Origin of the sequence: Aminobacter sp. J44, assembly GCF_007829415.1 — a bacterium.
In the GTDB taxonomy this organism is placed as follows: domain Bacteria; phylum Pseudomonadota; class Alphaproteobacteria; order Rhizobiales; family Rhizobiaceae; genus Aerobium.
Map to the genome: position 1 here is coordinate 1 of NZ_VLJG01000067.1, position 57,671 is coordinate 57,671.

Consider the following 57,671-nt stretch of genomic DNA (forward strand, 5'->3'; position numbering starts at 1 on the left):
AATCCGATCGAACGCCTTAACGGGGAGATCAAGCGGCGCACCGATGTCGTCGGCATATTCCCGAATGACGACGCCATCGTGCGTCTCGTCGGAGCCCTGCTGCTCGAACAGAACGATGAATGGGCCGTTCAGCGTGCCCGCTACATGACGCTGGAAAGCGTCGGACAATTGAGCGATGATCCCTTCATCAGCCTGCCAGCAGTAGCAGCACGCTGACCAACCCGGCCAAGCCGGACAGCACGGCGACCAATGCCGTCAGTTACACCACGCGGTGGGACACCATCCAGCGCTGCCGGCGATGAACTCTAAGGTGAAGGGGCTTGTCACTAGTTGACGGGAGGGCGACGAGGCTTCTTCGCTAAACCAAAACAACACGTGCACCGCCCAAATAACTAAAAAAATCGCAACAGCACGCGGCGGAAACAACAAGAAAAAGGCAAACACAAGGTAGAACCACATCTCATATACTAGCGACCACCCTACAGGCAGCAACGGCAACCTAGTATCCGGAAGAAATTAAAAGGAGTTCAGCAGACTAACGTCGTTACCTTGTGCTGAATTTATTATCTGCGGAGCGACAAGAAACACCGGCACGAGAAGCAGTGAATAAAACCAGTAAGGCGGGTATACCCTTATCACCCTACGAGCCAAGAAATGATATGCCGACGGAAGGCCTCGAGGGGAACCCATTGTCGAATGTACCATTACAAAGCCACTGATGACAAAAAACACATCAACACCAAGCATGCCTTTTGCGAATATCTCTGGCAGAAGGGCAGCGCTAACGTATTTTTTCTCAATGGCGAGCATGTGGTACGCAACAACCATCCATGCTGCGATGCCACGGGCTGCTTGTATACTACTTAGCTGCTTCAATTGCTGGAGCTCCGGTCAGACGGCAACGAGTTAAAAGGAGCCGTACAAACTGGCAAGGGAAAACGGGGGCTATTCTTTAATCCCTAAAGGCTGCAATTGACCCCAGCCAGAAAGATACGACCTCGCAAGCGACCTCGCGGTTTTTTTTCGCTACGGAATCAGTCATCAGGCGATGAGGAGCGAGCTCAGACCAGCACTGAGCCAGCCCGCGAACTGATCAACACGATCGTCCCATCGTACCAGTAGATGTAATAAGTCCGGAGAGAATGGKGCGGTCGAGAAGACTCGAACTTCCACGGGTTGCCCCACAGCGACCTCAACGCTGCGCGTCTACCAATTCCGCCACGACCGCATCATGACAGGGGCCGGTTGCGACCGGCAACGGGCATGTAGCAAATCGCCTTCACCCGCACAAGTGGTCCTTGAAGGCCTTTCCGGGGGAAATTTTTCACGCGCTTGGCGCGGCCGAGAGTAGGTGAACCCGACGCGGCGCCACGGCCGCACCTGCGGCGGCGCATGCCTCGCGAATTGCCCCTGCCACGTCTTTCCATCAGCAACAGAGGCAGCGGACTTCGTGCAAGGAACAGCCAACGTGAATCCTCGCACAGAAAGAAATCAATTCCCGACGCCGTTCTCTGACCACAGGAAATGTAAGCGTCAGCCCATCGATCAGACGAAGACCAATCACCTGGCTGAAGCTTGAAGAGAAACCAACGATGCCTTGAGGAAGCGGTAGAAGCGTCAGCCTCCAACTGGTCAATGGTGCGGTCGAGAAGACTCGAACTTCCACGGGTTGCCCCACAGCGACCTCAACGCTGCGCGTCTACCAATTCCGCCACGACCGCATCATGACAGGGGCCGGTTGCGACCGGCAACGGGCATGTATCAAATGCCCCTACCCCGCACAAGTGGCCTTCTTGAACTTTCTGGAATAAATTTGGGAAAGGCGATTTTCTGCCCATGCGGTGCGAGAAGCTCGCGGCAAACGCCTTGAAAACGCACACGAAACTGGATCTCCGCCGCCTGAGGTGGCATATCCTCCCCGTCCCCGGCAGCATGAAGCCCTGCCGCCACCAGGAATCGGTACCGTCTCATGTCTGAACGCAGCCAGCTCAACACCTCTTTCCTGCCCGCACCGGGCAGCCCGCCCGTCGAATGGCGTGTTGAGCCGGGTCTCACGGACTACGAAACGGCGCTTTCCTTCATGGAAAATCGCGCAGCGGCGATTCGCAACGAAGGTGCTGCCGAAATGGTGTGGCTGGTGGAACACCCGCCCCTCTACACGGCGGGCTCCAGCGCCGACCCGCAGGACCTGCTGCAGCCCGACCGATTCCCGGTCTTTGATGCCGGACGAGGTGGCGAATACACCTATCATGGCCCCGGCCAGCGGGTTGCCTATGTCATGCTCGACCTGAAGCGCCGGCGCGAAGACGTTCGCGCCTTCGTTGCCTCGCTCGAAGAATGGATCATCCGCTCACTCGCCTCCTTCAACGTGAAGGGAGAACGCCGCGAAGATCGGGTCGGCGTGTGGGTGGTGCGGCCGGAGCGTCCGCCCCTGCCGAACGGACAGCCAGCTGAGGACAAGATCGCCGCGATCGGCATTCGCTTGAAGCGCTGGGTCAGCTTCCACGGCATCGCCGTGAACATCGAACCCGACCTCTCCCATTTCGGCGGGATCGTGCCCTGTGGCATTCAGGGCTACGGCGTCACCAGCCTCGTCGCTCTCGGCCTCCCGGTGACGATGGGCGACTACGACGTCGCCCTCAAGACCGCTTTCGAAGATGTGTTCGGCGAAACCGTACCTGTTTTGTTCTAAAACGAACCGATCAGCAAAGCCATTGCCGTCACGAACGCACTTACGGAAACCAGCGAAGCGACATCTTGGAGGAACTCAGACATAACCCTCTCCCGTTTCTGTTATGTCCGCAGTGTGTTTCCTTTTTGTTCTCTTGTCAAGCGGCCTGATCCATAGGTCAGTCACGCCGCCCGATTCGATCTGAAACCGGGCGGCGGGTTCGTTTTCGGATCAGGCTGGCTTCATGCCCTTCTTGAAGCGCTTGCCGTTGCCGACATAGAGGTCGGCGGATTTCTTCAGCCCCTCGACGGCCTTCTCGTCCAGTTCGCGCACGACCTTGGCCGGAACGCCCACGATCAGCGAGTTGTCCGGGAACTCCTTGCCTTCGGTGACGAGCGCCCCCGCCCCGACCAGGCAGTTCTTGCCGATCTTCGCGCCGTTGAGAACGATCGCGCCCATACCGATCAGCGTGTTGTCGCCGATCGTGCAGCCGTGCAGGATGGCGCGGTGGCCAACCGTGCAGTCCTTGCCGACGGTGAGCGGATAGCCCATGTCCGTGTGCAGCACGCTGTGCTCCTGCACGTTGCTGCGGTCGCCGATCGAAATCAGCTCATTGTCGCCGCGCAGCACCGCGCCGAACCAGATGCCGGTGTCGCGGCCGAGATGTACCTTGCCGATGACGGATGCATCCGGTGCGACCCAGGTGCTTTCCTCATCGTCGAGTTGCGGCGCGACGCCGTCGAGCGTGTAAAGCGGCATGATTCCTCCTGATACGGCTGCTTTATCCTACCCTTAGGGGAGCAACGCTCCCGGATGCAAGCACCGCGCTGACGATCTTTCGCAGCTGCGACAGGAATGGATTTTACCGTCCGTTTACCACGTTCGGACAAGGGTGGGGCGACCTTGAAGGGGCACACCGTTGTACAGCGAAACAGCCGATACCTACGACACGTTCTCGCCGGAGCGCATCCGTTCCCGGTTCATGATGCGCGTGTTTCTGATCCTTGCGGCTCTGGCATTGGCGTTGCTGGCGATCAGCCTGGCAGGCAAATGGTTCGGGCGCACGATCGCGATGGGCGGTCATACCGACGACACGACGCCATATGAGATCGTCATCGGCAACGATGTGCTGCGTGTGCCAGCCAACATGATCCGCTTCGACCATGCGCGGCGCGATGGAGTCGTCGCCAAGCTCGACCTCTACATGCGCTGGCCGCGAATGGACGGCTATTCGGCAGAGGCGCGCGCCGCATTCAATCACGAGAATGGCTCGCGGGAACTCCTGTTCCTCACCTTCGAGGAGCGGATGATGTCGCGCGACATGTCCGGCCGCTACGAGCCGATCTACAAGGCGATGGTGAAGGACTCAGGACGTCCAGGCCCCAATGGCCTCACCGTCTATTCCTTCCCGGAAAACACCGGCTATGTCGACGAGCTGCTGGTAGTCGGCAATGCCGACAGCTACAAGCCGTTCGTGATGCGCTGCCTTTCGGGCGAGGCGGCGCGCGAATCGCTTGCACCGTGCGAGCGAGACATTCATCTCGGCCGGGGTCTTACCCTCACCTACCGTTTGCCGGCAGCGCTCGCAGCGTCGTGGCGCGAGGTGGATGCAGCGGTGCGCAAGGCGGCCGAAGGTTTTTTACTGACAGAACAGTAAGCTGATGTAACGAGCGGTCAGGAAGCCGCGCCGTAAATGGCGTCGGCCCGCTTTTCAAACGCTTCGGCGAACATGCGGAAGGCGCGATCAAACATCGCCCCCATCAACGCCCCGAGCACGCGGCTCTTGAACTCGTAGTCGATGAAGAAGCCGATTTCCGTCCCGCCACCGGGGGCCGTTTCGAAGCGCCACGTGTTAACTAGGTACTTGAACGGTCCGTCGATGTATTTGACGTCGATGCGGTTGTCTGCCGGCTTCAGTACCACCTGGCTGGTGAACGTCTCGCGGATCGCCTTGTAGCCGACGGTCATGTCAGCCACGAGAAGGGTCACGCCATCCCGCTCGCGGCGCGAGCGGATCGACAGCGCCTCGCACATCGGCAGAAATTCCGGATATCTCTCGATGTCCGCCACCAACGCAAACATCTGCGCCGGCGAATGGGAGACGGTTCTGGTGGTTTCGAAACTTGGCATCGGCGAAGGGCTACACGCTGACGGTTATTTCGGCAAGCAGAGCGTCCATCTCGTCCTGTGTAGTGAGGTGGATCAGATTCCTCGTTACGCCGGGAGCAGCCAGCTTCTGCTCGATCTGAGGCACGAGGTCCCGGTCGAAGGTCCAGACATAGCGCAGGAAACGCAGATCGACGCGTTCCGGGCAATCATCTGCCATGTCGGGCCGCGTCCTGCCGTGGAATTGCAGCCACCGGCGAAGCAGCCGCCACATGCACACCCTGCGCGGCAAGCGGAGCCAGATCACCAGATCCGCCCGCGTCAGACGAAGCTCCAGCGTGTTGAGGCCGGTTCCATCGATCAGCCATCTGTCAGCGGAAATCGCATCCTCGATCAGTGTGCGAATTTCTTCCCGCGGCCGCATCCGCCAGCCGGGTAGCCAGAAGAACGCACGGTCCATCGGGATGTACGGCAGGTCGAACTGCCGGGCGAGCACCTGCGAAAGCGTCGACTTGCCGCTGCCCGGCGAACCGATCACGAGAACGCGGCGGGCTATTGCCAGAAGCTCCGCCGCTTCTTCCGTTTTCACGCGCTTGCGGCGAGCTTCTTCGCGCGTGCTTCGCGTAGGCGGGCGAAATCGTCGCCGGCGTGGTGCGACGAGCGCGTCAACGGGCTCGACGACACCATTAGGAAGCCCTTGGTGTAGGCGACCGTCTCGTAGGACTTGAACTCTTCCGGCGTAACGAACTTCTTCACCGGATGGTGCTTGCGCGACGGCGCGAGGTACTGGCCGATGGTGATGAAGTCGACGTCGGCGGTGCGCAGGTCGTCCATGAGCTGCAGAACTTCGTTCCGCTCTTCGCCGAGGCCGACCATAATGCCGGACTTTGTGAAGATGGTCGGGTCGAGCTCCTTGACCCGCTGCAGCAGACGCAGCGAGTGGAAGTAGCGGGCGCCCGGTCGAACGGTCAGGTAGTTCGACGGCACCGTTTCGAGGTTGTGGTTAAAGACGTCCGGCTTGGCCGCAACCACAATCTCAAGCGCCTTTGCGGCGTCCTTGCGCAGGAAGTCGGGGGTCAGGATCTCGATGGTCGTCTCGGGCGATGCGTCGCGGATCGCGTGGATCACGTCGGCAAAATGCTGCGCGCCACCGTCGGCCAGATCGTCGCGATCGACCGAGGTGATGACGACGTGGCTGAGCGCCATCTGCTTCACGGCCTTAGCGACATTTGCCGGCTCTTCCGGATCGAGCGGCAGCGGAATGCCGGTCGCGACGTTGCAGAAGGCGCAGGCGCGGGTGCAGATCTCGCCCATGATCATGAAGGTGGCGTGCTTCTTGTCCCAGCACTCACCAATGTTCGGGCAGCCCGCTTCCTCGCAAACCGTGACAAGCTTGTTGTCCTTCACGATGTTGCGCGTCTCGAGGTAGCCGCGCGAGACCGGGGCCTTGACGCGGATCCATTCGGGCTTGCGTAACACCTCCTGGTCGGGCCGGTGAGCCTTCTCCGGATGGCGGGGCCTTGGCTTATCGACCAGGTTTACGACGGTGACCATGACTGACCTTCCTGCTTGCGTCCGGCACATATAGGCCGAGACGAGGCGGTTTGAAACCGCCTCTGCCTGCTACATGTTCAACGCCTTGCCGTATGCGTCGAGCACGCTCTCCTTCATCATTTCCGACAGAGTCGGATGCGGGAAGATAGTGTGCATCAGCTCTTCCTCGGTCGTCTCGAGGTTCATCGCGACGACGAAGCCCTGAATGAGCTCGGTGACTTCCGCGCCAACCATGTGCGCGCCGAGGAGCTGGCCGGTCTTCTTGTCGAAGATCGTCTTGACGAGGCCCTGGTCCTCGCCGAGCGCTACGGCCTTGCCGTTGGCGACGAACGGGAAGCGGCCGACGCGGATGTCGTAACCTGCTTCCTTGGCCTTGGCTTCCGTGAGGCCGACAGACGCGACCTGCGGGTTGCAGTAGGTGCAGCCCGGAACCAGCGTGCGGTCGAGCGGGTGCGGATGCAGGCCCGCGATCTTTTCGACACAGATGACGGCCTCGTGCTCGGCCTTGTGCGCGAGCATCGGAGGACCGGCAACGTCGCCGATCGCATACACGCCCGGCACACTGGTGCGGCAAAACTCGTCGATGGCGATCGCGCCGCGCTCCAGCTTCACGCCAAGCGCCTCGAGGCCGAGGTTTTCGGTGTTGCACTGGACGCCAACCGCGGAGATCAGGCGGTCGGCAGTAATCTTCTCGACCGAACCGTCCTTCTTCTCGACGTGGGCGGTAATCGAGTTCGCGCCCTTCTCGACCTTGGTCACCTTCGCCTCGAGGATGAACTTCATCCCCTGCTTCTCGAGCCGCTTCTGGGCGAAGGTCGAGATTTCCTTGTCCTCGACCGGCATGATCTGCGGCATCAGCTCGACGACGGTCACGTCGACGCCAAGCGTGCGGTAGAACGAGGCGAACTCGATGCCGATCGCGCCAGAGCCCATGACGAGCAGCGACTTCGGCAGTTCCTGCGGAACCATCGCCTCGAAATAGGTCCAGATCAGCTTGCCGTCCGGCTCGATGCCGGGCAGCGCGCGCGGACGGGCGCCGGTCGCGATGATGATATGCTTGGCGTTGTAGGTGCCCTCCCCCTTGACGTTCTTGGGCAGCGGCGCCTGCGGCTCCATCGGCTTCTTCGAGGTCTTGGAGACGACGATCTCGTTCGGCTTGGTGAGCTTCGCCTCGCCCCAGATGATGTCGACCTTGTTCTTCTTCATCAGCAGGCCGACGCCGCCGTTCATGCGCTCGGCAATGCCGCGCGAGCGCTTGACGATAGCGGCGATGTCCGGCTTCGCCGAGGCGATTTCCAGGCCGTACTCCTTGGCATGCGTCGCCAGGTGCAGCACCTCGGCCGAGCGCAGCAGCGCCTTGGTCGGGATGCAGCCCCAGTTGGAGCAGATGCCCGCCAGATGCTCGCGCTCGACGATCGCCGTCTTCAGGCCAAGCTGCGCGGAACGAATTGCCGCGATGTAGCCGCCCGGTCCTGCCCCGATGATGATGACGTCATAGCTTTCGGCCACGGCCGGTCTCCTATTCTAAAGTCCTAGCATCACGCGCACGATCGGCTCGATGCCGCGGCCGATGGCACGTGTGTTTTCGGCGTCGAGATGGACGCCGTCGACGGGTGTTGTTCTTGCGACCGAGCCTGCATCGAAGAAGCCGCAACCGACTTCATCAGCGAGATCGGCATAAAGGCTCGCCAGCATCTGCGACTGCTCGACCCCGCCGGCGAACATCGCCGCATATTCGGGGTTGGCGGTTTCGCAAAGCGGCGGCGGAGCGACAATCAGGACGGCTGGCGGTTCTTCCGATCCGTCCCGCGTCGGGCTGGTCCTGACAATCTCCACCAGGCGACGCATTCCCTGCATGGCCGCAAGCGCCGTACCGGCAATCGCCGGTTTCATGTCGTTCGACCCGAGCATGATTATGACGAGGTCCAGCGGCGCGTGGGTGTAGAGTGACGTCGGCAGGATGCGCACGCCGTTACGGTCGCACGCGGCCAGATGTTCATCGAAGCCAGTGGTGCGGCCGCGCAGGCCATCAGTGATCACCTCGACATCCGGCCCAAGCGCCTTCTGCAGCACGTTCGGCCAGCGGTCCTCGCAGGTGTGCCGGCCGCCGGTCTCGGCGTTGGAACCCCAGGTGATCGAGTCACCATAGCAAAGAATGGTCTTCATCGGTGTGCCTACCTGTTCCGTTTCACTCAACGGAGATTACGCAGTCCGATAGCGGTGAAAAGGAACAGGACACCGTTCGAGATCAGTTCGATGCCGAGGAGGATGCCAAGAACCTGCGTCGCGGCAGAAAGGATATCCGCGAGGATCATGATGCCCAGCACCAGCGACACGATGCCGGAGAGGAGCACCCAGCCCCACCCCGTCAGCGGCCGTAGCGAGAAGGACAGCATGATCTTGACGATGCCCGTCACCAGGAAGAGCACCGCCACGAGGATGGTCAGCGAGATCATCCCCGCCAGCGGATCGAAGATCAGCGACAGGCCGACAGCCAGCGTCAGCAGGCCGAAGAGCAGCGCCCAGATGAAGCCGCCCCAGCCCTTGATCTGGAAAGACTGGAACACCTGAAGCGCACCGAGAAAGGCAAACGCCCATCCGGCCATCAGGGTCGCGGTCAGCGTGGCCGCCAACGGATTGAGCAGCGCCAGAACGCCGCCGATCAGGGAGATGACGGCGAAAGCCGCCATCCAGCCCCACGATTTCCTCAGGCCTGCCTCAATAGCTGTCATCATCATCGAACCGTCCTCCACAGCAGGTGCCGGGCACAGTGCTCGGCACTCAGACGAGCATCGAGAATGGCGCCTCCACGTAGCGCTTGAAAGCTGCGAGCAGCTCGGCACCAAGGGCACCGTCAACCGCGCGGTGGTCGGTCGAGAGCGTCACCGACATCACGTTGGCGACAACGATTTGGCCACCCTTGACCACTGCCCGCTCCTCGCCCGCGCCAACGGCCAGAATGGTCGCGTGCGGCGGGTTGATGACGGCAGCGAAGTCCTTGATGCCGAACATGCCGAGGTTGGACACGGCGGTGGTGCCGCCCTGGTACTCTTCCGGCTTCAGCTTGCGGGCGCGGGCGCGCGCGGCAAGGTCCTTCATCTCGTTGGAGATGGCGGACAGGGTCTTTTCCTCGGCCTTGCGGACGATGGGGGTGATCAGGCCGCCCGGGATCGACACAGCCACGCCGACGTCGGCGTGCTTGTGCTTGAGCATGCCGCCCTCGGTCCAGGAGACATTCGCATCCGGAACCGCCTTCAGCGCAAGCGCCATGGCCTTGATGACCATGTCGTTAACGGAGAGCTTGTAGGCCGGAACCTCGCCCTTTTCCGTCTTGATCATCGGAGCTGCGTCGTTGAGCTGCTTGCGCAGCGCGAGCAGCGCATCGATCTCGCAGTCCAGCGTGAGGTAGAAGTGCGGAACGGTGCTCTTTGCCTCGACCAGACGGCGCGCGATGGTCTTGCGCATGCTGTCGTGCGGGATGACCTCGTAGGAGCCTTCCTCGAACAGCTTGAGTACGGCGTCGTCCGACATACCCTTCGGAGCCGCAGCAGGTGCAGCGGCCGGTGCTTCCGCCGCCCTGGCAGCCGGAGCGGCCTTGGTGACACCGCCGGCAATTGCAGCCTCGACGTCAGCCTTCACGACACGGCCCTTCGGACCGGTACCGGTGATCGCGGAAATGTCGACGCCCGCGTCCTTGGCGATGCGGCGAGCGAGCGGCGAGGCAAAGGTGCGCTCGCCGGAAGCTGCCGGAGCCTGAGGAGCCGCGGGAGCCGGAGCTGCAGCCACCGGTGCCGGGGCAGCGGCAGGGGCAGTTTCCTGCTTGGCCGGCTCGGCCTTGGGAGCCTCAGCCTTCGGTGCCTCTGCCTTGGGTGCGGGAGTCGCGGTTGCGCCAGCAGCGGCGGGGATCGCGATCAGGGTGTTGACCTTGACGCCTTCGGNGCCTCAGCCTTCGGTGCCTCTGCCTTGGGTGCGGCCGCCGCATCCTCGCCTTCTTCGGCGAGGATCGCGATCAGGGTGTTGACCTTGACGCCTTCGGTGCCGGCCGGAACGACGAGCTTGGCAACGATGCCCTCGTCAACCGCCTCGACTTCCATCGTGGCCTTGTCGGTCTCGATTTCAGCGATGACGTCGCCCGGAGCGACCTTGTCGCCTTCCTTGACCAGCCACTTCGCGAGGTTGCCCTCTTCCATCGTCGGCGAAAGCGCCGGCATCGTGATGTTAATCGCCATCGATCGCGCTCCCTCAGCGGTAAGTTACGGCTTTCACCGCATCGACAACCTCACCGACGCTCGGCAGCGCCAGCTTCTCGAGGTTGGCCGCGTACGGCATCGGCACGTCCTTGCCGGCAATGGTGATGACCGGCGCGTCGAGATAGTCGAAGATCTCGCGCTGGACGCGGTTGGCGATGAAGTCACCAACCGACGACTGCGGGAAGCCTTCCTCGACGACTACGAGGCGGTTGGTCTTCTTCACCGATGCGAACACCGTGTCGAAGTCGAGCGGACGAATGGTGCGCAGGTCGATGATCTCCGCATCGATGCCCATGGCCGCGAGTTCGGCTTCCGCCTTGACCGCGTAGGTCATGCCGATTCCGAACGAGACGATGGTGACGTCCTTGCCGGTCTTGTGGATGCGTGCCTTGCCGATCGGCAGCACGAAGTCATCCAGCTTCGGAACTTCGAAGCTCTGGCCGTAGAGGATTTCGTTCTCGAGGAAAATGACCGGGTTCGAATCGCGAATGGCCGCCTTCAGCAGGCCCTTGGCGTCGGCTGCCGTGTACGGCATCACGACCTTGAGGCCCGGAATGTGGCTGTACCAGGCGGCGTAGCACTGCGAGTGCTGGGCCGCGACGCGGGCAGCAGCACCGTTCGGGCCGCGGAAGACCATCGGCGCGCCCATCTGGCCGCCGGCCATGTAGAGCGTCTTCGCAGCCGAGTTGACGATCTGGTCGATCGCCTGCATTGCGAAGTTGAAGGTCATGAACTCGACAATCGGGCGCAGGCCCGCCATGGCCGCACCCACGCCGATGCCGGCAAAGCCGTGCTCAGTGATGGGGGTATCGACCACGCGGCGCGGGCCGAACTCCTGCAGCAGGCCCTGGGTCACCTTGTAGGCGCCCTGGTACTCGGCAACCTCTTCACCCATGATGAAGACGTTCTCGTCGCGGCGCATTTCTTCCGCCATGGCGTCGCGCAGCGCTTCGCGGACGGTCATGGTCACCATCTCGGTGCCGGCCGGAATGTCCGGATCGGCGGCAACTTCGCTCTTCGGCGCGGCCGGAACGGTTGCAGCCTTGCTTGCGGTCGGCTCCTCGGCAGCCTCGCGTGCCTTGCCGCCGGCATCGTCCGCGGTCGCGGCCGGAGTATCGGCGTCAGCCTTGGCCGCAGGCGCGGCGGCCGGCAGGTCGTCCGCGCTCTCGCCTTCCTGAACGAGGACCGCGATCGGCGTGTTCACCTTGACGCCTTCGGTGCCTTCGGCGACCAGGATCTTGCCAAGGATACCTTCATCAACAGCCTCGACTTCCATCGTGGCCTTGTCGGTTTCGATCTCGGCAATGACATCACCGGGAGCGACCTTGTCGCCCTCCTTCTTGACCCACTTGGCGAGATTGCCCTCTTCCATGGTCGGCGAGAGAGCGGGCATGAGAATTTCGATCGGCATAATCCGCCTCCCCCTTTAGAGCAGAATGTCGGTGTAGAGCTCGGATGCATCCGGCTCCGGATCGGTCTGCGCGAAGTCAGCAGCGTCGGCGACGATGTCGCGGACTTCCTTGTCGATCGCCTTCAGATCGTCCTCGGTCGCCCACTGCTTCTGCAGCAGGCGAGCCTTGACCTGCTCGATCGGGTCGTGCTCGGAGCGCATCTTCTGCACTTCATCCTTCGAGCGGTACTTTGCCGGGTCGGACATCGAGTGACCGCGATAGCGGTAGGTCTGCATCTCGAGAATGATCGGGCCATTGCCGCTACGGCACCATTCAACGGCAAGGTCCGACGCAGCCTTCACGGCGCGAACGTCCATGCCATCGACCTGGATGCCCGGAATGCGGAACGAGACACCGCGCTGGGCAAAATTGGTCTCAGCCGACGAGCGGGTCACCGCGGTGCCCATGGCGTAGCGGTTATTCTCGATCACGTAGATGACGGGGAGCTTCCACAGCGAGGCCATGTTGAAGCTCTCGTAGACCTGACCCTGATTGGCTGCGCCGTCACCGAAGAAGGTCAGCGCAACGTGGTCGTTACCGCGATACTTGTTCGCAAACGCAAGGCCGGTGCCGAGCGAGACCTGCGCACCGACGATGCCGTGACCGCCGTAAAAGTTCTTCTCCTTCGAGAACATGTGCATGGAGCCGCCCTTGCCCTTGGAGTAGCCTCCACGGCGGCCCGTCAGCTCGGCCATGACGCCGCGCGGGGACATGTCCATCGCCAGCATGTGGCCGTGATCGCGGTAACCCGTGATCATCTGGTCGCCTTCTTTAATGGCCATGGCCATGCCGGTGACGACCGCTTCCTGTCCGATATAGAGGTGGCAGAAGCCACCGATGTAGCCCATACCGTAGAGCTGACCCGCCTTCTCTTCGAAGCGGCGGATCAAGAGCATGTCGCGGTAAGCCTTGAGCTCCTGCTCCTTGGAAAATTCAGCTGGGGCCGGAGTTCTCGGTGCCGGCGGGGTTTTCGAATCCGCCTTGGTTTTCTTGGCGGACGTTTTCCTGGCGGCTGTCGCCATGCTCTCGCTCCCTGTTCTTCACAGTGTCGTTTGGGAAGGCACGCCATCCCGATCGTGGCGAAAGCTAGCATGTGCAACGTTTGTCCGCCACGCAGAAAATGCATGGGTCACATGCGTACAAACATTTCTTTTTACACGTAAATCGGTTGATTAACCGCAATTCGGTTAATCACCGATCAGCGCAGAATGATGACCTCATCAGGCTGGGCGAGGTTCAGCGCACGGCGCGCATGCTCATCCAGCATGTCCTTCTCCATAAACCCATCATGTAGGAGCTGGACGCGATTTTCCAGATGCATCCGCTCTTTCGTGATCTGGGCGAGATTCTGCTCAAGCTGCGCGACACGCTCCTCGAGCTGCATCTTGGCGTTCAGGCCATAGGTGCCGTGGAATGCGTGGAAGCCGAAATAGGAGAAAACCACAGCGGCGATCGCCGGCACGATCAGGGCACCGGTATTCCGCTTCTTGCGTTGACGTGTCCACATGGGGATTGGCGCGATACTCGAGAACAATGGCGCCATTTGATCCCAACATGCTTAAGGGGCGGTTACTTTCGCAACCGCCCCTTCAGATTCATCCGGATCAGAACTGAAGCGCCAGTCAGGCCTTCAGGATGCTGGTGCCGGCGTAGCGCGCCGCCTTGCCCAGTTCTTCCTCGATGCGGAGCAGCTGGTTGTACTTGGCGAGACGATCCGAACGAGCCAGCGAGCCGGTCTTGATCTGACCGCAGTTGGTCGCGACCGCGAGGTCGGCGATGGTCGAATCCTCGGTCTCGCCCGAGCGGTGCGACATGACGGCCGTGTAGGCCGCCTTGTGCGCGGTCTCGACGGCATCGAGCGTCTCCGTCAGGGTGCCGATCTGGTTGACCTTGACGAGGATCGAGTTGGCGACGCCCATGCGGATGCCGTCGCGCAGACGTTCGGAGTTGGTCACGAACAGGTCGTCGCCAACCAGCTGAACCTTCTTGCCGATCAGGTCGGTCAGGATCTTCCAGCCTTCCCAGTCGTCCTCTGCCATGCCGTCCTCGATCGAGATGATTGGATAGTCGGCGGTCAGCTTGGCGAGGTACTTGGCCTGGGCCTTCGAGTCGCGGGTCTTGCGCTCGCCCTCGTAGACGTAGTTGCCGTCCTTGAAGAACTCGGTTGAGGCGCAGTCGAGCGCGATGGCAACCTGCTCGCCGGGCTTGTAGCCAGCCTTCTCGATCGAGGCCATGACGAAGTCCAGCGCTGCCTGTGCGCTCTTGAGGTTCGGCGCAAAGCCGCCCTCATCACCGACGTTGGTGTTGTGGCCGGCGTCCTTCAGGCCCTTCTTGAGGGTGTGGAAGATTTCCGAACCCCAACGCAGCGCCTCGCGAAACGACTCAGCGCCGACCGGCATGATCATGAATTCCTGGAAGTCGATCGGGTTGTCCGCGTGCGCGCCGCCGTTGACGATATTCATCATCGGAACGGGGAGAATGTGTGCGCCTGCGCCGCCGACGTAGCGGTAAAGCGGCAGGTCTGCCGAGACCGCAGCCGCACGAGCGACGGCCAACGAGACGCCCAGGATCGCGTTGGCGCCGAGGCGAGACTTGTTGGGCGTGCCGTCCAGCTCGATCATGGTGCGATCGATCTGGATCTGGTTTTCGGCGTCGAGGCCGCCAATGGCCTCAAAAATCTCGCAGTTGACGGCGTCGACAGCACCCTTCACACCCTTGCCGAGGTAGCGGGAGCCGCCGTCACGCAGCTCGACCGCCTCATGGGCGCCCGTCGAGGCGCCGGACGGCACCGCTGCGCGGCCCATCGAACCGTCTTCCAGCACCACATCCACTTCAACGGTCGGGTTGCCTCGGCTGTCGAGAATTTCGCGGCCGACGATATCAACGATTGCGGTCATCTGGGGTCCCCTTTGGCAAGGATTGCAAGGTGGGGCCGTCTTAGCGAATGGGAGCGCAAAGAAAAAGACCCGGCAGCGGTCTGCCGGGTCTTTCTTGTGATGTCTGGCTACTGAAGTCGACTAAATCCAGTACGGCGGAACGTTGTAGTAGTTGTACGACGCCTCACGCACTTTCTCGCCGTCCGAATTCGTCAGCTCGCTGATGTCGTAGACCGGTGCAGCCTCGAGCTGTTCGCGGGTGAACGAAACGACATAGCCGCCGCGGCTTGGATCGTAGTCGAGACTCGCCCACGGGACGGCGTGATACTTTTCGCCGATGCCGAGGAAGCCGCCAAAGCCGATCACGGCGAACATGATGCTGTTGGACAGCTTGTCCAGCATGACGTCTTCAATCGTACCGATATGGTTGCCTTCGGTGTTGTAGACATCGGTGCCGATGACGCGCGAAGCCTGGATCGCCTGAGTGTGACCTGATGCTGTAGCCATTCCGGTGCTCCTTTTGGAATCTTCTCACGCCCCTGTCCCTCATCAATCGGGCAGGGGCGAAGAAGTTCCCGGGCGCCGGGTGCGTCAGTTTTGTTTGGCGATGCGGTCGAAGGCCATCAGGCGCTCGAGCAGGCGCGGCATGTCCTTGAGCGCAACCATATTCGGTCCATCCGAAGGTGCGTTGTCGGGGTCCTGATGCGTCTCGATGAAGACGCCGGCAACGCCGACGGCCACGGCCGCGCTTGCCAGCGTCTGGACGAAGCGGCGCTCGCCACCCGACGAACCACCCTGCCCGCCGGGCTGTTGCACGGAATGGGTGGCGTCGAAAATCACCGGCGCACCGGTTTCCGCCATGATGGGTAGCGCGCGCATGTCGCACACCAGCGTATTGTACCCGAACGAGGCGCCGCGTTCAGTCAACAGGACATTCGCGTTGCCGGAGCCGGTCACCTTCGCAACGACGTTCTTCATGTCCCAGGGCGCGAGGAACTGGCCCTTCTTGACGTTGACGATCTTGCCGGTCTTTGCCGCCGCGATGAGAAGGTCGGTCTGGCGCGAGAGAAATGCCGGGATTTGCAGAATGTCGACCACCTCGGCGACGATGCCGCATTGCTCCTCGGTGTGAACGTCGGTAAGCACCGGCAGTTCGAGGTCCTTGCGCAGGTCGGCGAAGACCGGCAGCGCTGCTTCAAGGCCGGCACCGCGCTTTCCAGAAAGCGAGGTGCGGTTCGCTTTGTCGAAAGAGGTCTTGTAGACTAGACCGATCCCCAGCGACGCACACATTTCCTTCAGGGCGCCGGCGATATCGAACGCATGCTGGCGGCTTTCGAGCTGGCATGGACCGGCGATCAGGGCCAGCGGCGCCGAGTTGGAGAAGACGACGTTGCCTGCGCGGACGGTCGAATTTGGGGAAGTCATGGCAATTCCTCGAATATGAAATCCACGCCCTGCCCGGGCGCAGCCGGAACCCTGATGGCTCCATCGCTCAGGTGCTCGTAGACGATACCGCGACCACTGAACATAGTTTTCGCGAACAAAATATTTGCGATGTGGAAAACAATCGCATCGAAACGGGTGGAACTCCCTTGCGTGTGCTCGCGAACCTGAACGGTACAACCGGCGAGCGGCACCGAAAGCTTGCTCGCCTCGGCGTTCACCTTGCTGCGGGCAGCCTTCGCCAGAAATTCGGCCAGCTCATTCGCTCTCGGGGACGTCATGACGACGGAGGCGATAGCCTTCGCACCGTTTTCGTGTTTTTCGAGCTGACTGCGATCGATCTTCGGCGCCTTGCGACGCTCGCAGGCAAAGAAGTGCAGGTCAGGCGCTGCAGGAGTGCCGGCAAAGGCCAGCAGGAAGGTGGCGATATCGGAACGGCCGCTGGCGTCCATTGACGGACGCGAAAACTCTACCATCGCACCGCCGGAGATACCGGCTTCCCGGAATTCTCGGTCGTCAGCTTCGGCATCCGTTGTGGCGAAGACCAGGCCGGAGAGCCCCTCGTCGCCCGCCGCAGCCCTGAAGCGCCGATCTGACTGAACAAAGTTGTTGCCGTCCGCGATGGCCTTATCGACAACAGCCCTGTCGCCAATTGCCAAAGGTTCGATGAAGGTGCCGTCAGCGAAGTAGATGCAGGCGTTGATCGTTCCGAATGGATGGTTGCCCTGCGGCGCGACGGTGAACCCCAGCGACGACAGCCGCTCTCGTGCGGTCGCCAAGCTGGCAGTAGGCATCACAAGGTGATCGAGCGCCCGCATGCCAATCCCCCACAAAGATCAGATGGCGCCCTGCGTCCAGGCAATGATTTCGCGCGTGACCTCGGCAAACGCGCGGTCGAGCGCCGCGACGTAGGCTTCGTTGCCGCTGCCGCTGAGCGGCGCCTCGGCAGCAAATGTGCGCTCGGCGCGGACAACGCCATTGCGGTCGTTGAGCAGCTTGACGTGCAGCCTCACCTCAGCACGCGAACCCCCGTCGAGGCGAATGCCAAATGCCCTGACTTCCGTCACAAGCTGGTAGTCGATGGCGAGCCCCTCGCCGGGCTTGCCAACACCGCCGAAGCGCCCCGAACCCTGTAGTGCCTCAACGAGCTTGGCCTGGACGAGCCGCGGCAGGCGATCAGCCCACTGCGCCCCCTTGAGATATTCCATTGTCCCTGCAGTCGGGCGGACGACGATGTTCTCGCTGTCGATCGTCTTGATCGCTGTCGGCTCGGCCACCAGCACCTGCACGCGCGATCGGCGCGGGCCAGCCGCATCGACAGTCACCGCATCGAGGTCGAATGTGTCGAGCGGCGCGGGGCCACCGCCGGGAAGCGCTGCGCAACCGGCGAGCATGAGGGCAGACGAAACAAGAAGAACCCGTCGACTGATACTGATCATCGTATTCTACTGTCCCCTTCGGTCGCCGGTGCGGATCGCGAGTGCGGCGATTTAAGTGCTGTAGCGCGCTTCAGGTCAACGGCGAGCCCGGCCGTCATACTGCCGAACCTCGCCTGCTCCACCGGAAAGAATCCGCTGCGGATTGCGCTCAAGATCGGTGATGGCCCGCTCGATGCGGGTGATGGATGTGCGTGCGTCGCGGACGAGGCCTTCAACTTCACGCAGGCCGGAACCTGAGAATCGGGCCAGGCCGTCGGTAATCGTGCCCATGCGGGCGTTGAGCGTGTCAGCCACCTGTCGGAACGCCTTCAGCGTCTCGCTGGCCTCGGTCATGATGCCGCCAGCCTCGTCGGAGCCGAGCAGGTTGTCGACCTTCTGCAGCACACCGTCGACGCGTTCGGATGCCTGTGCCAGACGGGTAGCAAGCTGCCGCGCATCGGTAATGATAGCGTCGATGTCTTCCGTACGCGCGCTGACCGCCTCGGAGACACGATTGATGTCGTTGGCGGCGTGGTTGATGCTGGTGCTCGCCTGCTCGAAATTGGAGAGAGCGGTGCGCACCGTCGCCGGATCGACACTGTCGATGACGCTGTCCACCTTCGCGAGCGTTTCGCCTGCGGCGGTAGAGAAATCGGCAAACGAAGCAACGGCCGTCTCGACGTCCTTCATGATGCCATCGAGATTGGTCGTGGCATCATCGAGCCGCTTGGTGAATTTCTCGACGTTCTCGACGACCTGCGCCACCTGATTGCGATCAACCGCGCGGATCAGGTCTTCAGCGGCCGCCAGCGTCGAGTCGATGCGCTCGGAGGCGCCAGCCAGGGACTTCGAAAGTGTGGTCACGTTGGCAAGAAACTCATCGATGCCGTCGGCATTGCGGCTGAGGGCTGCCGAGAAATTTTCGACGTTGCGCAGTGTCTCGGTGATCGACGGGCGCGCATCGCCCGCAAGCTGCTCGAGCTCGGCCAGAACCGCGTCGGCGCGCTTAAAGATGTTTTGGGCGCTTTCGAGCAGGTTCGCCACGGCAGACGGATTGGCCGTCAGTTCGGCAATCGCCCCCTGCTCTTCCGCCAGTTCAAGCAGGTTCGGCTCGTTCGGGTTGCCGCCGCGCATTTCGATGTTTGCCTGGCCGGTGAGGCCCGCGAGGCCGACATCAGCCTGCGTTGACTGGGTGATCGGCGTCAGGCGGTCGACCACAGCGTCTGCGATGGCGACGGTCGGATTGTTCACGTCGATGTAGACGCGGCTGACATCGCCGACCTTGACGCCGTTGAACAGCACCATGCTGCCGCGTGCGAGGCCAGAGGCGGAGCCGTGGATGCGAAAGCGCAGTATCACCGTCTCGCCGCGGTCACCGACGCCGGATGTCCAGTAGACGAAAGCGAAAGCCGCAAGAACAGCAACCAGCGTGAAGATGCCGACGATGACGTAGTTAGCGCGAGTTTCCATGCGCCCTTCCTAAGCTTTGTTCTTGCGCGCAGACAGGTCGATGTGCCTGGCTCGCTTGCCGCGGAAATAAGATTTCACCCAGGGGTCCTCGACGGTCATCATGTCCTCGATGGTGCCTTCCATCAGCACCTTCTTGCCGCCCAGCACGGCAATGCGGTCGCAGACGGAAAACAGGCTGTCGAGATCGTGGGTGACCATGTAGACCGTCAGCCCCATCGTGTCGCGCAGCTTCGCCACGAGATCATCGAAGTCAGCCGCGCCGATCGGGTCGAGGCCGGAGGTGGGCTCATCAAGGAAAACAAGGTCCGGATCGAGCGCGAGCGCCCGGGCGAGCGCGGCCCGCTTGATCATGCCGCCCGACAGTTCTGATGGGAATTTGTCGGCCGCGTCGCGTGGCAGGCCGACCAGCTCCAGCTTGAGGAGCGCCAGTTCATCCATCAGCGGCTTCGGCAGGTCGAGATACTCGCGCATCGGCACCTGGATGTTCTCCCGCACGGTTAGTGCCGAAAACAGCGCGCCGTGCTGGAACAGCACGCCGAGGCGCATGTCTATCTGCACCTTTTCCTCGTCGGAGATGGTGTCGAGGTCGTTGCCGAACAGCGTCACCGTACCGCCACGCTTCGGGGTAAGGCCCAGCACCGTGCGCAGCAGGACCGACTTGCCGGTACCGGATGCGCCGACAAAACCCAGAATTTCCCCGCGGTAAACATCGAGCGAAAGCTTGTCGAGTACCAGCTTCTCGCCAAAGCCGACGGTCACGTCGCGCACGGAGAGCACGATTTCCGGTGCCGCGTCAGCGTGGTTTGCCGGAGTGAGGAGAGCTGCCTGCGCCATCAGAAGTCGATCGCCACGTAGAACATTGCAAACAGGCCATCGAGCACGATGACGACGAAGATCGACTTCACCACGGAGGCGGTCACGTGCCGGCCAAGCGACTCCGCACTGCCGCCCACCTTCATGCCTTCGACAGAGGCGATGATGCCGATGATGAGGGCCATGAATGGCGCCTTGATCATCCCCGCAAAGATCGTGGAAAGGTCGACGCTCGCGCGCAGGCGGTCGATGAAGGATTCCGGCGGAATGCCCGAATAGATATCGGCGACCAGCATTGCGCCACTCAGAGATGCCGCATTGGCAACGATGGTGAGGCACGGAACAGCGATCACCAGCGCGACCAGGCGCGGAAAGACGAGGACGCCGATCGGGTTCAGGCCAATGACCTTTAGCGCGTCGATCTCCTCGCGCATCTTCATAGAGCCAATTTCGGCGGTGATCGCACTGCCGGAGCGGCCTGCGATCATGATCGATGTCAGCAACACGCCGAGTTCACGCAAGGTCAGGATGCCGACGAGGTCGACAATGAAGATTTCCGCGCCGAACCAGCGCAGCTGGTAGGCACCCTGCTGCGCGACAATGGCGCCAACGATGGACGAGATCAGGACGACGACCGGAATCGCACCGACACCCATGCGGTCGATCTGGTTGAAGATGGCCGCCGGGTTTACCGCATGGCCGCGGCCGAGCTTCATCTGGGCGCCACGAATGGTCGAGCCGAGGATGTACATGCCGGCGACGAAGTCGTCGAAGGCAGCGACGGTCAGGCGGCCGAGCGTCTCAAGCCAGCGGATGACGATGAAGGGCTGTAGCCGGCGGGAAACTTCGGGGCCATCGTCCAGCGCTTCTCCTACAGCGTCGAGGAGAATCGAAGCTGAAGGACTGGCACCAACGATTTCTACTGGCGCGCCGGCACGGCGCTGTGAATCTGCCAGGCGCTGAATCAGCCAGGCCCCGGCGGTGTCGAGGCCCGTGACTCCGGTCACATCGAGAATCACCTCGCCACGAGGATGGCTTTGTTCCAGTTCGCGCGTGGGCGCGTCGACAAGATGCACGGAACGGGTGTTCCAGACGCCAGAAAGCGCCCAGATCGTACGCCCGCCCTCTTCGCTCACGGCAATCGACGGCCGTCGCGCATCTGCGACCTGGCTCATTGCGGTTGCGTCGCCTGCATCTTTCGTCAACATCGGTCCACTATTAGCGGCTCGTAAATCGCCTGTCACTTTGGCGATGGCCCGGGTGGACGACGTTGACGGGAGTTCTTCATGAAGCGTGACCTTTTTGTCAGAGCCGAGCGGTTTCCGCTCGCGGCAGCCTTTACCATCTCACGTGGCACGAAGACGGAAGCGGCGGTGCTGACCTGCACCATCCGCGACGGCGGAAACGCGGGTCATGGCGAGTGCGTTCCCTATGCCCGTTACGGCGAGACGCTGGAAAACGTCACCGAGCAGATCGAGGCGGCACGAAGCGCCATTGAGAACGGCGCATCACGCGAAGAGATCTTGTCGATCATGAAGCCGGGCGCCGCGCGAAACGCTGTCGACTGCGCGCTATGGGATCTCGAAGCGAAATCCGGGGCCGGCCCGGTCACGGAGCGAATCGGCGTTGCAACTGCGAAGCCGCTCATCACCGCCTACACGATCTCTCTCGGCGAACCGGAACAGATGGGTGCCGCGGCGCGCGAGAACGCACACCGGCCGGTGCTGAAGGTGAAGGTCGGCACCGAAGACGACGTCTCGCGAATTGCAGCGGTCGCAGAAGCAGCGTCGAACGCCCGCATCATCCTTGATGCCAACGAGGGTTGGACGGAAGACAATATCCGCAAGCATCTGCTCGCCGCTGCGCGCTATCGAGTGGCTGTCGTTGAGCAGCCGCTCCCAGCCGGCAGGGACGAGATCCTGCGCAACATCCCGCATCCCGTTCCGGTCTGCGCGGATGAGAGCGTCCACACTGTCGAAGGACTGGAACAGTTGCTCGGCCTCTATGACGCCATCAATATCAAACTCGACAAGACCGGCGGCCTCACGGGGGCGCTGACGCTGCATCAGCGTGCCCGCGAACTTGGCTTCGGCATCATGGTCGGCTGCATGGTCGGCACGTCTCTGGCGATGGCGCCGGCTGTACTGCTAGCGCAGGATGCAGACTTCGTCGATCTCGACGGCCCGCTGCTCCTTGCAAAGGATCGCGAGGAGCCACTTACCTACGAAGGCTCGCTGGTTTATCCGCCCTCGCCTGCTCTGTGGGGCTGAACCGGCCTGCGGTTGTCTACGGCGCGGCAGGTCGCTAGCCTGCGCCCACACAAAGGGAGAATGCAATGGAACTTGGAATTCGTGGGAGGAAGGCCATCGTCTGTGCGTCAAGCCGCGGCCTCGGGTTGGGCTGCGCGACCGCACTGGCGGAGGCCGGATGCGATCTCGTCATGAACGGCCGTAACGCGGAAGTGCTGGCTGCGGCGGCAGCAAAGCTACGCTCGACCTACGGGGTCAACGTCACGGAAGTTCCGGGCGACGTCTCGGACCCGGCAGTGCGCGAGCAGCTGCTAGCGGCGGCGCCTGCAACCGACATTCTCGTCAACAACAACGGCGGCCCGCCCTTCCGCGATTTCCGGGAACTGACCCGCGAAGCCATGCTCGCAGGCGTAAACAACAACATGATCACGCCGATCGAGCTCATCAAGGCGGTTATCGACGGCATGACCGAACGCGGCTTTGGCCGCATCGTCAACATCACGTCCATGTCGGTCTACCAGCCGATCCCTGGTCTCGACCTGTCGTCCGGCGCACGCGCGGGCCTTACCGCTTTCCTTGCGGGCATCGCGCGTACGGTCGCCGACAAGAACGTGACCATCAATCACATCCTGCCGGGAAAATTCGATACTGACCGAATCCGCACCAGCATCGAGTTCTCCGCAAAGAAGGCCGGTACCACGGTCGAGGCTGAGGCTGAACGCCAGGCGAAGGACATCCCAGCGGGACGCCTCGGCACAGCCGAAGAATTCGGCAAGGTCTGCGCCTTCCTGTGCTCTGTGCATGCCGGCTACATCACCGGGCAGAGCATCCGGCTTGACGGCGGCCTGTTCAACAGCTCGTTCTGACAGCTGAACAAGTACAACAGAGTTTCGGAGGAAGACATTGAAACTTATCCGTTTTGGAGAGCGTGGGCAGGAGAAGCCCGGCCTGATTGGCGCTGACGGCAAGCTGCGCGACGCGTCCTCGCTGGTGAGCGACTATTCGCCAGAAACCATTGCGCAGGATCTCGCAGGCAAACTTGCGGGCGTCGACGTCTCCACGTTGCCGGAAGTCCCGGAAGGCGTTCGCCTCGGTTCGCCGGTCTCGCGCGTCGGCCACTTCATCGCCATCGGCCTTAACTACGCCGACCACGCCGCCGAGACCGGTTCGCCGATTCCGTCCGAGCCGATCGTCTTTTCCAAGGCGCCGAGCTGCCTGTCCGGGCCGAATGACGACGTGCTCCTGCCGAAGGGCTCCGAAAAACTCGATTGGGAAGTCGAGCTTGCAGTTGTGATCGGCAAACGGGCCGACAACGTGTCGGAAGCCGATGCGCTGTCGCACGTCCTCGGCTACGCGCTGTGCAACGACGTCTCCGAACGCGCATGGCAGGCCGAGCGCGGCGGGCAGTGGATCAAGGGCAAGAGCGCTCCAACCTTCGGCCCGCTTGGCCCATGGATTGCAACGCCGGACGAGATTGCCGACCCGCAGAATCTCGACATGTTCCTCGACGTGAACGGCGAGCGCTGCCAGACCGGCAACACGCGCACCATGATCTTCTCCGTCGCCCACATCATCTCGTACCTGTCGAGCTTCATGGTGCTTGAGCCGGGCGACGTCATCACCACCGGCACGCCTCCCGGCGTCGGCCTCGGCATGAAGCCGCAGAAGTTCCTGAAAGCCGGTGACGAAATGCGTCTCGGCATTGCCAGCCTTGGCGAGCAGCGCCAGAAGGTCGTTGCCCGATAGAGGCATCTCCGGGCGGCCAGGAGCCGCCCACCCTCGCCTTTAGGGGCGAACGTGATAGAACGCCGACTCGGCGATGAGCTGGGGCTATGAAGACATGAATATCGATAACACAACAAAATCCTCGGACCTCGAAGAAGGCGCGCTGTTCTATCATCGCTATCCCTCGCCCGGAAAACTGGAGATCCAGGCGACGAAGCCGCTGGGCAACCAGCGCGATCTGGCGCTTGCCTATTCGCCCGGCGTTGCTGCGCCCTGCCTTGCGATCCAGGACGATCCATCAGCGGCCGCGCTCTACACGTCGCGTTCAAACCTCGTTGCCGTCATTTCCAACGGCACGGCCGTGCTCGGTCTCGGCAATATCGGCGCGCTGGCTTCGAAGCCGGTTATGGAGGGCAAGGCTGTCCTCTTCAAGAAGTTCGCCGGCATCGACGTGTTCGACATCGAGATGAACACGCCCGACATCGACCAGATGGTTGAGACGGTCGCCGCGCTCGAGCCTACCTTCGGAGGCATCAATCTCGAGGATATCAAGGCGCCGGAATGCTTTGAGATCGAAGAGCGCCTGAAGGCGCGGATGAAAATCCCGGTCTTCCATGACGACCAGCATGGCACCGCGATCATTGTGGCCGCCGCCGTCATCAACGGTCTCGAGCTTGCCGGTAAGAAGATCGAGGAGGTGAAGATCGTCTCCTCGGGCGCTGGTGCCGCGGCGCTCGCCTGCCTCAACCTGCTCGTCTCTCTCGGTGCCAATCGCGACAACATCTGGGTCACCGACCGCCACGGCGTCGCCTATAAAGGCCGCGTCGAAGAGATGGACCGCTGGAAGGATCCGTACGTCAAGGACACCAACGCGCGCACGCTGGAAGACGTCATCGGCGGTGCCGACGTGTTCCTCGGTCTATCGGCCGCGGGCGTCCTCAAGCCCGAATACCTCCAGCACATGGGCGAAAAGCCGCTGATCCTGGCGCTCGCCAACCCAAATCCGGAGATCATGCCGGAGCTGGCGCGTGAGGCGCGTCCGGATGCGATGATCTGTACCGGGCGCTCCGACTACCCGAATCAGGTCAACAACGTCCTGTGCTTCCCCTACATCTTTCGCGGCGCCCTCGATGTGGGCGCAACCGCGATCAACGAGGAGATGAAGATGGCGGCCGTGCGCGCGATTGCAGCGCTGGCCCGCGAAGAGCCTTCGGAAGTCGCCGCTCGCGCCTATTCCGGCGAGACGCCGATCTTCGGCCCGGATTTCCTCATCCCCTCGCCGTTCGACCCGCGCCTCATCCTGCGTATCGCCCCGGCTGTGGCCCGGGCGGCCTGCGAAACGGGCGTCGCTACGCGTCCGATCGAGGATTGGGAAGCCTACACCGACCGCCTGACGCGCTTCGTATTCCGTTCGGGCCTGATCATGAAGCCGATCTTCTCGGCTGCCCGAACGGCACGCAAGGATCGCGTGATCTATGCCGACGGCGAGGACGAGCGCGTGCTGCGCGCGGCCCAGGTTGTGCTGGAAGAAGGCATCGCACGCCCAACGCTGATCGGCCGTCCGAGCGTCATCGACATGCGTCTCAAGCGCTACGGCCTGAAGATCCGCGCCGGGAAGGACTTTGACGTCGTCAATCCGGAAGACGATCCGCGCTACCGCGACTATGTCGATCTGCTGATCCAGGTCGGTGGCCGCCGTGGTGTAACGCCGGAAGCGGCTCGGGCCATGGTGCGTACCAACAACACCGTCATCGCGGCGCTCGCCATGCTGCGTGACGAGGCAGATGCCATGATCTGCGGCCTCGAAGGGCGCTTCGAACGCCACCTGCGCAATGTCGACCTCATTATCGGCCGCCGCGCGGGCGTTGGGCGCCTGTCGGCCCTGTCGATGCTGATCGCGCAGCGCGGCATAACCTTCTACACCGACACCTATGTCGACATCGATCCGAGCGCGCGGCAGATCGCCGAAATGACGATCCTGGCGGCGGAGGAAATCCGGCGCTTCGGCATCGCGCCGAAGGCGGCACTGCTCTCGCACTCCAACTTCGGCTCGCGCGAATCCAAGAGCGCACTGAAGATGCAGGAAGCTGCGGCGCTGCTGCGCGAGCTGGCTCCGGACCTCGAAGCGGACGGTGAAATGCACGGCGACTCCGCAATTTCGCCAGCGCTGCGCCAGAGGATCTACCCGCACTCGACGCTTACCAATGAGGCGAACCTGCTGGTGTTCCCGAATCTCGACGCGGCGAACATCACGCTGACGACCGTGAAGGCAATGACGGACGCGCTGCACGTCGGTCCGATCCTGCTCGGCGCAGCACGCCCCGCGCACATTCTGACGCCGTCGGTGACCTCGCGAGGCGTGGTCAACATGACGGCGCTGGCCGTCGTCCAGGCAAGTTCCTAGCAAGAGCCTTCCGCCTGAACATACGCTTGCTTAACTGCCCCGTGCCATGCTTGCCGCATGGTGTGGGGTGGAAAGCTTGGCAGGTATGTCGGCCTGGCGCAGCGGATTGTTGCCGCTGCGGCCGTTTGCGTTGTGCTTCCGACCGTTTCGGCGGAGGCAAGCGCACGCATGTGCCGGCAGCTTGAGGCGCAGCTCGCCGCCCTGCCCAAGACCGGAAAGGCAGGCTCGACTTCGCAGATCCGCAAATACGACGCCGCGATTGCCCGCCAGCAGGAACAGATCCGCAAGGCTCGGGCGCAGCTGCAGCAGAACAGCTGCACGATCGGGCTGAGCGTCGTTAGCGGTGTTTGCGGCCAGGTGCGCGGCGCGCTGGCGCGCATGGAAAAGAATCTCGCCGACCTGCAGCGTATCCGCGCGAAACTCGGCAGCGGCGGCAGCCAGCAGGAGCGTAATCGCATCCTGCGAGCGCTGCAGTCGAACGACTGCCGTCCGGATACGACCCCGGTATCGGTTCCCAAGCAGTCAAAGGCACCGGAACGCGAACAGCAGGTGCCCGGACCGGCCCAGAGGAAACAGGCAGCCGTTGCGCCGCGCCGACCAACGGGCAATCTGCGCACGATGTGCGTGCGCACCTGCGACGGTTACTATTTTCCGATTTCCTGGTCGGTCTCGGCCGAAGCCTTCAAACGCGACGAATATGTCTGCGCCAGTATGTGCCCCGGTGTCGAAACGGAGCTCTACTATCACCACGTGCCGCATGAAGAGACCGACCGGATGGTCTCGGCCAGGACGGGAATGCCGTACACGCAGATGCACTTTGCCTACCGATACAAGAACCCGGACGTGCGGCCGCCGCAGGGCTGCACCTGCTCCCCACAAGCCGCGGCCGCGGCAGCACGCGGCTACACGATCATCGGCGGAAGCTATGAAGCTAACGGCGTCACGTCCGAGCTAAAGGGTTCGGTGATGGAGTTCGGGCAGCCTGCCTCTGAACCCGAGACCGAGAACGAAGACATCGTGGAAGAGACGCCTCCCGCCGAGCAGGAACTAGTCGAGTCGTCCGGCCCGCCACGTCGCGAGCGTCCAATCAGGGTCGTCGGGCCAGCGTTCCTTCCCGACCCAGAATCGGAAGAAGCTCAGCCAGCTCAGGACCACGGTCCAGCCCTGTAAGGGCAAGGCGCAGCGGCATAAACAGCTGCTTGCCCTTGCGGCCCGTCAGCTCCTTCAACCGGTCGGTCCAGATCTTCCAGGTCATGTTGTCCCACGGCTCGGCCGGCAGATTGTTGAAGGCCGTGGCGAGGAACGCCTTGTCCTGGTCCGAAAACACGACCTTCTCGGGTCCCTCCGTCACGATGCGCCACCAGGCAACGCAGTCGGACAGCCGCTCGATGTTACTGCGCACGGCCATCCAGAATGGCTCGGCCTTTGCGCCGGAAACGCCGAGAGCCGCGAGGCGCTCTTTTACCTCGGCAAAGGGCATTGCGTGCAGCAACGCCTTGTTGAGCGTCTGAAGCTCCGCCGGATCGAATTTTGAGGCCGACTTCGATGTAGCGGTCGGATCGAAACGCTCGGCAAGTTCCTCGAGCGAACGGACGGCCGTGACGGACTCGGACGAGCCAATCAGCACGGCAAGCGAAGCGACAGCCATCGGCTCGATGCCATCTTCGGCAAGGCTTCGAATCGAAAGCGCGCCGGAACGCTTCGACAGCCCCTCGCCGCTGGCCGTCGTGAGAAGATTGTGGTGACCGAACTGCGGCGGTAGCGCGCCGAGCGCGCGGAACAGCGCGATCTGCACACCGGTATTGGCGACGTGGTCGTCACCACGAATGACATGGGTGATGCCAAGTTCGATGTCGTCCACCACCGACGGCAGCGTGTAGGGATACGTCCCGTCCTCGCGCACCAGTACCGGGTCGGACATCGACGACAGGTCGACTGTCTGCGGCCCGCGCACAACATCGTCCCAGACAACCTCGGTACGCTGCGTCTCAAATGGGTTTTCCGCGAAGTTTGGGAGCAGGAAGCGCCAGTGCGGCTTGCGGCCCTCAGCCTCGTAGGCGGCCTTCTGCTCGTCCGTCAGCTTCAGCGCCTCGCGGCCATAGACCGGCGGCAGCTTGCGGGACAGGCGCAGGCGGCGCCGGCGCTCCAGCTCTTCCGCCGTTTCCCAGCAGGGATAGAGGAGCCCCGCTTCCTTCAGCCGCTTCACCGCCGCGTCGTAGGTGTCGAAGCGGGCGGACTGATGCGTGATGATGTCGGGGCGAATGCCCAGCCAGTGCAGATCCTTCTGGATCTGGTCGGCATATTCCTGCTTCGAACGCGCCGCGTCCGTATCGTCGAAGCGAAGGATGAAGCGGCCCTTGTGCTTCAGCGCGAACAGCCAATTGAACAGCGCCGTGCGGGCGTTGCCAATGTGTATGTGGCCGGTCGGCGACGGGGCGAAACGGACGGTTACGGTCATCTCTGGTACTTCTGTAGCGGAAGCGGCAGTGCCGCTCCCGGTGTCAGGTGCGGTCGCGGAACCGGTTGGTGATCGGGTAGCGGCGGTCGCGGCCAAAGTTTTTCTTGGTGATCTTCACGCCGGGAGCCGCCTGCCGGCGCTTGTACTCCGCAACGTACAACAGATGCTCGACGCGATGGACCAGCTCGCGGTCATGCCCGCGCGCGACGATGTCGTCGACCGCCATCTCGCCCTCGACAAGGCATTCGAGGATCTCGTCCAAAACCTCGTAGGGCGGCAGCGAATCCTGGTCCTTCTGGTCCGGGCGGAGTTCCGCTGAAGGCGGCTTGTCGATGATGTTCTGCGGGATGACGATGCCCGACGGCCCGAGGCCGCCCGCCGGCACGTTGGCATTGCGCCAGCGCGACAGGGCGTAGACCTGCATCTTGTAGAGGTCCTTGATCGGGTTGAAGCCGCCGTTCATGTCGCCATAGAGCGTGGCGTAACCGACCGACATCTCGCTCTTGTTGCCGGTGGTGACGACCATCGAGCCGAACTTGTTGGAGATCGCCATCAGGATCGTGCCACGGGCACGGCTCTGCAGGTTCTCCTCGGTAATACCTTCCTCTGTCCCCTCGAAGGTCGCCGCAAGCGCCTTCATGAAGCCGTCGACTGGCTCGAAGATCGGCACGACGTCGTAGCGCACGCCGAGCGCCTTGGCACAGTCCTGCGCGTCCTTAAGAGAGGCGTCGGACGTGTAGCGATAGGGCATCATCACGCAGCGAACGCGGTCCGCGCCAAGCGCATCGACGGCGAGCGCTGCGCAAATCGATGAATCCAGACCGCCGGACAGGCCGAGCACGACGTCCTTGAACCGGTTTTTGTTGACGTAGTCGCGCAGGCCCAGCATGCAGGCGCGATAGTCCGCCTCTTCCGTTTCCGGCGTGCGGACAATGCGGCCCGGCACGCAGCGCCAGCCCTCGCCCGTCCGCTCCCAGCGCGTCAGTTCGCAGCCGGTCTCGAACTCGTCCATCTGGAAGGCGAGCGAATGATCCGCGTTGATGGCAAAGGACGCGCCGTCGAAAACCAGCTCGTCCTGTCCGCCCACCATGTTCGCGTAGAGCATCGGCAGGCCCGTCTCGATCACCTGGCGCAGGACGACCTGGTGGCGCACGTCGAGCTTGCCCCGGTAGTAGGGCGAGCCGTTCGGAACGAGCAGGATTTCCGCCCCGCTCTCTGCTAGCGTCTCGCAGACGCCGAGGTCACCCCAGATGTCCTCGCAGATCGGAAGGGCGATGCGCACGCCGCGGAAGTTGACCGGTCCCGGAACATCCGGTCCAGCCTGGAACACCCGCTTTTCGTCGAACTCGCCATAGTTCGGCAGGTCGATCTTGTAGCGCTCGGCGACCACCTTGCCGCCATCGAGCACCAGCACCGAATTGTGCAGCCCGCTCTTGCGGCGCAGCGGCGTGCCGATAATGACGCCCGGGCCACCATCTGCCGTGTCCGCAGCGAACTCCTCGACTGCACGCTCGCAGGCAAGCGCGAAGGCCGGCTTGATGACGAGGTCTTCCGGTGGATAGCCGGCGATGAAAAGCTCGGTGAACAGAACGAGGTCCGCCCCCTGTGCGGCCGCCTCGGCACGCGCCTTGCGGGCGAGAGCAAGATTGCCGGCGATGTCGCCGACAATCGGGTTCAACTGCGCTACGGCAATGGTCAGACTGTCAGGTGCACTCTTGGTCATGACCAAGCGTGTAGCGCGGCGCTGTCGGCGCGGCAATGGTCCGCCGCATCAGTCACCGGTATAGCGGACAAGTTCCTCCGCCGGAGCGTTCGGGCCGATCGACATGGCGAGGATGCGGGAAAGGTGCGCACGCGACAGGCCGGTTTCGTTCACCCACGCGTTCATCTGCGCCTGGATCTTTGCCAGATCCTTCTTCGAGGTCGGGTTCTCCGCGATGTCGAGGCCGGCATCACGCAGCGCCGCAACCATGTCGCGGGAGAGCACAAAGGTATCCCAGCCGAGCCAGCGCAGCACGTACTGACCGGTGTTGCCGCCAAGCCGGCTGCGCGCCCAATCGCGTAGTGCCAGGCGGCGTCGCGGTTCGGGTCGATCGACACCTGCACGACAGGAATATCTGCGTCAGGGAATGCCAGCTTCAGTGGCGTCCAGGCGCCGTGGTCATAGCCACGCTTTTCAAGCCGGAACGGCGCGAAGCCTGCCTTTTCGAGCATGCCGATGACGCGCTCCGCCAGTTCCGGAGAACCGGGAGCGGGGTAAACCATCTCGTAAAGTTCAGGCGCGAAGCCACCGAAATCATAAATCATTCCCGGCGTCGGGTCGGCAACTACGGCGACGCCCCCGGTCTCGAAATGCGCAGAGACAATTACAATTGCCTTCGGCTTCGGAAGCAGGTGAGAGAGGCCCATCAGATAGGTGCGGGCCGGGCTGTCGTCCGTGACCACGTTAGGCCCACCGTGGGAAATGAAGAGGCTGGGCATTGCAGGCATGTGCGTCTCCTTTGCCTCAATATAGTCCGCGCGCGCGGAGGCGACAGGCCGGAGATCATCTACACTTCGTTCAACTTTGCCGAACGAAGCGCGGCTTCGCGTTCAACAAAAAAGGCGCGGATTGCTCCGCGCCTTCGTGAAATTCTGTGAGACTGCGATCAAAGATTGACCGCCTTCTGCGGCTGGCCAGCCTTGCCTTTCTTGAGCAGGTCGGCAACCAGAAACGCAAGTTCAACCGCTTGGTCCGCATTGAGGCGCGGGTCGCAGTGGGTATGGTAGCGATCGGCCAGTTCGTCGTCACGGATCGCGCGTGCGCCGCCCGTGCATTCGGTGACGTTCTTTCCGGTCATTTCGACGTGGATGCCGCCCGGATGGCTGCCCTCGGCGTGGTGGACGTCGAAGAACGCCTGTACCTCGCGGAGAATCCGCTCGAACGGACGGGTCTTGTAGCCAGCAGCGGTGATCGTGTTGCCGTGCATCGGGTCGCACGACCACACCACCTTGCGGCCTTCCCTCTGCACTGCGCGGATCAGCTTCGGCAGGTGCTCGCCCACCTTGTCCGCACCAAAGCGGGCAATAAGGGTCAGGCGGCCCGGCTCATTCTCCGGGTTCAGCAGGTCGATCAGCTGCAGCAGGCCATCCGGCGTCAGCGACGGACCGCACTTGAGGCCGAGCGGGTTCTTGATGCCGCGGCAGTACTCGACATGGGCGTGGTCTGGCTGGCGGGTGCGGTCGCCGATCCAGATCATGTGGCCGGAGGTCGCGTACCAGTCGCCAGAGGTCGAGTCGACGCGGGTCAGCGCTTCCTCGTAGCCGAGAAGCAGCGCCTCGTGGCTGGTGTAGAAGTCGGTTTCACGCAGCGCCGGATTGCTCTCGGCACTGATGCCGACCGCGCGCATGAACTCGATCGTCTCAGTGATCCGGTTCGCCAGGGCGCCATAGCGCTCTGCCTGCGGGCTGTCGGCAACGAAGCCCAGCATCCACTTGTGCACGTTCTCGAGGTTCGCGTAACCGCCCTGCGCGAAGGCGCGCAGCAGGTTGAGCGTCGCCGCCGACTGGCGGTACGCCATTTCCTGGCGGGTCGGGTCGGGCGTACGCGACTTCTCGTCGAACTCGATGCCGTTGATGATGTCGCCGCGGTAGCTTGGCAGCGACACGTCACCCTTGGTTTCGATGTCCGACGAACGCGGCTTGGCGAACTGACCAGCGATGCGGCCCACCTTCACGACCGGCTGCGCGCCTGCATAGGTGAGGACGACCGCCATCTGCAGAAAGACGCGGAAAAAGTCACGGATATTGTCTGCGCCGTGCTCGGCGAAGCTTTCGGCACAATCGCCGCCCTGCAGAAGGAAGGAGTCGCCATTGGCGACTGCCGCGAGCTGCTTCTTCAGCTTGCGTGCTTCACCTGCAAAGACCAGCGGCGGATAGGTCGAAAGCTGACGCTCCGTCTCGGCGAGCGCCGCAGCGTCCGGAAATGCCGGAACCTGGCTGATCGGCTTGCTTCTCCAAGAACTGGGGGACCATTTAGTAGTCATGTCTGCATCCAATACCGCAATAGGGCATGTCGCGCCCGCGCCAGCCCCGTGTTCATCTCGGGACGCGGCCCCAATACACCAGATGTCGGTTTTCTGCCACCCCTGGCTGACGCAAGGTTCAGCCGACGCGTTCACCATTTCGTACGCGGTATGAAGGCTGGTACATGGTGACCAGTTCTTCCGCGGCGCTCGGGTGGACCGCCATGGTCGCGTCGAAGTCGTCCTTTGTCAGGCGCGCCTTCACGGCGATGCCAAGAAGCTGCGCCATTTCGCCGGCATCGACGCCGAGCACATGCGCGCCAAGAACCCGGCGCGTGCCGGCATCGACCACCAGCTTCATGATCATCTTTTCCTGACGGCCGGAGAGCGTGTGGCGCATTGGACGGAACTCGGCGCGATAGATTTCGAGTTCCTCGTAGGTCTTCGCCGCCTCGTCCTCGCTGAGACCAACCGTGCCGATCTCCGGCTGCGAGAACACCGCCGTCGGGATCGCTTCATGATCCGGAGCGGTTGGCTTGTCCCTGAAAACCGTGTCGACGAAGCACATCGCCTCATGGATCGCCACCGGGGTGAGCTGCACCCGGTTGGTCACGTCGCCGAGGGCGTAGATGCTCTCGACATTGGTGCGCGAGTACTCGTCCACCACGATCTCGCCGACCGGGCCCATCTCGACGCCTGCCTTTTCAAGGCCGAGGCCCTCGGTGTTCGGCGTACGACCGACCGCCAGCATGACGCTTTCCACCACCTTGGATCCGCCGCCCGAAAGCTTGACCTCCAGCATGCCGTCCGAACGCTTTTCGATGCCACTGGAAGTGGTTTGCGTCAGGATGTCGATGCCCTTGTCGACCATTGCCTTGTGCAGCCCACGGCGCAGGTCCATATCGAAGCGGCCGAGGATTTCGAGGCCGCGGTACATCAGCGTCGTCTCGACGCCGAGGCCATGGAAGATGTTGGCGAACTCGACCGCGATGTAACCGCCGCCGGCGATCAGGATCGACTTCGGCAGCTTCTCAAGATTGAACGCCTCGTTGGAGGTGATCGCGTGCTCGCTGCCAGGCAGCGCATGGTGAGGATTGGGCCGGCCGCCGGTCGCAATCAGGATGTAGCGAGCAGTGACGGTGCGACCGTCCTTGACGATACGGACCGTGTTCGGCCCCTCGATCACCGCCCTGCTCTCGATGATCTCGGCGCCCGCGTTTTCCAGCCCGCGCCGGTAGAGACCTTCCAGCCGAGCGATCTCCTTGTCCTTGTTGGAGACAAGCGTCTTCCAGTCGAAACTGGTTTCACCGACGGTCCAGCCGTATCCGGCCGAATCCTCGAAATGCTCGGGGAACTGGGAGGCGTAGACGAAAAGCTTCTTCGGCACACACCCGCGAATGACGCAGGTGCCGCCGAAGCGATATTCCTCGGCGATGGCAACGCGTCTGCCGAGCGAGGCGGAAACGCGCGCGGCCCGCACACCTCCGGAACCGCCGCCGATTACAAACAGATCATAGTCGAAATCGGTCATGTCGGCTCCGGTAGGCTAGGCTTTGTTACTGCTGGGCCGGCTGCTCGCCGCCTTCTGCAGGCTTCGCAGCTTCAAAACGCTGCTGCAGCTCAGTCGCAACCTGCTGGGCGAGGTCGCGGGCAATGCCGTTCTGCCAAATTTCGGCAGCGCGGTAGACTTCGCGCATGACGATGGCGCCGTCGGAGATCAGCTTCTTGCCGGTCTCGGACTGGTAGAAGGTCGCGATCTCGTTGAGCTGCTGCTCGGTGAAGACACGGGCGTAGGCGAGACCAGCCTCGCGCTCGAGGTCGCCGCGGCGGGCGGCCAGTGACAGCGCGGTCTTATCGACGATCTCGATGATGTCGGCCTGCATGTCGGGATTCTTCTGGATCAGTTCGGTCTTCAGTGCCTGCGCGGCCTGCGGCAGGATCACGTCGAACTCGGCGGTCGCCCCCAGCGCTCCGATGGCGGTGCGCGCGGCGGCAAGGTGGCTGTCGGAAATTTCCTGCGCGAAGGCCGGCTGCGCAACGGTCAGCAGCGCCAGCGCTCCTGCGAGCGCGGCCAGACGACGGGAACTTTTGACGATTTTCATGATGGAGGTAACTCCCTTTGTGTTCATGCGACGGCGCGAACCGTTCTCACACCGCGTCCAGCTTCCGCGACGATCGCCGCGTCGGCCAGTCCCAAAAATAGACCATGCTCGACCACACCCGGAATGGCGTGCAGTGCATCGGACAGCGCTCTTGTGTCGGGAATACGGCCAAAAGATGCGTCGATGATCAGATGCCCACCGTCTGTAACAAACGGTTTGCCGTTCGTCATTCGGATTTCGAGGGGACCTTCCAGGCCAAGCTTTGCCGCCGCCTTCGCAATCGCGATCTTCGTGGCACCGAGGCCGAACTCGTTGACCTCGATCGGGAGCGGGAACTTTCCGAGCGTGTCGACCAGCTTAGAGGCGTCGGCGATCACCAGCATCTTCTCCGACGCCGCGGCCACGATCTTCTCGCGCAACAGCGCACCGCCGCCGCCCTTGATCAGGCCGAGCTGCGGGTCGATCTCGTCGGCACCGTCGATGGTCAGATCGAGTTCCGGCGTCTCCTCAAGCGTCGACAGCGGCACGCCGAGTTCGCGGCAGAGGGCTGCCGTGCGCTCGGAGGTCGGCACGCCGATAATGCTGAGGCCTTCCTGAACCTTCACCGCGAGCAGGCGCACGAATTCCTCGGCGGTTGAGCCAGTGCCGATGCCCAAGCGCATGCCGTCTTCGACATGCTCGAGCGCAACGCGAGCTGCTTCGATCTTCAATTGCCTGGCGTCCATGGTCGGCCCCGTAAAACGTCAACTTTGGCCCGGTCCTATCAGCTTTGACGCGTCGGGCAAGTACTAAGGCGGATCAGCGACAGACTTGCTCCACAGTTGCGGGCGGGCTATCGCAAGTCTTGCCGGCAAACGAGGGAATTTCTCCATGACCAAGCCCATCGTCGTCTTTGATCTGGACGGCACCCTGATCGACACAGCTCCCGACCTGCTCGACAGTCTGAACTACTGCCTCGAACTTGCAGGTCTGGCCAGGGCAAAGCCTGAGGAGCTGCGCCGCTTCGTGGGCATGGGCGGCCGGGTGATGATCGAACGCGCCTTCGAATCTCAGAAAATGCCATTGCTCGAAGCCCAGCTCGACGAGCTGCAGGCCGCGTTCCTGAAGCACTATGGCGGCAACATGCCGGGCTTGTCGCGCCCCTATCCCGGTGTCCTCGAGTCCATCGACCGCTTTCATTCGGCGGGCTACATCTGCGCCATCTGCACCAACAAGTACGAGACGCTCGCAACGACGCTGATCGAGCGCCTGGAGCTCACGCATTTGTTCAAGGCGATCGCCGGCGCCGACACTTTCCCCTTCCGCAAGCCGGACCCACGCCATCTCACCGAGACGATCGCAATGGCAGGCGGCGACCCCGCCCGAGCACTGATGGTGGGCGATTCCCGCACGGATATAGACACCGCCAAGGCTGCCGGAACTCCGGTCGTTGCCGTCGACTTCGGCTACACCGACCGGCACGTCAGCGAGTTCGAGCCCTCGAAGGTGATCTCGCACTTTGATGAGCTCACGCTGGAACTCGCCGAGTCCCTGATCAGCCAGACCGTCTCGTAACCGAACTCCCTCGCCCGCTTGCATACGACGATTTCCCGATCGTATGCAGGGACAAGGGGGAGACAAAGGCGCAGGCGAACCCGGTTCGTCTGCTCATTCGTCCGGCAAGCGACGAGGCTTTGCGCCGTCCCGGATCGCGATCCGGTCGGCATGCTCCCCATGCGATTTTCTTGATGGGCGCCAATGTGCGCCGGGGAGCATCTGAATTGACGCGCAATCTTTACGACGCACTTCTTGGCAATCTCGCAAATCCTGACGCACCGCTTCTGAAGGAGGATGGGCGCGCGGTCATGAGCTACGGCGACCTGACCGCGGAATGCTCGCGGCTCGCCGGCGCGCTGGTTAGCGAGGGACTGCAGCCCGGCGACCGTGTTGCGGTTCAGGTCGAGAAATCAGTGCGCGCGCTGGCACTTTATCTTGCGACCGTGAAGGCCGGCGGCATCTTCCTGCCTCTCAACACCGCCTATACGCCCGCCGAGATCGAATACTTCCTCACTGACGCCGAGCCGGCGATCTTCGTCTGCGATCCGGCCAAGCTGGACGCGCTGTCACCGATCGCGGCCAAGGCAGGCGCGAAGGTGCTTACCCTCGACAGCAAGGGCGAAGGAACACTTGCAGACGCCGCCGCCAACGCCCAGCCGCTGGAAACGTCCTCGTCGCGCGGCGGAGACGACATCGCTGCCATCCTCTACACCTCCGGCACCACCGGCCGCTCGAAGGGCGCGATGCTGAGCCACGACAACCTCCTGTCGAACGCAATCACGCTGGTCGACTACTGGCGTTTCGCCGCCTCCGACACGTTGATCCATGCGTTGCCGATCTTCCACACGCACGGCCTGTTCGTTGCTACGAATGTCGTTTTGGCCTCCGGCGCCTCGATGATCTTCCAGCAGAAGTTCGACACAAACCAGATCCTCGCGGCAATGCCGCATGCAACGGTGCTGATGGGCGTGCCGACCTTCTACACCCGGCTTCTTCAGCACGACGGACTGACGCGCGAGGCAACGCAGCACATGCGCCTGTTCGTGTCGGGATCTGCGCCGCTGCTTGCCGAGACGCATCGCGAGTGGGAGGAGCGCACCGGCCATGCCATCCTCGAGCGCTACGGCATGACCGAAACCAACATGAACACGTCGAACCCCTATGACGGAAAGCGCATCGCCGGCACCGTCGGCTTCCCGCTGCCGGGCGTCGAGATCCGCATCACCAATCCCGAAACCGGCGCGCTGCTTGCCACCGGCGAGATCGGCATGATTGAGGTGCGCGGGCCGAACGTGTTCAAGGGCTATTGGCGCATGCCGGAAAAGACGGCAGCCGAGCTGCGCAAGGACGGCTTCTTCATCACCGGCGACCTCGGCAAGATCGACGCTGACGGCTACGTCCACATCGTCGGCCGCGGCAAAGACCTCATCATCACCGGCGGCTACAACGTCTATCCGAAGGAAGTCGAGACCGAGCTCGATTCCCTCCCCGGCGTGTACGAAAGCGCCGTGATCGGCGTGCCGCATCCTGACTTTGGCGAAGGCATCATCGCCGTCGTCGTACCGGAGCTTGGTGCCCAACTCGTCGAAACGGACATCCTCAGGGCGCTGGAACCGCGGCTCGCCGGTTACAAGCGGCCAAAGAAGCTCGTCGTCATGGCCGAACTGCCCCGCAATACGATGGGCAAGGTGCAGAAGAACGTCCTGCGCGATCAGTTCAAGGACTCATTTCGGATCGCCTGAGGCGCAGAATGAATACGCGGGGCGCGTGCTGGTATCGTGCATACTAGGGGAGCATAATTGTATGCGAAGCAGCCCGGCTGCTTTGGGAGGAGAAATAGATGCTGCACCAGACGAAGCCCGAAGAGGCGGGCCCCGCCATCAAGGTCCACAACCCCGTCGGCTACCCGCCGAAGGTTAGCCGCAAGCAGCCCGCCCCGCGCCCGGGCTCGCTCGACGGCAAGGTGCTTTATCTGGTCGACAGCCGGTTCGACGACTCCGTCGAGCTCCTGAAGGAAGTGCAGGCCTGGTTCGCGCGAAACATGCCGTCGGTCGAGGTGCGGCTGCGTCAGATGGCGAGCACCTACTCGAAGGACGATCCAAAGCTCTGGGAAGAGATCAAGGCGGAAGGCCATGCCGCCATCATTGGCGTCGGCCACTGCTCCACCTGCGCGCCAGCCGTCACCACCCACGCCATAACGCTGGAGACCAAGTACGGCGTCCCGGCCGTCGCCATCCACACCGACAAGTTCGACAAGGTCGTGAAATCAGTCGCGAAGATGGGCGGGCTGCCGCAACAGCCGCTGGTATTCGTGCCGCAGCCGGTGATGGGACGCTCGCCTGAGGAATTGCGTGCATACATCGAGGGCCAGGATCCGATCACCGGGCAGCCGGTTATGCAGGAGGTCATCACCGCCCTCACACAAGGCCTCGCCGCGCCAGCCGAGGAGACGCAGTTCGAGCGCACGACGTCCCGCTTCGTCGAACCCGACACCGAAGAGGCGCTGCACGAGTATTTTTTGCGGCAAAACTGGACCGACAAGCTGCCGATCGTGCTGCCGACCGAAAAGCGCGTGCAGGAAATGCTCGCCGCGACCAGCCGCAAGCCGGACGAGGTTGTGGGCCACATGCAGCCGACCACCAATCGCGGGCTGTGGGAATATACGGTGGAGAAGCTCGCCGTGAACGCGGTGATGGCAGGGGCGAAGCCGGAATATTTTCCGGTCATCCTCGCCCTCGCCCATGCCCAGGTCACGGCGCGCGGATCGACCTCGAGCTCCGCGTCGGCGATGGCCGTCGTCAACGGACCGATCCGCCACGAGATCGGCATGAACTGCGGCATCGGCGCGCTTGGCCCTTACAACCATGCCAACGCCACCATCGGCCGCGCCTTTGGCTTGCTGTCCCAGAACTTGCAGGGCGGATCGGTCCCCGGCGAGACGTTCATGGGCTCGCTCGGCAACGGCTACACCTACAACAACCTCACCTTCGCCGAGAACGAGGAGCGCAGCCCGTGGGAGCCGCTGCACGTCCAGAAGGGATTCGACGCAAATGCCAGCACGGTCAGCGTCTTTCACGGCTGCCGGTCGACCACCTTTAGCCTCGGCCTGCGCAAGGAGTACTGGCGCGAGCATGTCCGCGACATGCTGCTCGGAACGGACGCCATCACAGCGCCGGTCCTTGTCCTCGATCCGATATGCGCGCGCCAGTTTGTGGAGCGCGGGGGCTTCGTGAACAAGCAGGACCTCCTCCACTTCATCTACGAGACCGCGCAGATGCCGGCGGGCCGCTTCTGGGATCTGCAGCTCGTCCAGAACTACATCTATCCGCGCGCCACGTTCGGCGAGGAGCCGCTGGCCGCCAAGCTCAAGGCGGACAAGGACGAGCTGATCCACATATTCCAGGAAAAGGACATCAACGTCGTGGTCGTCGGCGGTGAAGCCAACGGCTACTGGCAGATCTATGGGGCGCACTACCGGACAACGGTGTCGGTCGACGAATGGCGCTAGAGATGGACAACGACGTCGTCATCATCGGGGCCGGCGTTGCCGGCCTCAATGCCGCGATCACTGCGGCCCGCCACGGGCTGCAAACGCTGGTGGTCGACAAGCTCGGCGCGGGCGGCCAGGTCATCAATGTCGACCGGATCGAGAATTTTCCCGGCCCTGCTGAAGGTATGGCTGGCTTCGAACTCGGTCCTGCGCTTCAAATTCAGGCCGATGAAGCCGGAGCTATCTTTGCACTCGACACGATCGAGCAGATCGAAAAGATCGACGGCGGATTTCGCGTGCTCGGCGGCGACATCGACGTGACCTCAGCCACCGTCATCGTTGCTGCGGGCTCCTCGCGAAAGAAGCTCGGCGTGCCGGGGGAGGACGAATTCGAGGGACGCGGGGTATCGCACTGCGCATCCTGCGATGGCCCGTTGATGAAAGGCCGTATGGTCTGCGTCGTCGGCGCAGGCGACTCCGCGCTCGACGAGGCGCTGGCGCTTTCCGAGCACGCCGAAAAAGTCAGCATCGTCATGCGCCACCGTCGCCCCACGGCCCGCCATTCCCTCATCGAAGCCTGCAAAGCAGCAGGCAATATCGAGTTCGTGCCCTGCAGCGAGGTCGAACGGATCGACGGTGACGGGTCGGGCGTGTCCTCGATCACGCTGCACGAGATCCCGTCTGGTAAGGTGACGGAGCTGCCCTGCCACGGGTTGTTCGTCTATGTCGGCCTCGACCCGAACGTCGATTTCGTCTCGGGGCTCGTCGATCTCGCCTCGGATGGACGCATCGCCGTCGATTTATCGATGCAGACGTCCATGCCCGGCCTGTTCGCGGCTGGCGATATACGCAGCGAATCCGTTGCACACCTTGCAGCCTCCGCCGGCGACGGCGTGACTGCGGCGATCTCCGCGGTGCGGCACATCCAGGCGCTCAAGGCGGCTGCGGATATTCACATCTAGCAATACTCAGGAACAGCCAGGAATGAACGTCGGGGTCAAGACACCGAAGCCCAGCAAGACCATCGTCCGGGATGCCATCGAGCAGGACATCGTCACAGGCTTCTACGTTCCCGGCAAGCGGCTGGACGAGGCGACGCTCGCGGCCCGCCMTCAGGTATCGCGAACGCCCGTTCGTGAGGCACTCATCCAGCTGAGCACGATGGGGTTGGTGAAGATCGTCCCTAACAGGGGCGCGTTCGTGAACCAACTGACGATCACCGAACTCGTCGAGATGTTCGAGGTGATGGGCGAGCTTGAGGCAATGTGCGCGCGCCTTGCCGCGCGGCGTATCCACACAGAGCAGCTGTTGCGGCTCGGAGAAGCCCAGGAAAACTGCCGGCGGGCGCAGAAGAAGGGCAATTCGGACGACTACTATTACGCCAACGAGCAGTTCCACCAGACGATCTACGAGGCGAGCGGCAACACCTTCCTGTACGAGCAGGCGTGCTCACTGCAGCGGCGGCTGAAACCCTACCGCCGGCTGCAGCTGCGCGTCCCTGGCCGAGTCGCTCGTTCGCTTGCCGAGCATGACGCGGTGCTCGACGCCATCCGCAGCCATGACCCAAAGCGCGCGCACGAGGCAATGCGCCAGCACGTGGTGATCCAGGGCGAGTTCTTCAGCGATTTCCTCGCGGCTATCCGTCCGCTCGAACATCAAATTCCTGCAGGGTGAGACAAGTTCTCAGTCGCTGCCCTTGTCTGGCGCGTTACACGCGTTGATTGATCGCGCCCTTACTTTCAGAGACCTATTGCATGTACGAAATTGTCACGCTGATGCTGCCGATCCTCCTGCTGATCGGCCTTGGCCTCTTCGCGGTCAAGATGAAGATGATCACGCCAGGGCACATTGAGGGCTTAGCTGCCTTCGTGCTCAACTTCGCGCTGCCTGCAGTGCTTCTCTCCGCGCTGGCCCGCCAGGACATCTCAAAATCCTTCAATCTCGGCTACGTGCTTGCGTATGGCGCCGGTTCGCTGGTCACCTTCTTCATCGCGATGGCGGTGCTTCGCTTATGGCTGAGGCGGCCGATGGATCGCGCGACGATGGGGGCATTTGGCGCGTCGATGTCAAACAGCGGCTTCATCGCGTTTCCGGTCACCAGCATAGTCTTCGGTGAGATCGCCCTGCTCGCTATTCCGCTATCGATGCTGATCGAGAACGTGCTGATCATGCCGCTGACCTTCGTGCTGATCGAGTGGGCGAACAGCGGCAAGGAGTCGGCCCTTTCCGTCCTGCGCCAGACCGCCAGTCGCCTGTCGCGCATGCCACTGCTGCTCGCAATCGTCTGCGGCCTTGGCATGGCGCTCCTCGACCTGAGCTTCCCTGCCCCGGTCGTCCGATCGCTCGACATGCTGGCGGCCGCTTCGGCGCCTGCTGCTCTCTTCGTCGTCGGCGGTACAATCGCCAGCCTGCGGCCCGGCGACCTGCAGCTGGACATGGTCCCGATCATCGTCGGCAAGATGCTGTTGCATCCGCTCGCCGTTACCGTCGCGTTCTTCCTCGTTCCCGGTGTTCCGGCTCAGCTTGCCGCCGTCGGCATCGTCATCTCGGCGGTCTCAATGGTCACCATCTACCCGATCCTCAGCCGGCGCGTTGGCATGGAAGGCCTTGCTGCCGCGGCCCTGGTGATCGCGACCGGAATCTGCCTGTTCTCTCTGCCAGTGGTACTGGCACTGGTCGGGCGTTAATCGCCAGACACCTCGAACGAAAATGGGCGGCCAAGCCGCCCATTCTTTTTCCCGCTACCGCTAGAGGTTGAACCAGCTCCAGTCGATGAAGGCCGAGGGTTCGAACGGCGTGTGCAGCATGCGGTGGTAGAGCGCGTAGATCAGCGCAGCCATGGCGGCGGTGTATAGCGTGACTGCGACGAAGCGGTACCTGCCCCAAACAACCAGATAGAGCGCCGTGAAAAGAAGGATCGCCGGCACCTGCCCAAGGATCGGGATCGCAATGATAGCCACCGCGAACGTCAGCAGCGCGGCCAGTTCCTTCTTCTGCTCGTGGAACAGTTCGCCGACCGCGTGCATAACGCCAAGCGAACGTGCACTCAGCGCAGCGGCCTGCTCGGAGTAGAGCTTGCGATCCTTCCACAGCACCGCCAGCGCCAGCGGCACGCCGACCGCGCAGGTCACCATCGGGAACAGGCTCGAAAGGAAGGTCCAGCCGCGGGCCGCATAGAAGCCGTACGCGAACATGACGGCTGCTAGCAGAGCCAGCGCCACCGAGATGTAGATTGAAGCAACTGATTTGCGCGAGGCTTCGATCTCGGTGGTGTTCTCATTCTTCCATACCGAGCGGATCGCGAGGTAACCGACGACCAGCAGCACCAGCACCAGAGCGATGACGGTGGGGCGACTGATGACGTCCACAAAGGTTGAACTCTGGGCGGTGATCGTCAGCGCCTCTTCCATCACCGGGCCGAGCACAAAGCCCAGCAGCAGCGGAGGGCGCGGCCAGCCTGCGACCTTCATCAGATAGCCGACGACGCCGAATAACAGGAAGATCACCAGGGTAGACATGGCCGGAGAGACGAGCCACGCGCCCATGATGAGGAAGGTGATCACCGCCGGAACGATGAGGTGGCCGTCGATATAGGCCGCCTTCGTCACCTGCTTCGACCACGCCATCATCGCCAGCGCGCCGACGATGTTGGCGATGATGATCGCCCAGATCATCGAGAAGGTGATGTCGAGATGGGTAGTCAGCATATCCCGGCCCGGCACGAAGCCGTGGATAGTGAGCGCGCCAAGGAAGATCGCCATGGCGCCGCTGCCGGGAATGCCGAAGGAGATGGTCGGGATGAGCGAGCCGCCGAGCACGGCATTATTGGCCGATTCCGGCGCGATCACGCCGCGAATGTCGCCTTTGCCGAAATTCTCCTTGTCCTTCGACGTCTGCACGACATGGCCGTACGCGAGCCAGTCGACGACGGAGGCACCCAGACCCGGCAGGATGCCTATATAGGTGCCGAGCATCGAGCAGCGCAGCGCGATCCAGCGATGCTTTATCGCCTCGCGCACACCGGCCATGATCGAGTCGCCCTGTGCGCGGGCAACCTCGGCGTTAGTGTCGGCGATCGAAGTGCCGCGACCAGCCAGCGCCATCATCTCCGGGATGCCGAACAGGCCAATGACAACCGGGACCAGTGGCAGTCCATCCAGGAGGAAATCGTAGCCGAACCAGTAGCGCGGCGTAGAACTCGTGACCGGGTAACCCACCTGCGACAACAACAGGCCGACGGCAGCTGCCGCGACGCCCTTGGAAATGGCGTTACCCGACACCGCACCGACCATGAACAAGCCGACAATCGCCAGCACGAAGAATTCAGGCGAACCGAATGCCAGCACCAGCCAGATCAGGATCGGCAAGCTGGCAGCCAACACCAATGCGCCGACAACGCCCCCTGCTGCGGACACGGTGAAAGCCGCACCCAGCGCTGTCTGCGCCAAACCTTTCTTCGCCATGGGGTGGCCATCGAGGATCGTCGCCTGCGCGGCGACCGAGCCCGGAATGCCGAGCATCACCGACGCGATCGTGTCGCTCGTCTGGCCAACGGCGAGGATGCCCAGCAGCATTGCAAGTGCAGCGGCTGGCTCCATGCCAAACGTGAATGGGAGCAGGACGATCATCCCGGTGATGCCGCCCAGCCCCGGAATAATACCAAGAAATAGACCGAAGACGACGCCCGCGAGCAGGTAGAAGACGCTCGGCCATTGAAGAATAAGTCCGAGCCCGGCGACCAGTTCGGCAAACATGAATGCTACCTCAAGCAGAATTTCGGGCTGTGCCCGACATACAGGAAGGCGGGCAGCACAAGGCCACCCGCCCGGAAGCTCCGTTTATGAGCCTCAGTGCTCCATCTTTTTCAGATAGCCGCGCATGGTTTCCTTCAGCGCCTCGTCGGTGCGCGAAACCTCTTCCACCACATCCATGATCTCGGGATAGGTGGTGATCGCCGGCTTCTGGCCGAACACCTTTTCGGCGTTAGCGAGGAATTCCGGATCGGAGACGGCCTGTGCGAAGGATTCGCGCAGCATCGCCAGGTGCTCTTCCGGCGTGTTCGGCGGGGCTACAACCAGCCAGTTGACGCGGTCGCCGATGCCGCCGTGGAACTTGATGACATCCCACGCCGGGCCGCTCGGCTCCTTGCCCATGACACGGCGGTAGTAGCTGTCGAAGGTCTCAAGGTTCTCCATGAACGGATCCTCGCTGAGACCGCTGCCATCAGGCTTCGGCGGCGAGAAATAGAACAGACCAAGCGACTCGCCGTCCTTGATCATCGTGTCCTTCAGCGTGCGATTGTAGATCACACCCGTTGCCGGATAGCCCTGGAGTTCGCCGCGCTGGAGGGCCGCCTGCAGCGGGCCGTCGCCACCGAAGCCGGAGACGAACTGGTAGTCGATGCCGAGGAGGTCCATGGCCGCTGCGGTGCGCATGGAAGCTGCGCTCAGCGCAGTGAAGCCGCCGAAGGTGAACTTGTCGACCTTCTTGACGAATTCATCCTTGTCCTTGAGTCCGCCGGCAACCTTGGTGCTGACGTGGACGAAGAAGTGGGCGCCGCCGACACCGCCGATGATGCCGAAATCCTTGAATGGGATTTGCAGCTCTTCAGGGTCGAGAACGCGGGTCGAACCGCTCCACGCTACCCAGCCGAGCGTACGGCCGTCCGGACGCGCATTCATCACGTGGCGGATGCCGCGTGCAAGCGCACCGCCTTCAACCGACTGGACAACGATGGTGGGATTGCCCGCCATCGTCTTCGACCACGCATCGGCGGCAATCTGTGCGCCAAGACCGGTCGAACCGCCCGGCGCCGCGTTGTGAACCAGCGTTACTGTCTGCCCCGACAGATCGATCACCTGTGCATGCGCAGCCGTTGCCCCGGCGAGAGCAATCGCTGCCGCCCCTGCCAGACACGCCTTCCACAATGCTGATGTGAACCTCATCAATTCTCCTCCCGTTCAATGAGATCTGAGGCCAGCGGGCCGAATGACCCACCGGCAAAAATTCCTTCGACCGGTCGCCTCAGCAAGCGGGCCCCTCCCGGCAGCAATCCAACTTCCTGGCACGCCAAGGCGAAGCCTATTCTTCCAAACTGGCCCGTCCTCCCCACCATTCTCGACGACGGCACCTGTATACATTTCGGCAGGCCTGCATGCACAAAACTACCGTTACGTCACCAACGTGCATGCAATCGCGGCCCCTATCAAGCGCGATCTTCCGCTTCCCGCATTCATTTTGGAAAGGATCGTATAAGCGCGAGCACCCGCCCGGCCGCATTAATTCGCATATTAATTATCGAACCGCTGCTTCACAACGGCGAACAGATGCGGGGCCCCACGTAAGGTTTATCTTCACGTCCAGGCAGACAGGGGGAGGAGACGGAACTGCTTCAGCGACACGTAGTCGGTCTGATTTCTTCCGCGGTGGAAAGCGTGCTCTCCACCACCCACCAGGCGAGTGGGCCCTCTGTGGCCTCTAATGGGAAGATGAGGCCCAATTCCCGGGGCAGGATTCGACGCTGTGAATCGCCCTGTGTGCTCCCAGATTCCGGAATCACACGGTGAGCTTCTGCACTTCGGTAGGTTTCCGCAGTGTGCTAGCCTTGGGAAAGGGTTTGGCAGCGGTGTTTTTTTGCGCCCGCCGTCGATTTTTTTCACGTTCCCTCTCACGAGCAGAGTTTCCTGATCCTGCAGGTATCCGCTCGATCGAAACGGGTTTTCGCCTCGCCGCTAGTTGTCGGCAAGCGTCGCCCGGAAGCTGGCGCCAAGAGAAACGGCCAAGAACCGCAGCCCTTTGTTCCTTGCATGCGCGGGATCGTTTCCATACCCCGCGTCTCGGAAGCCGATGATTTCTTGGAGCTTTCTTGCAGGCGACGGATGATAACAAGATGGGAACGCACCCCCGCCGACCACCCCCCGGCTGTGGGAAACCGGGCCATCCAACAAAAATCGCGAATTTCGATTTTTGGTGCTGGACAGCGGGAAAATCACCCTCTATATCCCCCCTCACTCGCGGCGGACAACAACGGTTCGCAGCGAACCCGGCGGGTGATTAGCTCAGTTGGTAGAGCAGCTGACTCTTAATCAGCGGGTCGTAGGTTCGATCCCTACATCACCCACCATCTCTTCTTCCTCCTAGAATTTCCGCTGATTGATCTCGCCGAAGCGAGTATCGCTTATGCGCGCGCAGAGCCTTTTATCCGTGGGTTAAATGCCGGGGGGGCAACCACTCGCAGAGGCAGCGTGTGCCGGATGTTCGCACTCGTCTTAGGGTCGAAAACTTCACCTGATCACGATTGCGATACTGAGCAAAAACAACCTCTTGCGTGATTTGTCAGGATCATGTCTGGAGGCGGTCTACTCAATCAGGGGTAAGACCAGAATGAAATTGTACTACAGTCCCGGCGCATGCTCCCTCGCGGTCCATCTTGTGGCAAACGAGGCAGCGGTGCCGCTCGATTTGGTCCGTGTAGACCTTGCGACCAAGAAAACTGAGGCCGGGGACGATTTCCTCGCGGTCAATCCGAACGGCTATGTGCCGACGCTCCTGACCGCTGATGGAGACTCGCTGACCGAGGCGCAGATCCTCGTTCAGTTCATCGCCGATCAGAAGCCGGAATCGGGGCTTATGCCGGCCTTCGGCAGCATCGACCGCTACTGCGCCCAGCGCTGGCTGGCGTTCATCTCGTCCGAACTGCACAAGGCTTCAGCCCGCTGTTCAAGCCGGGCACGAGCGAGGATGCGAAGGCAGCCGCGCGTGAGCATCTCGCCAAGCGCTTCGCCTATCTCGACGCACACCTCGCGGATAACGAGTACCTCCTCGGCGACACCTTCACGGCTGCCGATGCCTATCTCTGGACCGTGCTCGGCTGGACGCGCTTCGTCAACGTCGACACCTCGTCCTACAAGAACATCGAGCGCTTCATGGGTGCCGTTGCCACCCGCCCTGCGGTCCAGAAGACACTGCAGGAAGAAGGTCTCGCTTAACAAAGCGGCGGGACCGGTGCGGGCACCCTGCCCGCACCTTCTCTTCAAGTCCAATCCCACCTGCCCGAAAAATTTGCCTCCAATTTCACGCTCAGGCGGTCATCCGCGCGGAGCGCCCTAAGTCTTGCTCATGCGAAGGGGCGCACGGACAGGAGCAAGACATGACTACGCACAAGGTCGGATATTTTGTCGGAAGCCTCGCGAAGGCCTCGATCAACCGCAAGCTGGCGAAAGCCCTGACGCTCCTGGCGCCGCCGCAGCTTCAGATGTCGGAGATTCCGTTCAAGGACCTGCCGCTCTACAGCTACGACTACGACGCCGATTTCCCGCCGGTTGCACGGGAGTTTAAAGAGGCAATCGCGGCGGTCGATGCCGTGCTGTTCGTCACGCCGGAGTACAACCGCTCCATTCCGGGCGGCCTGAAGAATGCCATCGACTGGGCGAGCCGTCCTTACGGCCAGAATTCCTTCACCCGCAAGCCGTCAGCGATCATCGGCACGTCACCGGGCATGATCGGGACGGCGGTTGCACAGCAGAGCCTAAAAAGCGTGCTGAGCTTCTGCAACTCGCCGCAAATGAATGCCATCGAGGCCTATATCCAGTTCACGCCCAACCTGATCACCGACGACGGCAAGGTGACGAATCCGGGCACGGAAGAGTTCCTGCGCAATTTCATGAATGAATTCGCAGGCTTCATTACGCGCGTCTGGTCGATCCTTCCGCGAGACGCATAAGCATCCCAGCCGGGGCCTTCTTCCATCGGGGCTCCGGCACATCATCCAAAATGATGTAGCGATAATACCCCCTCCCCCATTGGGTACTGCGACGCTCCAAAAGGTGCGCTGTCCGCGCGAAAGCGCCAGGCCGAATATCAGCGCCAGCTACGGATACAGTGCAAACCTCAGGGGCGGCACATGACCAACAAGATCGTTCTGGAAAACCAGAAGCAGGGCAACCCTATCGAGGAATGGGGAATCGACGGCGACGGCGATCCCAGTATCCAGGGCTTTGCGACGCAGATCAGCAGCAACGTCGGCGAGACCGTCGAGTTCAAGATTGCCACCGACGCGACCAAGTATCGGATCGAGATCTACCGCCTCGGCTACTACAATGGGGACGGCGCCCGAAAGGTCGCCACGATCAGCCAGGAGCTCACCCAAGCGCAGATCCAGCCGCACCCGATCGTCGATTATACAACCGGACTGATCGACTGCGGCAACTGGGAAGTCTCCGCCACCTGGCAGATACCAGAAGACTCGGTCTCGGGCGTTTATATCGCCAAGCTTGTGCGGGAGGATGGCGTAGAGGGCTCGAGCCACATCCCATTCATCGTCCGCGAAGACGGCTCGACCAGCGACATCGTCTTCCAGACCTCCGATACCACCTGGCAAGCTTACAACGCATGGGGCGGCGGGAGCCTCTACACAGGCAATGTTCCCATTGATCCTGCTGACATGATCGCCTGGATGCCGCCGAACTGCAGCTGTGGTCTCACTGCTATCGGCCGCGCCTACAAGGTCAGCTACAATCGTCCCTTCATCACCAACACCAGCCCCGCCGGCGGCACGCACGACTTCATCTTCGGTGTCGAGCATTCAGCGATCCGATGGCTCGAGCAGAATGGCTACGACGTCTCCTACATCTCTGGCGTCGATTCCACGCGCAACGGCGCCCAGCTTCTCAACCATCAGGCGTTCCTGTCCGTCGGGCACGACGAATACTGGTCGGCCGAACAGCGGGCCAACGTTGAGGCGGCGCGCGATTCCGGCGTCAACCTCGCGTTCTGGAGCGGCAACGAGGTCTACTGGAAGATCCGGTGGGAAGACAGCGTCGACGGCAACGGGACTCCCTACCGAACGATGGTCGCCTACAAGGAGACCTGGGCAGGCGTTAGCATTGATCCGAGCGACATCCACACCGGCACGTGGCGCGATCCGCGATTCGCGGATCCTGGACAGGAGCCTGAGAACTCCCTGACGGGCACAATGTTCACTGTCGACTCGTACCGGCTCGACACGATGACCATTCCCTACGACATGTCGAGGCTGCGCTTCTGGCGCAACACCGAGGTTGCCGAGCTGCAGCCTGGCGAGACCTATTCGCTCGTTCCAAACCTGCTTGGCTACGAGTGGGATTCCGACGTCGAGAATGGCTACCGTCCGGCCGGCCTGATCAACATGTCGTCGACCACGCTGGTGGTCGACACCTATCTGCGCGACTACGGAACGACCATTGGCACGGAAGAAGCCACCCACAGCCTGACCATGTACCGCGCGCCGAGCGGGGCGCTCGTGTTCGGCGCGGGCACCGTGTTCTGGTCCTGGGGCCTGGATGAGAACCATGCAGGCGCACCGACACCGACAGATCCCAACGTCCAGCAGGCCATGGTCAACATGTTCGCGGACATGGGGATCCAGCCCGAAACCCTCATGGCGAGCCTGGTGGTTGCCACGAAGTCGACCGACTTCCTGGCGCCGGTCTCCCAAATCACATCGCCGTCTGTCGGCGCACACTTTGTCGAGGGGCAGCGCGTCACCGTCACGGGCATCGCCTACGATCTCGGCGGTGGTGTCGTCGCCGGCATCGAGGTTTCGACCGACGGCGGTCAGTCCTGGTGGAAGGCGCAGGGCTACGAAAACTGGACCTACACCTGGACCGCGCAAGCGACCGGCACTTACACCATCATGTCGCGCGCGGTGGACGATAGCCTGAACCTCGAGACACCGACTTCCAGCGCGAACGTCACGGTTTCGCTGCCGGACACCTCCAGCATCTGGACATTCGCCAATAAGCCCGCCGAGGAGACGGCTCTGGACCGCGACGGCATCGAGGTCGGTGTACGCTTCCAGACGTCAATCGGCGGCGAGATCGAGGGAATCCGCTTCTACAAGGGCTTCTACAATATCGGCACTCACGTCGTGAACCTGTGGGACGATCAGGGCAACCTGATCGCCACGGCCACCTCGACCAAGGCGGACGAGTCGCTCTCCGGATGGCAGACCGTGCTCTTTGACAATCCGGTTCAGATCCAGGCCGGCAAGACCTACACCGCATCCTACTTCACCAAGGGCTACTACTCGCTAGACACACAGTACTTCACCAGCCCGATTACACGTGGCCCGATCACGGTGCAGCCAGGTGCCGGTGTCTTCACCTACACCACGACGCCGGGCGTGTTTCCAACGGAGAGCTTTCAGAACTCGAACTACTGGGTCGACGTGGTCTTCGACGCGGGACCGAACACGCAACCGGTTGCGGAGGACGACACCGGCTTCATGGTGTACCGCAACGGCAAGCTGACGCTATCCTTTGCCGCACTGACCGCCAATGACAACGACGCCGACGGTGATCTTCTCTCGATACTTTCAGTCGGCGGGGCCCAGAACGGGACCGTAACTCTCAATTTCCAGGCCGGTACAGTCACCTTCCGGCCTGATGATGGGTATTTCGGACCAGCAAGTTTCACCTATGTCGTCACCGACGGGCGCGGCGGAACCTCCACGGCAACCGTTTCGCTGACTGTCGACGAAGCTATGGCCGGCATCTCCATTTTTGATGAAGGGGCCGCGCCGACGAGCGCGCCGTCAGCTGACGGTGAGGGGCTTGAACTTGGCATGAAGTTCACCGCCTCGAAGAGCGGCACCATCTCCGCGATGCGCTTCTACAAGGCGACTGGCGAAACCGGAACTCATACGGCTCCTCTGTGGACGGCATCCGGCGACCTGCTCGGAACCGTCACGTTCACCAACGAGTCCGGAAGCGGGTGGCAGGAAGCGACTTTCTCAACACCGATCACGATCGCTGCCGGGCAAACCTACGTCGCCTCCTACCATTCGAATGGTACGTACATGGCGACACCTGGCTACTTCGAACAGGCGCACAGTAACGGCCCGCTCACGGCTGTCGAGGCTTCGACGGTTGGCGGCAACGGTGTTTACACCTATTCGTCCAGTACGGCGTTTCCTACCTCTTCGTACCAGGCAACCAATTACTGGGTCGATGTCGTCTTCCATCAGAACACGGTCAACACAGCGCCGGTAGCCCAGAATGACAACAACATCGACGTGGTGCGCAATAATGCGCTCGTCATTCCGGTAAGTACTCTTCTTGCCAATGACATCGATATCGACGCGGATCCGCTCACGATCACTCATGTCTCGGAAGCAACCAACGGGACGATAGACTACGACCCCGTCGCCGGGACCATCACCTTCACGCCCAATGCCAACTTTGTTGGCGAGGCAAGTTTTACTTACACCGTCGAGGACGGTCAGGGCGGGAGTTCGACAGCTACGGTCAACATGGTCGTGGCGCCCCCCGACACGACCGTAAAATTGTTCCCGACCGAGGTGGCGCCGACAATGCTGGCGGTCAACGATCCGCTATCTGTAGAGCTCGGGGTCCGCTTCACCGCGACTACGGCAGGAACCATCAGGGGTATCCGGTACTACAAGAGCGCACAGGACACGGGTACGCATACGGGTTCTGTGTGGAGCGCAACCGGCCAGTTGCTTGCGACAGCAACCTTCAGCAACGAATCCTCCAGCGGCTGGCAGACAGTCACCTTCTCGCAGCCGATCACGGTTGCAGCCGGTACGACCTATGTGGCGAGCTACCACTCGAACGGCTTCTACTCAGCGTCACCCAACTACTTCACGACATCGCATACCAACGGCGTGCTGACGGCCCCCGCGAACGCTGGCGTCTATGCCTACGGCAACTCCAGCGTGTTCCCGACGCAGTCGTACAATGCAGCCAACTATTGGGTCGACGTCATCTTCGAGCCCAACACGGAGAACCTGGCACCCGTCGCCGTGAACGACGAAGGCTTCGTGGCTAACGTCGGCTCCCCGCTCATTCTTACGGCTGCCGCGTTGCTGGCAAACGACAGCGATCTAGACGCGGATCCGCTGGTTATCACCGGCGTCGGCCAGGCGCAGAACGGCACCGTCACCTTCGACAGCCAGACCAACACGATCACCTTTACGCCAAATGCGGACTATGTCGGCGAGGCAAGTTTTACCTACACAATCGAGGACGGTCGGGGCGGCAGCTCATCGGCGACGGTCAGCTTGTCCGTGGTGCCACCTGATACGACGGTCAAACTGTTCTCGGACGACGTATCGCCCACCATACCAGCGGACAACGATCCCGGTTCCGTCGAGCTTGGCGTCCGATTCACCGTTGGCGCGGCCGGAACCATCACGGGCATCCGGTACTACAAGAGCGCGCAGGACACCGGCACCCACACCGGTACGCTCTGGACGGCCACGGGCGAGTTGCTGGCCACCGCTATCTTCAGCAACGAGTCCGCCAGCGGCTGGCAGACAGTCACCTTCTCGCAACCGATTACCGTTGTGGCCGGCACGTCCTACGTGGCGAGCTATCACTCGAACGGCTTCTATGCTGCATCGCCGAATTACTTCACGACGTCGCATACCAGCGGTGTACTGACGGCCCCCACCAATGCCGGCGTCTATGCCTATGGCAACTCCACGGTGTTCCCGTCGGCGAGCGGCGCGACCAACTACTGGGTCGACGTTATCTTCGAACCCAACACCGGAAACTCGGCACCGGTCGCTGTAAACGACGGCGGCTTCGAGACAAACCAGGGGCAGTCCCTCGTCATCTCGGCTGCAGAATTGCTGGCGAATGACAGCGATGCAGACGCCGACCCGCTGGTTATCACCGGCGTCAGCCAGGCAGAAAACGGCATCGTCGCCTTCGACAACCTGACGAACACGATCACGTTCACACCGACGGCCGGTTACAGCGGCGACGCGAGCTTCACCTACACGATCGCTGACAATAACGGCGGTTTCGACAGCGCCACCGTCTCGCTGTCGGTTCGGGCCCCGAACCTGGAGCAGCGGCTGTTCTCGGACGCAGACGTCCCGGCGACCGTCTCGGTCAACGATCCTGACTCCGTCAACCTCGGCATGAAGTTTACCGCCGATGTCGATGGCTGGATCACCGGCATCAGCTTCTACAAAGGACCGCAGAACACCGGGACGCATACCGGCTATCTGTGGACCGCTACAGGGCAGTTGCTCTCGAGCGTCACATTCAGCGGCGAGTCCGCCAGCGGCTGGCAGACCATGGCGCTCACCGAGGAAGTGGAGATCGATGCCGGCACCACCTATGTCGTCTCGTACCACACCAACGGGAACTACTCGGCAACCGCTGGTTATTTCCAGAACGAGCACTCCAGCGGCAACCTCACAGCGCTGTCGTCCGCACTGAGCGGAGGCAACGGGGTGTTCGCCTACGGAGCGGCCGGGTTGTTCCCGACGTCCTCGTACAACAACACGAACTACTATGTGGACGTCACCTTCCGGCCGCAGCTGGCAGCGTAGCAAGATCATGACGCACATTGCCGATGATTCCCGCCTGCCTGTGACGATCCTGACCGGATTTCTTGGATCCGGAAAGACGACCCTCCTGAACCACATACTCAACAATCGGGAGGGTCGCCGGGTTGCCGTGATCGTCAACGACATGAGCGAAGTGAACATCGACGCCGACCTGGTGCGGGACGGCGGCGCGGAGCTGTCACACACTGACGAGACGCTGGTCGAGCTCTCAAACGGCTGCATCTGCTGCACGCTCCGCGGCGACCTTTTGAGCGAGGTCACGCGGCTCGCAAGCGAAAACCGGTTCGACATGCTGTTGATCGAGGCGACCGGAATTGCCGAGCCGCTGCCGATCGCGGCGACCTTCTCGTTTCGCGACGAAAACGGCGTTTCCCTCTCAGACTTCGCTCGTGTCGATGCGATTGTTACGGTTGTCGATGCGGCTAACCTGCTGGCGGACTATTCTAGCACGCAGTTCCTCGTGGACCGCGGCGAGGTTCGCGACGACAGCGACTACCGCACGATCGTCGACCTTCTCGTCGACCAGATCGAGTTCGCCGACATCATCCTCATCAACAAGATCGACTGCGTTTCCGAGGAGACGCGTCGTGAGATCCGCAGCGTCGTCGCCGCGCTCAATGCAGATGCGGTGGTTTATGAAACCAGCTATGGACGGATCGATGCGTCAAAGATCCTCAACGTAAACCTCTACAGCGAGGCGCAATCCTCGCGCCATCCGCTGTGGCACAAGGAACTGTTCGGCTTTGCCGACCATGTCCCCGAAACGGAGGAATATGGGGTCAGGAGCTTCGTCTACGCTGAGCGGCGCCCGTTCGACAGGAGCCGACTGCAGGCGCTGGTCGAGAATGATTTTTCCGGCGTCCTGCGTGCCAAGGGCCACCTCTGGGTCGCGGACAGCCCCGACGAAACAATGGCCCTGTCGTTCGCCGGCGCACAGCGCCGGCTGGAGGCAAAAGGGCGGTGGTGGGCCTCGGTCCCGCGGCAGTTGTGGCCTCGTCACGCCGCCTTCGGCGAGATCATGAAGCGCCACTGGCAGATGCCATGGGGCGACCGCCGCCAGGAACTCGTCTTCATTGGCACGACCATGGACGAGGCAGCCATTCGTGCCGCGCTGGATGACTGCCTGGCCGAAGACTTCCCCGCAGCGTCGCTGCTGCCGCGAGCAATTCCACCGAATTTCCTCTTCACCCCGCGCGACGTGCGCCAACTCTCAGGAGCAACATCATGAGTAACGAACTCTACGCCGACGGCATTAGCGAGATCACCGTCACCGGCACGATCGTGCGCATCGACTTCATGAGCCTGTCCGCCACCGAGAAGGACGAGAAGGGCCAGCCGAAGCCCGTATTCCGCCAGCGCGTCATCATGCCTGTCGACGCCTTCGCTAACGCCGTCGACCTGATGCAGAAGGCGCTCAACGGTCTGGTCGATGCCGGAGCGGTTAGGCGTGTTTCGCCGGAAGCAGCGCAGTCCGCGAACCGTGACGCCAAGACGAACAACCTGTCGCCCAACTTCAACTAGGTCATCATGCACACCAGCCTTCAGTGCCTTGCCCTGGTTGCCCGACACCACGGCGTCGATCTGTCACCCGAGAGGCTGATGCATGACTACGCGATCGGGGACGAGCCGGTCTCCGTCCCCCGTCTCCTGCGCATCGCCCAGGATGCGGGCTTTCGCGCGAAACATTCCACCCTCAGCTGGCAAGAACTGCAGCGCCTCGGGCAGGCCTATCCCGTTCTCGCCAAGCTGGAGAACGGCAACTGGGTCATCATTGCCGGCATGCAGGGTACGCCTGACGGCCCAGTGGTACGCGTGCTGGATCCCCTCGCCCACAAGCCAGAGGCGCTTCTCCTCACCGAAAGACAGTTCTCTCCCGCCTGGACCGGCATCGTCATCTTCATGAAGCGGAAGTTCCGGCTGACCGACGAGGAACAGCCGTTCGGCTTCCGCTGGTTCCTGCCGGAACTCATCCGCCAGCGCAGCCTGTTCCGCGATGTCGCCATTGCAGCGCTCATTCTCTACGGGCTTGGGCTGATCAGCCCGATCTTCTTCCAGCTCGTCATTGACAAGGTGCTGGTGCACGAGGCCTATTCGACGCTGCTGGTGCTGACGATCGGCATCGTCGTTGCCCTGATCTTCGATGCGATCTTCACCTTCCTGCGCCGGTACCTTCTGCTTTACGCAACGAACAAGATCGACGTGCGCGTGGCGAGCCGGACATTCGGCCACCTGCTGCGCCTGCCGATCGGCCTCTTCGAGCAAGGCCCTGCAGGCGTCCTCGTCAAGCACATGCAGCAGACGAGCCGCATCCGCGAGTTCCTCACCGGCCGGCTGTTCATCACCTTCCTCGACGGCCTGTCGCTGCTCGTCTTCATTCCGGTGCTTTTGCTCTACAGCGTCAAGCTCACTCTCGTGGTGTTGGGGTTTACACTGCTCGTCGGCCTCGTCGTGTTGTCGCTCGTTGGGCCGTTCCAGCGGAGACTGAAGACGCTTTACGAGGCCGAAGGCCAGCGGCAGGCACTGCTGGTGGAGACGATTCATGGAATGCAGACGGTCAAGTCGCTTGCGATGGAGCCGCGCCAGCGCAAGGCGTGGGATGACCGCTCGGCGCAACTGACGTCGGTTCGCTTCCGCGTGGACAAGATTTCGACCGTCGCCCAGGCGCTCACCGGCCTCCTCGAGAAGCTGATGACCGTGGCGATCGTCGCGCTGGGCGCTCTCGACGTGTTCTCCGGGGCCATGACCATCGGCGCGCTGGTGGCGTTCAACATGCTTGCCGGCCGCGTCTCCGGGCCGCTGGTGCAGATCGTCACCATGGTTCACGAATATCAGGAGGTGGCGCTGTCAGTGCGGATGCTTGGCGAGATCATGAACCAGCGTCCCGAACGCGCCGAACAGCAGCGCGGGGTCCAGCCGCAACTCAAGGGCCAGATCGAGTTCGAGGGCGTGACGTTCCGCTACGGGCCGGACGGCGCACCAGCGCTCGACGGCGTCTCCTTTACCATCCCGGAGGGCTCGATCGTCGGCATTGTCGGCCGAAGCGGCTCAGGCAAGACCACCCTCACCCGCATCATCCAGGGCCTTTATCCGGTGCAGGAAGGCATCGTTCGAATCGACGGCTTCGACCTTCGCGAAATCGACCTCGTGCACCTGCGCCGCAGTGTCGGCGTCGTCCTGCAGGAGAGTTTCCTGTTTCGCGGCACCATCGCCGAAAACATTTCCGCGACGAAGCCCGATGCGACGGTCGATGAGATTATTGCGGCCGCGAGGATGGCCGGCGCGGAGGAGT

General features: G+C 62.3%; 47 protein-coding genes, 3 tRNA genes and 4 pseudogenes (1 of these 54 running past the window's edge). 22 read left to right on the forward strand and 32 right to left on the reverse strand.

Annotation, left to right across the window (positions count from 1 at the left end):
* Window positions 1–216 (forward strand): transposase (locus L610_RS17730; RefSeq protein ID WP_186441557.1); only part of this gene is annotated, 216 nt, incomplete at its 5' end.
* Between the two features lie 300 nt (window positions 217–516).
* On the opposite strand, the gene L610_RS20920 is transcribed toward L610_RS17730, so the two are convergent.
* The 3 genes from L610_RS20920 to L610_RS17745 all read right to left on the reverse strand — a co-directional run bounded on the left by L610_RS20920 (window position 517) and on the right by L610_RS17745 (window position 1,721).
* On the reverse strand, window positions 517–876 hold the full coding sequence (locus L610_RS20920; protein WP_144706695.1) for an acyltransferase family protein: 360 nt from the start codon (window positions 874–876) through the stop codon (window positions 517–519).
* Window positions 877–1,143: 267 nt separating this feature from the next.
* Window positions 1,144–1,228, reverse strand: a tRNA-Leu gene (locus L610_RS17740).
* Window positions 1,229–1,636: 408 nt separating this feature from the next.
* Window positions 1,637–1,721 (reverse strand) — tRNA-Leu (locus L610_RS17745).
* 248 nt (window positions 1,722–1,969) lie between these two features.
* On the opposite strand from L610_RS17745, the gene lipB reads away from it, so the two are divergent.
* A complete protein-coding gene (gene lipB, locus L610_RS17750; protein ID WP_144706698.1) occupies window positions 1,970–2,692 on the forward strand; it encodes a lipoyl(octanoyl) transferase LipB in 723 nt (240 codons plus the stop codon).
* Window positions 2,693–2,902: 210 nt separating this feature from the next.
* Here the strand turns inward: lipB and L610_RS17755 are convergent, their stop codons facing one another.
* Window positions 2,903–3,430: a gamma carbonic anhydrase family protein gene (locus L610_RS17755; protein WP_144706700.1), complete on the reverse strand. Its 528-nt coding sequence runs from the start codon at window positions 3,428–3,430 to the stop codon at window positions 2,903–2,905.
* 160 nt (window positions 3,431–3,590) lie between these two features.
* Between L610_RS17755 and L610_RS17760 the strand changes: the two genes are divergently transcribed.
* Window positions 3,591–4,328: a hypothetical protein gene (locus L610_RS17760; protein ID WP_371713069.1), complete on the forward strand. Its 738-nt coding sequence runs from the start codon at window positions 3,591–3,593 to the stop codon at window positions 4,326–4,328.
* Between the two features lie 17 nt (window positions 4,329–4,345).
* Here L610_RS17760 and L610_RS17765 read toward each other — a convergent pair whose 3' ends face one another.
* The 18 genes and pseudogenes from L610_RS17765 to L610_RS17850 all read right to left on the reverse strand — a co-directional run bounded on the left by L610_RS17765 (window position 4,346) and on the right by L610_RS17850 (window position 21,260).
* Entirely contained in the window at window positions 4,346–4,801 is a 456-nt protein-coding gene (locus tag L610_RS17765; protein WP_144706702.1) for a type II toxin-antitoxin system RatA family toxin, read from the reverse strand.
* 10 nt (window positions 4,802–4,811) lie between these two features.
* Window positions 4,812–5,366 carry a hypothetical protein gene (locus L610_RS17770; RefSeq protein ID WP_144706704.1) on the reverse strand — a complete coding sequence of 185 codons (555 nt, stop codon included), beginning with the start codon at window positions 5,364–5,366 and terminating at the stop codon, window positions 4,812–4,814.
* Window positions 5,363–6,331, reverse strand: a complete 969-nt coding sequence (gene lipA, locus L610_RS17775) for a lipoyl synthase (RefSeq protein ID WP_144706706.1) — start codon at window positions 6,329–6,331, stop codon at window positions 5,363–5,365. Before lipA ends, L610_RS17770 begins: the two co-directional genes overlap by 4 nt.
* A 69-nt stretch (window positions 6,332–6,400) precedes the next feature.
* Window positions 6,401–7,840 (reverse strand): dihydrolipoyl dehydrogenase, encoded by a 1,440-nt coding sequence (gene lpdA / locus L610_RS17780; protein ID WP_024847669.1) that lies wholly within the window; start codon window positions 7,838–7,840, stop codon window positions 6,401–6,403.
* Window positions 7,841–7,855: 15 nt separating this feature from the next.
* Window positions 7,856–8,497 (reverse strand): SGNH/GDSL hydrolase family protein, encoded by a 642-nt coding sequence (locus L610_RS17785; RefSeq protein WP_144706708.1) that lies wholly within the window; start codon window positions 8,495–8,497, stop codon window positions 7,856–7,858.
* 26 nt (window positions 8,498–8,523) lie between these two features.
* Window positions 8,524–9,069, reverse strand: coding sequence for an HdeD family acid-resistance protein (locus L610_RS17790; RefSeq protein WP_144706710.1), 546 nt, complete (start codon window positions 9,067–9,069; stop codon window positions 8,524–8,526).
* Between the two features lie 43 nt (window positions 9,070–9,112).
* A pseudogene (locus L610_RS17795) lies at window positions 9,113–10,560 on the reverse strand (pyruvate dehydrogenase complex dihydrolipoamide acetyltransferase).
* A 13-nt stretch (window positions 10,561–10,573) separates the two neighbouring features.
* Entirely contained in the window at window positions 10,574–11,992 is a 1,419-nt protein-coding gene (locus tag L610_RS17800) for a pyruvate dehydrogenase complex E1 component subunit beta (RefSeq protein ID WP_144706712.1), read from the reverse strand.
* A 15-nt stretch (window positions 11,993–12,007) separates the two neighbouring features.
* Complete coding sequence (pdhA, locus tag L610_RS17805; protein ID WP_144706714.1) at window positions 12,008–13,054, reverse strand: pyruvate dehydrogenase (acetyl-transferring) E1 component subunit alpha; 1,047 nt, start codon at window positions 13,052–13,054, stop codon at window positions 12,008–12,010.
* A gap of 176 nt (window positions 13,055–13,230) precedes the next feature.
* Window positions 13,231–13,539: a septum formation initiator family protein gene (locus L610_RS17810; RefSeq protein ID WP_034329650.1), complete on the reverse strand. Its 309-nt coding sequence runs from the start codon at window positions 13,537–13,539 to the stop codon at window positions 13,231–13,233.
* Window positions 13,540–13,654: 115 nt separating this feature from the next.
* A complete protein-coding gene (eno, locus tag L610_RS17815; RefSeq protein ID WP_144706716.1) occupies window positions 13,655–14,929 on the reverse strand; it encodes a phosphopyruvate hydratase in 1,275 nt (424 codons plus the stop codon).
* Window positions 14,930–15,049: 120 nt separating this feature from the next.
* On the reverse strand, window positions 15,050–15,415 hold the full coding sequence (locus tag L610_RS17820; RefSeq protein WP_144706718.1) for a PRC-barrel domain-containing protein: 366 nt from the start codon (window positions 15,413–15,415) through the stop codon (window positions 15,050–15,052).
* 84 nt (window positions 15,416–15,499) lie between these two features.
* Window positions 15,500–16,333 carry a 3-deoxy-8-phosphooctulonate synthase gene (gene kdsA, locus L610_RS17825; RefSeq protein ID WP_144706720.1) on the reverse strand — a complete coding sequence of 278 codons (834 nt, stop codon included), beginning with the start codon at window positions 16,331–16,333 and terminating at the stop codon, window positions 15,500–15,502.
* Window positions 16,330–17,169, reverse strand: coding sequence for a VOC family protein (locus L610_RS17830; protein ID WP_144706722.1), 840 nt, complete (start codon window positions 17,167–17,169; stop codon window positions 16,330–16,332). Before L610_RS17830 ends, kdsA begins: the two co-directional genes overlap by 4 nt.
* A gap of 18 nt (window positions 17,170–17,187) precedes the next feature.
* Window positions 17,188–17,790 carry an ABC-type transport auxiliary lipoprotein family protein gene (locus tag L610_RS17835; protein ID WP_144706724.1) on the reverse strand — a complete coding sequence of 201 codons (603 nt, stop codon included), beginning with the start codon at window positions 17,788–17,790 and terminating at the stop codon, window positions 17,188–17,190.
* A 75-nt stretch (window positions 17,791–17,865) separates the two neighbouring features.
* Window positions 17,866–19,239, reverse strand: coding sequence for an MlaD family protein (locus L610_RS17840; RefSeq protein ID WP_144706726.1), 1,374 nt, complete (start codon window positions 19,237–19,239; stop codon window positions 17,866–17,868).
* A gap of 9 nt (window positions 19,240–19,248) precedes the next feature.
* Window positions 19,249–20,073: an ABC transporter ATP-binding protein gene (locus L610_RS17845; protein ID WP_024847681.1), complete on the reverse strand. Its 825-nt coding sequence runs from the start codon at window positions 20,071–20,073 to the stop codon at window positions 19,249–19,251.
* Complete coding sequence (locus tag L610_RS17850; RefSeq protein WP_144706728.1) at window positions 20,073–21,260, reverse strand: ABC transporter permease; 1,188 nt, start codon at window positions 21,258–21,260, stop codon at window positions 20,073–20,075. The genes L610_RS17845 and L610_RS17850 overlap by 1 nt, the downstream gene beginning before the upstream one ends.
* 78 nt (window positions 21,261–21,338) lie before the next feature.
* Between L610_RS17850 and dgcA the strand changes: the two genes are divergently transcribed.
* The 5 genes from dgcA (at window position 21,339) to L610_RS17875 (ending at window position 27,600) form a co-directional block, all read left to right on the forward strand.
* Window positions 21,339–22,322: an N-acetyl-D-Glu racemase DgcA gene (dgcA, locus tag L610_RS17855; protein WP_144706730.1), complete on the forward strand. Its 984-nt coding sequence runs from the start codon at window positions 21,339–21,341 to the stop codon at window positions 22,320–22,322.
* A gap of 65 nt (window positions 22,323–22,387) precedes the next feature.
* Window positions 22,388–23,167, forward strand: a complete 780-nt coding sequence (locus L610_RS17860; protein ID WP_024847684.1) for an SDR family oxidoreductase — start codon at window positions 22,388–22,390, stop codon at window positions 23,165–23,167.
* A gap of 37 nt (window positions 23,168–23,204) precedes the next feature.
* A complete protein-coding gene (locus L610_RS17865) occupies window positions 23,205–24,047 on the forward strand; it encodes a fumarylacetoacetate hydrolase family protein (protein WP_144706732.1) in 843 nt (280 codons plus the stop codon).
* Window positions 24,048–24,141: 94 nt separating this feature from the next.
* A complete protein-coding gene (locus tag L610_RS17870; RefSeq protein WP_144706734.1) occupies window positions 24,142–26,430 on the forward strand; it encodes an NADP-dependent malic enzyme in 2,289 nt (762 codons plus the stop codon).
* A gap of 168 nt (window positions 26,431–26,598) precedes the next feature.
* Window positions 26,599–27,600 (forward strand): DUF2865 domain-containing protein, encoded by a 1,002-nt coding sequence (locus tag L610_RS17875; RefSeq protein ID WP_186441600.1) that lies wholly within the window; start codon window positions 26,599–26,601, stop codon window positions 27,598–27,600.
* Here L610_RS17875 and gltX read toward each other — a convergent pair.
* The 8 genes and pseudogenes from gltX to rpiA form a co-directional block, all read right to left on the reverse strand.
* Window positions 27,518–28,888 (reverse strand): glutamate--tRNA ligase, encoded by a 1,371-nt coding sequence (gltX, locus tag L610_RS17880; protein WP_024847688.1) that lies wholly within the window; start codon window positions 28,886–28,888, stop codon window positions 27,518–27,520. The two genes, L610_RS17875 and gltX, sit on opposite strands and share 83 nt — an antisense overlap.
* A gap of 43 nt (window positions 28,889–28,931) precedes the next feature.
* The gene (locus tag L610_RS17885; RefSeq protein WP_144706738.1) at window positions 28,932–30,611 is read right to left on the reverse strand and encodes an NAD+ synthase; all 1,680 of its coding nucleotides are present in this window, start codon (window positions 30,609–30,611) and stop codon (window positions 28,932–28,934) included.
* Between the two features lie 48 nt (window positions 30,612–30,659).
* Window positions 30,660–30,935 (reverse strand): annotated as a pseudogene (locus L610_RS20645) (DNA-3-methyladenine glycosylase I); the annotation flags it as partial.
* Between the two features lie 56 nt (window positions 30,936–30,991).
* Window positions 30,992–31,378 (reverse strand): annotated as a pseudogene (locus L610_RS20650) (class III extradiol ring-cleavage dioxygenase); the annotation flags it as partial.
* Window positions 31,379–31,536: 158 nt separating this feature from the next.
* Window positions 31,537–32,913 carry a class II 3-deoxy-7-phosphoheptulonate synthase gene (locus tag L610_RS17900; protein ID WP_024847692.1) on the reverse strand — a complete coding sequence of 459 codons (1,377 nt, stop codon included), beginning with the start codon at window positions 32,911–32,913 and terminating at the stop codon, window positions 31,537–31,539.
* A 118-nt stretch (window positions 32,914–33,031) separates the two neighbouring features.
* Window positions 33,032–34,423, reverse strand: coding sequence for a glutathione-disulfide reductase (gene gor / locus L610_RS17905; protein ID WP_024847693.1), 1,392 nt, complete (start codon window positions 34,421–34,423; stop codon window positions 33,032–33,034).
* Window positions 34,424–34,448: 25 nt separating this feature from the next.
* A complete protein-coding gene (locus L610_RS17910) occupies window positions 34,449–34,994 on the reverse strand; it encodes a DUF2059 domain-containing protein (protein ID WP_144706744.1) in 546 nt (181 codons plus the stop codon).
* 23 nt (window positions 34,995–35,017) lie between these two features.
* Window positions 35,018–35,719, reverse strand: a complete 702-nt coding sequence (gene rpiA / locus L610_RS17915) for a ribose-5-phosphate isomerase RpiA (protein ID WP_144706746.1) — start codon at window positions 35,717–35,719, stop codon at window positions 35,018–35,020.
* Between the two features lie 145 nt (window positions 35,720–35,864).
* Between rpiA and L610_RS17920 the strand changes: the two genes are divergently transcribed.
* The 6 genes from L610_RS17920 to L610_RS17945 all read left to right on the forward strand — a co-directional run bounded on the left by L610_RS17920 (window position 35,865) and on the right by L610_RS17945 (window position 42,707).
* Entirely contained in the window at window positions 35,865–36,548 is a 684-nt protein-coding gene (locus L610_RS17920) for a phosphoglycolate phosphatase (protein ID WP_144706748.1), read from the forward strand.
* Between the two features lie 173 nt (window positions 36,549–36,721).
* Complete coding sequence (locus L610_RS17925) at window positions 36,722–38,272, forward strand: malonyl-CoA synthase (protein WP_144706848.1); 1,551 nt, start codon at window positions 36,722–36,724, stop codon at window positions 38,270–38,272.
* 98 nt (window positions 38,273–38,370) lie between these two features.
* Window positions 38,371–40,038, forward strand: coding sequence for a hypothetical protein (locus L610_RS17930; protein ID WP_144706750.1), 1,668 nt, complete (start codon window positions 38,371–38,373; stop codon window positions 40,036–40,038).
* 2 nt (window positions 40,039–40,040) lie between these two features.
* Window positions 40,041–40,982, forward strand: a complete 942-nt coding sequence (locus tag L610_RS17935; protein ID WP_186441602.1) for an NAD(P)/FAD-dependent oxidoreductase — start codon at window positions 40,041–40,043, stop codon at window positions 40,980–40,982.
* Between the two features lie 22 nt (window positions 40,983–41,004).
* A complete protein-coding gene (locus tag L610_RS17940; RefSeq protein WP_144706754.1) occupies window positions 41,005–41,694 on the forward strand; it encodes a GntR family transcriptional regulator in 690 nt (229 codons plus the stop codon).
* An 80-nt stretch (window positions 41,695–41,774) separates the two neighbouring features.
* Window positions 41,775–42,707 carry an AEC family transporter gene (locus tag L610_RS17945; RefSeq protein WP_024847701.1) on the forward strand — a complete coding sequence of 311 codons (933 nt, stop codon included), beginning with the start codon at window positions 41,775–41,777 and terminating at the stop codon, window positions 42,705–42,707.
* Between the two features lie 60 nt (window positions 42,708–42,767).
* On the opposite strand, the gene L610_RS17950 is transcribed toward L610_RS17945, so the two are convergent.
* Window positions 42,768–44,774, reverse strand: coding sequence for a tripartite tricarboxylate transporter permease (locus L610_RS17950; protein WP_144706756.1), 2,007 nt, complete (start codon window positions 44,772–44,774; stop codon window positions 42,768–42,770).
* 93 nt (window positions 44,775–44,867) lie between these two features.
* A complete protein-coding gene (locus L610_RS17955) occupies window positions 44,868–45,965 on the reverse strand; it encodes a hypothetical protein (RefSeq protein ID WP_144706758.1) in 1,098 nt (365 codons plus the stop codon).
* Window positions 45,966–47,067: 1,102 nt separating this feature from the next.
* Here L610_RS17955 and L610_RS17960 point away from each other — a divergent pair.
* The 8 genes and pseudogenes from L610_RS17960 to L610_RS17990 all read left to right on the forward strand — a co-directional run.
* Window positions 47,068–47,143: transfer RNA gene (locus tag L610_RS17960), tRNA-Lys, on the forward strand.
* A 260-nt stretch (window positions 47,144–47,403) separates the two neighbouring features.
* Window positions 47,404–47,583: pseudogene (locus L610_RS20655) on the forward strand (glutathione transferase GstA); the annotation flags it as partial.
* Window positions 47,584–47,735: 152 nt separating this feature from the next.
* Window positions 47,736–48,008 (forward strand): glutathione binding-like protein, encoded by a 273-nt coding sequence (locus tag L610_RS20660; RefSeq protein ID WP_246659057.1) that lies wholly within the window; start codon window positions 47,736–47,738, stop codon window positions 48,006–48,008.
* A gap of 161 nt (window positions 48,009–48,169) precedes the next feature.
* Window positions 48,170–48,742 carry an NADPH-dependent FMN reductase gene (locus tag L610_RS17970; RefSeq protein ID WP_024847705.1) on the forward strand — a complete coding sequence of 191 codons (573 nt, stop codon included), beginning with the start codon at window positions 48,170–48,172 and terminating at the stop codon, window positions 48,740–48,742.
* Between the two features lie 180 nt (window positions 48,743–48,922).
* Window positions 48,923–54,364 (forward strand): DUF4082 domain-containing protein, encoded by a 5,442-nt coding sequence (locus tag L610_RS17975; RefSeq protein WP_144706760.1) that lies wholly within the window; start codon window positions 48,923–48,925, stop codon window positions 54,362–54,364.
* A 7-nt stretch (window positions 54,365–54,371) separates the two neighbouring features.
* Window positions 54,372–55,610 carry a GTP-binding protein gene (locus L610_RS17980; protein ID WP_024847707.1) on the forward strand — a complete coding sequence of 413 codons (1,239 nt, stop codon included), beginning with the start codon at window positions 54,372–54,374 and terminating at the stop codon, window positions 55,608–55,610.
* Complete coding sequence (locus L610_RS17985) at window positions 55,607–55,903, forward strand: hypothetical protein (protein ID WP_024847708.1); 297 nt, start codon at window positions 55,607–55,609, stop codon at window positions 55,901–55,903. Before L610_RS17980 ends, L610_RS17985 begins: the two co-directional genes overlap by 4 nt.
* A gap of 6 nt (window positions 55,904–55,909) precedes the next feature.
* Window positions 55,910–57,671: the 5' portion of a peptidase domain-containing ABC transporter gene (locus tag L610_RS17990; RefSeq protein WP_034329660.1), read on the forward strand. Its footprint extends 371 nt past the window's final position; the window shows 1,762 of its 2,133 coding nt (coding positions 1–1,762); the start codon lies at window positions 55,910–55,912; its stop codon lies off the right edge, out of view.

What these genes read in the sequence shown, in the direction of transcription:
- lipB (WP_144706698.1), top strand. Translation starts at nt 1,970, where the DNA reads ATGTCTGAACGCAGCCAGCTCAACACCTCTTTCCTGCCCGCACCGGGC.
- L610_RS17755 (WP_144706700.1), bottom strand. Translation starts at nt 3,430, where the DNA reads ATGCCGCTTTACACGCTCGACGGCGTCGCGCCGCAACTCGACGATGAG.
- L610_RS17765 (WP_144706702.1), bottom strand. Translation starts at nt 4,801, where the DNA reads ATGCCAAGTTTCGAAACCACCAGAACCGTCTCCCATTCGCCGGCGCAG.
- lipA (WP_144706706.1), bottom strand. Translation starts at nt 6,331, where the DNA reads ATGGTCACCGTCGTAAACCTGGTCGATAAGCCAAGGCCCCGCCATCCG.
- L610_RS17785 (WP_144706708.1), bottom strand. Translation starts at nt 8,497, where the DNA reads ATGAAGACCATTCTTTGCTATGGTGACTCGATCACCTGGGGTTCCAAC.
- L610_RS17790 (WP_144706710.1), bottom strand. Translation starts at nt 9,069, where the DNA reads ATGATGATGACAGCTATTGAGGCAGGCCTGAGGAAATCGTGGGGCTGG.
- L610_RS17800 (WP_144706712.1), bottom strand. Translation starts at nt 11,992, where the DNA reads ATGCCGATCGAAATTCTCATGCCCGCTCTCTCGCCGACCATGGAAGAG.
- pdhA (WP_144706714.1), bottom strand. Translation starts at nt 13,054, where the DNA reads ATGGCGACAGCCGCCAGGAAAACGTCCGCCAAGAAAACCAAGGCGGAT.
- L610_RS17810 (WP_034329650.1), bottom strand. Translation starts at nt 13,539, where the DNA reads ATGTGGACACGTCAACGCAAGAAGCGGAATACCGGTGCCCTGATCGTG.
- eno (WP_144706716.1), bottom strand. Translation starts at nt 14,929, where the DNA reads ATGACCGCAATCGTTGATATCGTCGGCCGCGAAATTCTCGACAGCCGA.
- L610_RS17820 (WP_144706718.1), bottom strand. Translation starts at nt 15,415, where the DNA reads ATGGCTACAGCATCAGGTCACACTCAGGCGATCCAGGCTTCGCGCGTC.
- kdsA (WP_144706720.1), bottom strand. Translation starts at nt 16,333, where the DNA reads ATGACTTCCCCAAATTCGACCGTCCGCGCAGGCAACGTCGTCTTCTCC.
- L610_RS17830 (WP_144706722.1), bottom strand. Translation starts at nt 17,169, where the DNA reads ATGCGGGCGCTCGATCACCTTGTGATGCCTACTGCCAGCTTGGCGACC.
- L610_RS17835 (WP_144706724.1), bottom strand. Translation starts at nt 17,790, where the DNA reads ATGATCAGTATCAGTCGACGGGTTCTTCTTGTTTCGTCTGCCCTCATG.
- L610_RS17840 (WP_144706726.1), bottom strand. Translation starts at nt 19,239, where the DNA reads ATGGAAACTCGCGCTAACTACGTCATCGTCGGCATCTTCACGCTGGTT.
- L610_RS17845 (WP_024847681.1), bottom strand. Translation starts at nt 20,073, where the DNA reads ATGGCGCAGGCAGCTCTCCTCACTCCGGCAAACCACGCTGACGCGGCA.
- L610_RS17850 (WP_144706728.1), bottom strand. Translation starts at nt 21,260, where the DNA reads ATGTTGACGAAAGATGCAGGCGACGCAACCGCAATGAGCCAGGTCGCA.
- dgcA (WP_144706730.1), top strand. Translation starts at nt 21,339, where the DNA reads ATGAAGCGTGACCTTTTTGTCAGAGCCGAGCGGTTTCCGCTCGCGGCA.
- L610_RS17860 (WP_024847684.1), top strand. Translation starts at nt 22,388, where the DNA reads ATGGAACTTGGAATTCGTGGGAGGAAGGCCATCGTCTGTGCGTCAAGC.
- L610_RS17870 (WP_144706734.1), top strand. Translation starts at nt 24,142, where the DNA reads ATGAATATCGATAACACAACAAAATCCTCGGACCTCGAAGAAGGCGCG.
- L610_RS17875 (WP_186441600.1), top strand. Translation starts at nt 26,599, where the DNA reads ATGTGCCGGCAGCTTGAGGCGCAGCTCGCCGCCCTGCCCAAGACCGGA.
- gltX (WP_024847688.1), bottom strand. Translation starts at nt 28,888, where the DNA reads ATGACCGTAACCGTCCGTTTCGCCCCGTCGCCGACCGGCCACATACAC.
- L610_RS17885 (WP_144706738.1), bottom strand. Translation starts at nt 30,611, where the DNA reads ATGACCAAGAGTGCACCTGACAGTCTGACCATTGCCGTAGCGCAGTTG.
- L610_RS17900 (WP_024847692.1), bottom strand. Translation starts at nt 32,913, where the DNA reads ATGACTACTAAATGGTCCCCCAGTTCTTGGAGAAGCAAGCCGATCAGC.
- gor (WP_024847693.1), bottom strand. Translation starts at nt 34,423, where the DNA reads ATGACCGATTTCGACTATGATCTGTTTGTAATCGGCGGCGGTTCCGGA.
- L610_RS17910 (WP_144706744.1), bottom strand. Translation starts at nt 34,994, where the DNA reads ATGAAAATCGTCAAAAGTTCCCGTCGTCTGGCCGCGCTCGCAGGAGCG.
- rpiA (WP_144706746.1), bottom strand. Translation starts at nt 35,719, where the DNA reads ATGGACGCCAGGCAATTGAAGATCGAAGCAGCTCGCGTTGCGCTCGAG.
- L610_RS17920 (WP_144706748.1), top strand. Translation starts at nt 35,865, where the DNA reads ATGACCAAGCCCATCGTCGTCTTTGATCTGGACGGCACCCTGATCGAC.
- L610_RS17925 (WP_144706848.1), top strand. Translation starts at nt 36,722, where the DNA reads ATGGGCGCCAATGTGCGCCGGGGAGCATCTGAATTGACGCGCAATCTT.
- L610_RS17930 (WP_144706750.1), top strand. Translation starts at nt 38,371, where the DNA reads ATGCTGCACCAGACGAAGCCCGAAGAGGCGGGCCCCGCCATCAAGGTC.
- L610_RS17935 (WP_186441602.1), top strand. Translation starts at nt 40,041, where the DNA reads ATGGACAACGACGTCGTCATCATCGGGGCCGGCGTTGCCGGCCTCAAT.
- L610_RS17945 (WP_024847701.1), top strand. Translation starts at nt 41,775, where the DNA reads ATGTACGAAATTGTCACGCTGATGCTGCCGATCCTCCTGCTGATCGGC.
- L610_RS17950 (WP_144706756.1), bottom strand. Translation starts at nt 44,774, where the DNA reads ATGTTTGCCGAACTGGTCGCCGGGCTCGGACTTATTCTTCAATGGCCG.
- L610_RS17955 (WP_144706758.1), bottom strand. Translation starts at nt 45,965, where the DNA reads ATGAGGTTCACATCAGCATTGTGGAAGGCGTGTCTGGCAGGGGCGGCA.
- L610_RS17970 (WP_024847705.1), top strand. Translation starts at nt 48,170, where the DNA reads ATGACTACGCACAAGGTCGGATATTTTGTCGGAAGCCTCGCGAAGGCC.
- L610_RS17975 (WP_144706760.1), top strand. Translation starts at nt 48,923, where the DNA reads ATGACCAACAAGATCGTTCTGGAAAACCAGAAGCAGGGCAACCCTATC.
- L610_RS17980 (WP_024847707.1), top strand. Translation starts at nt 54,372, where the DNA reads ATGACGCACATTGCCGATGATTCCCGCCTGCCTGTGACGATCCTGACC.
- L610_RS17985 (WP_024847708.1), top strand. Translation starts at nt 55,607, where the DNA reads ATGAGTAACGAACTCTACGCCGACGGCATTAGCGAGATCACCGTCACC.